This window comes from Streptomyces sp. NPDC029151, assembly GCF_055564315.1.
In genome coordinates, this window is the sequence record NZ_JBVHWQ010000005.1 from 1 (window position 1) to 57,671 (window position 57,671).

General features: G+C 67.9%; 47 protein-coding genes and 9 pseudogenes. 36 read left to right on the plus strand and 20 right to left on the minus strand.

Going from position 1 to position 57,671, the window contains the following annotated elements; all coding sequences use genetic code 11:
- Positions 1-660 precede the first annotated feature (660 nt).
- Positions 661-1,224 (plus strand): cysteine hydrolase family protein, encoded by a 564-nt coding sequence (locus ACZ4VF_RS19850; RefSeq protein ID WP_467927391.1) that lies wholly within the window; start codon positions 661-663, stop codon positions 1,222-1,224.
- 602 nt (positions 1,225-1,826) lie between these two features.
- Here ACZ4VF_RS19850 and ACZ4VF_RS19855 read toward each other — a convergent pair.
- Entirely contained in the window at positions 1,827-2,522 is a 696-nt protein-coding gene (locus tag ACZ4VF_RS19855) for a flavin reductase family protein (protein ID WP_467927392.1), read from the minus strand.
- Positions 2,523-2,593: 71 nt separating this feature from the next.
- Here ACZ4VF_RS19855 and ACZ4VF_RS19860 point away from each other — a divergent pair.
- The 13 genes and pseudogenes from ACZ4VF_RS19860 to ACZ4VF_RS19920 form a co-directional block, all read left to right on the plus strand.
- Positions 2,594-2,811, plus strand: a pseudogene (locus ACZ4VF_RS19860) (ArsR/SmtB family transcription factor); the annotation flags it as partial.
- A gap of 69 nt (positions 2,812-2,880) precedes the next feature.
- Positions 2,881-3,710 (plus strand): IS5 family transposase gene (locus ACZ4VF_RS19865; protein WP_467927393.1). Its coding sequence is split into 2 segments (ribosomal slippage): positions 2,881-3,211 and positions 3,211-3,710, totalling 831 coding nucleotides; the frame shifts between segments, so codons are not numbered across the junction.
- 738 nt (positions 3,711-4,448) lie between these two features.
- Positions 4,449-5,057: a hypothetical protein gene (locus tag ACZ4VF_RS19870; RefSeq protein WP_467927395.1), complete on the plus strand. Its 609-nt coding sequence runs from the start codon at positions 4,449-4,451 to the stop codon at positions 5,055-5,057.
- Between the two features lie 10 nt (positions 5,058-5,067).
- On the plus strand, positions 5,068-6,159 hold the full coding sequence (locus ACZ4VF_RS19875) for a hypothetical protein (protein WP_467927396.1): 1,092 nt from the start codon (positions 5,068-5,070) through the stop codon (positions 6,157-6,159).
- A gap of 29 nt (positions 6,160-6,188) precedes the next feature.
- Positions 6,189-7,208, plus strand: coding sequence for a prenyltransferase/squalene oxidase repeat-containing protein (locus tag ACZ4VF_RS19880; RefSeq protein ID WP_467927397.1), 1,020 nt, complete (start codon positions 6,189-6,191; stop codon positions 7,206-7,208).
- Between the two features lie 250 nt (positions 7,209-7,458).
- Positions 7,459-7,794, plus strand: a complete 336-nt coding sequence (locus tag ACZ4VF_RS19885; RefSeq protein ID WP_467927399.1) for a hypothetical protein — start codon at positions 7,459-7,461, stop codon at positions 7,792-7,794.
- 122 nt (positions 7,795-7,916) lie between these two features.
- Positions 7,917-8,284 (plus strand): annotated as a pseudogene (locus ACZ4VF_RS19890) (plasmid transfer protein); the annotation flags it as partial.
- Positions 8,285-8,526: 242 nt separating this feature from the next.
- Positions 8,527-9,208, plus strand: a pseudogene (locus ACZ4VF_RS19895) (DUF2637 domain-containing protein).
- Between the two features lie 37 nt (positions 9,209-9,245).
- A complete protein-coding gene (locus ACZ4VF_RS19900; RefSeq protein ID WP_467927401.1) occupies positions 9,246-9,410 on the plus strand; it encodes a mobile element transfer protein in 165 nt (54 codons plus the stop codon).
- A gap of 12 nt (positions 9,411-9,422) precedes the next feature.
- Entirely contained in the window at positions 9,423-9,578 is a 156-nt protein-coding gene (locus ACZ4VF_RS19905) for a hypothetical protein (RefSeq protein ID WP_467927402.1), read from the plus strand.
- 140 nt (positions 9,579-9,718) lie between these two features.
- Positions 9,719-10,135: pseudogene (locus tag ACZ4VF_RS19910) on the plus strand (transposase); the annotation flags it as partial.
- A gap of 19 nt (positions 10,136-10,154) precedes the next feature.
- Positions 10,155-10,637 (plus strand): annotated as a pseudogene (locus ACZ4VF_RS19915) (transcriptional regulator); the annotation flags it as partial.
- A gap of 1,353 nt (positions 10,638-11,990) precedes the next feature.
- Positions 11,991-12,395, plus strand: a complete 405-nt coding sequence (locus ACZ4VF_RS19920; RefSeq protein ID WP_467927404.1) for a hypothetical protein — start codon at positions 11,991-11,993, stop codon at positions 12,393-12,395.
- Here the strand turns inward: ACZ4VF_RS19920 and ACZ4VF_RS19925 are convergent.
- Positions 12,392-12,871 carry a hypothetical protein gene (locus ACZ4VF_RS19925; RefSeq protein WP_467927406.1) on the minus strand — a complete coding sequence of 160 codons (480 nt, stop codon included), beginning with the start codon at positions 12,869-12,871 and terminating at the stop codon, positions 12,392-12,394. The two genes, ACZ4VF_RS19920 and ACZ4VF_RS19925, sit on opposite strands and share 4 nt — an antisense overlap.
- A gap of 523 nt (positions 12,872-13,394) precedes the next feature.
- Between ACZ4VF_RS19925 and ACZ4VF_RS19930 the strand changes: the two genes are divergently transcribed.
- The 3 genes from ACZ4VF_RS19930 (at position 13,395) to ACZ4VF_RS19940 (ending at position 15,866) form a co-directional block, all read left to right on the plus strand.
- Entirely contained in the window at positions 13,395-13,586 is a 192-nt protein-coding gene (locus ACZ4VF_RS19930) for a hypothetical protein (RefSeq protein WP_467927408.1), read from the plus strand.
- A 1,231-nt stretch (positions 13,587-14,817) separates the two neighbouring features.
- Entirely contained in the window at positions 14,818-15,255 is a 438-nt protein-coding gene (locus tag ACZ4VF_RS19935) for a hypothetical protein (RefSeq protein ID WP_467927409.1), read from the plus strand.
- 176 nt (positions 15,256-15,431) lie between these two features.
- On the plus strand, positions 15,432-15,866 hold the full coding sequence (locus ACZ4VF_RS19940) for a response regulator (protein ID WP_467927411.1): 435 nt from the start codon (positions 15,432-15,434) through the stop codon (positions 15,864-15,866).
- A 314-nt stretch (positions 15,867-16,180) separates the two neighbouring features.
- Here ACZ4VF_RS19940 and ACZ4VF_RS19945 read toward each other — a convergent pair whose 3' ends face one another.
- From ACZ4VF_RS19945 to ACZ4VF_RS19965, 5 genes and pseudogenes are all read right to left on the minus strand, one after another.
- On the minus strand, positions 16,181-16,438 hold the full coding sequence (locus ACZ4VF_RS19945) for a GNAT family N-acetyltransferase (protein ID WP_467927973.1): 258 nt from the start codon (positions 16,436-16,438) through the stop codon (positions 16,181-16,183).
- A 70-nt stretch (positions 16,439-16,508) separates the two neighbouring features.
- Positions 16,509-16,913 (minus strand): annotated as a pseudogene (locus ACZ4VF_RS19950) (ATP-binding protein); the annotation flags it as partial.
- A gap of 1,263 nt (positions 16,914-18,176) precedes the next feature.
- The gene (gene tkt, locus ACZ4VF_RS19955; RefSeq protein WP_467927412.1) at positions 18,177-20,414 is read right to left on the minus strand and encodes a transketolase; all 2,238 of its coding nucleotides are present in this window, start codon (positions 20,412-20,414) and stop codon (positions 18,177-18,179) included.
- Positions 20,415-20,512: 98 nt separating this feature from the next.
- Entirely contained in the window at positions 20,513-21,178 is a 666-nt protein-coding gene (locus ACZ4VF_RS19960) for an HAD family hydrolase (protein WP_467927413.1), read from the minus strand.
- An 896-nt stretch (positions 21,179-22,074) separates the two neighbouring features.
- On the minus strand, positions 22,075-22,809 hold the full coding sequence (locus ACZ4VF_RS19965) for a helix-turn-helix domain-containing protein (protein WP_467927415.1): 735 nt from the start codon (positions 22,807-22,809) through the stop codon (positions 22,075-22,077).
- A gap of 225 nt (positions 22,810-23,034) precedes the next feature.
- Here ACZ4VF_RS19965 and ACZ4VF_RS19970 point away from each other — a divergent pair, with 225 nt between their 5' ends.
- Positions 23,035-23,700, plus strand: coding sequence for a DUF4097 family beta strand repeat-containing protein (locus tag ACZ4VF_RS19970; protein WP_467927416.1), 666 nt, complete (start codon positions 23,035-23,037; stop codon positions 23,698-23,700).
- A 61-nt stretch (positions 23,701-23,761) separates the two neighbouring features.
- Positions 23,762-24,583 (plus strand): alpha/beta fold hydrolase, encoded by an 822-nt coding sequence (locus ACZ4VF_RS19975; RefSeq protein WP_467927418.1) that lies wholly within the window; start codon positions 23,762-23,764, stop codon positions 24,581-24,583.
- A 457-nt stretch (positions 24,584-25,040) separates the two neighbouring features.
- Here the strand turns inward: ACZ4VF_RS19975 and ACZ4VF_RS19980 are convergent, their stop codons facing one another.
- Positions 25,041-25,205, minus strand: a complete 165-nt coding sequence (locus ACZ4VF_RS19980; protein WP_467927419.1) for a hypothetical protein — start codon at positions 25,203-25,205, stop codon at positions 25,041-25,043.
- Between the two features lie 417 nt (positions 25,206-25,622).
- Here ACZ4VF_RS19980 and ACZ4VF_RS19985 point away from each other — a divergent pair, with 417 nt between their 5' ends.
- Positions 25,623-25,937, plus strand: coding sequence for a hypothetical protein (locus ACZ4VF_RS19985; protein ID WP_467927421.1), 315 nt, complete (start codon positions 25,623-25,625; stop codon positions 25,935-25,937).
- Here ACZ4VF_RS19985 and ACZ4VF_RS19990 read toward each other — a convergent pair.
- Positions 25,927-26,697 (minus strand): annotated as a pseudogene (locus tag ACZ4VF_RS19990) (transposase). The gene ACZ4VF_RS19985 and the pseudogene ACZ4VF_RS19990 overlap by 11 nt on opposite strands.
- A 1,092-nt stretch (positions 26,698-27,789) precedes the next feature.
- Here ACZ4VF_RS19990 and ACZ4VF_RS19995 point away from each other — a divergent pair.
- Positions 27,790-28,035: a hypothetical protein gene (locus ACZ4VF_RS19995; protein ID WP_467927422.1), complete on the plus strand. Its 246-nt coding sequence runs from the start codon at positions 27,790-27,792 to the stop codon at positions 28,033-28,035.
- A 349-nt stretch (positions 28,036-28,384) separates the two neighbouring features.
- Positions 28,385-28,774 carry a hypothetical protein gene (locus tag ACZ4VF_RS20000; RefSeq protein WP_467927423.1) on the plus strand — a complete coding sequence of 130 codons (390 nt, stop codon included), beginning with the start codon at positions 28,385-28,387 and terminating at the stop codon, positions 28,772-28,774.
- Positions 28,775-29,311: 537 nt separating this feature from the next.
- Here ACZ4VF_RS20000 and ACZ4VF_RS20005 read toward each other — a convergent pair.
- Both ACZ4VF_RS20005 and ACZ4VF_RS20010 read right to left on the minus strand, forming a co-directional pair.
- Positions 29,312-29,962 (minus strand): Type 1 glutamine amidotransferase-like domain-containing protein, encoded by a 651-nt coding sequence (locus ACZ4VF_RS20005; protein WP_467927974.1) that lies wholly within the window; start codon positions 29,960-29,962, stop codon positions 29,312-29,314.
- A gap of 701 nt (positions 29,963-30,663) precedes the next feature.
- Complete coding sequence (locus tag ACZ4VF_RS20010; protein WP_467927425.1) at positions 30,664-31,509, minus strand: DUF3626 domain-containing protein; 846 nt, start codon at positions 31,507-31,509, stop codon at positions 30,664-30,666.
- A gap of 736 nt (positions 31,510-32,245) precedes the next feature.
- Between ACZ4VF_RS20010 and ACZ4VF_RS20015 the strand changes: the two genes are divergently transcribed.
- Positions 32,246-32,476: a hypothetical protein gene (locus tag ACZ4VF_RS20015; protein WP_467928012.1), complete on the plus strand. Its 231-nt coding sequence runs from the start codon at positions 32,246-32,248 to the stop codon at positions 32,474-32,476.
- A 64-nt stretch (positions 32,477-32,540) separates the two neighbouring features.
- Here ACZ4VF_RS20015 and ACZ4VF_RS20020 read toward each other — a convergent pair whose 3' ends face one another.
- Positions 32,541-33,407 (minus strand): NAD(P)H-binding protein, encoded by an 867-nt coding sequence (locus ACZ4VF_RS20020; RefSeq protein ID WP_467927426.1) that lies wholly within the window; start codon positions 33,405-33,407, stop codon positions 32,541-32,543.
- Positions 33,408-34,178: 771 nt separating this feature from the next.
- On the opposite strand from ACZ4VF_RS20020, the gene ACZ4VF_RS20025 reads away from it, so the two are divergent.
- From ACZ4VF_RS20025 to ACZ4VF_RS20040, 4 genes are all read left to right on the plus strand, one after another.
- Positions 34,179-34,520 (plus strand): hypothetical protein, encoded by a 342-nt coding sequence (locus ACZ4VF_RS20025; RefSeq protein ID WP_467927427.1) that lies wholly within the window; start codon positions 34,179-34,181, stop codon positions 34,518-34,520.
- A gap of 26 nt (positions 34,521-34,546) precedes the next feature.
- On the plus strand, positions 34,547-35,209 hold the full coding sequence (locus ACZ4VF_RS20030) for a peptidoglycan-binding domain-containing protein (protein ID WP_467927428.1): 663 nt from the start codon (positions 34,547-34,549) through the stop codon (positions 35,207-35,209).
- A gap of 69 nt (positions 35,210-35,278) precedes the next feature.
- The gene (locus tag ACZ4VF_RS20035) at positions 35,279-35,347 is read left to right on the plus strand and encodes a DUF6207 family protein (RefSeq protein WP_467927975.1); all 69 of its coding nucleotides are present in this window, start codon (positions 35,279-35,281) and stop codon (positions 35,345-35,347) included.
- Between the two features lie 159 nt (positions 35,348-35,506).
- A complete protein-coding gene (locus ACZ4VF_RS20040; protein ID WP_467927430.1) occupies positions 35,507-36,724 on the plus strand; it encodes a PP2C family protein-serine/threonine phosphatase in 1,218 nt (405 codons plus the stop codon).
- A gap of 1,014 nt (positions 36,725-37,738) precedes the next feature.
- Here ACZ4VF_RS20040 and ACZ4VF_RS20045 read toward each other — a convergent pair.
- Positions 37,739-38,446 carry a CBM20 domain-containing protein gene (locus ACZ4VF_RS20045; protein WP_467927431.1) on the minus strand — a complete coding sequence of 236 codons (708 nt, stop codon included), beginning with the start codon at positions 38,444-38,446 and terminating at the stop codon, positions 37,739-37,741.
- Between the two features lie 1,006 nt (positions 38,447-39,452).
- On the opposite strand from ACZ4VF_RS20045, the pseudogene ACZ4VF_RS20050 reads away from it, so the two are divergent.
- From ACZ4VF_RS20050 to ACZ4VF_RS20065, 4 genes and pseudogenes are all read left to right on the plus strand, one after another.
- Positions 39,453-40,463 (plus strand): annotated as a pseudogene (locus tag ACZ4VF_RS20050) (NAD(P)H-dependent glycerol-3-phosphate dehydrogenase); the annotation flags it as partial.
- A 1,117-nt stretch (positions 40,464-41,580) separates the two neighbouring features.
- Entirely contained in the window at positions 41,581-42,579 is a 999-nt protein-coding gene (locus tag ACZ4VF_RS20055; protein ID WP_467927432.1) for an AraC-like ligand-binding domain-containing protein, read from the plus strand.
- A gap of 68 nt (positions 42,580-42,647) precedes the next feature.
- On the plus strand, positions 42,648-43,028 hold the full coding sequence (locus ACZ4VF_RS20060) for a peptidase inhibitor family I36 protein (protein WP_467927434.1): 381 nt from the start codon (positions 42,648-42,650) through the stop codon (positions 43,026-43,028).
- 204 nt (positions 43,029-43,232) lie between these two features.
- The gene (locus tag ACZ4VF_RS20065; protein ID WP_467927435.1) at positions 43,233-44,105 is read left to right on the plus strand and encodes a hypothetical protein; all 873 of its coding nucleotides are present in this window, start codon (positions 43,233-43,235) and stop codon (positions 44,103-44,105) included.
- 273 nt (positions 44,106-44,378) lie between these two features.
- Here ACZ4VF_RS20065 and ACZ4VF_RS20070 read toward each other — a convergent pair whose 3' ends face one another.
- From ACZ4VF_RS20070 to ACZ4VF_RS20085, 4 genes and pseudogenes are all read right to left on the minus strand, one after another.
- Positions 44,379-44,792 (minus strand): hypothetical protein, encoded by a 414-nt coding sequence (locus ACZ4VF_RS20070; RefSeq protein ID WP_467927436.1) that lies wholly within the window; start codon positions 44,790-44,792, stop codon positions 44,379-44,381.
- Positions 44,793-45,178: 386 nt separating this feature from the next.
- Entirely contained in the window at positions 45,179-45,529 is a 351-nt protein-coding gene (locus tag ACZ4VF_RS20075) for an SUKH-4 family immunity protein (protein ID WP_467927437.1), read from the minus strand.
- A gap of 960 nt (positions 45,530-46,489) precedes the next feature.
- On the minus strand, positions 46,490-46,933 hold the full coding sequence (mscL, locus tag ACZ4VF_RS20080) for a large conductance mechanosensitive channel protein MscL (RefSeq protein ID WP_467927439.1): 444 nt from the start codon (positions 46,931-46,933) through the stop codon (positions 46,490-46,492).
- A gap of 408 nt (positions 46,934-47,341) precedes the next feature.
- Positions 47,342-47,612 (minus strand): annotated as a pseudogene (locus ACZ4VF_RS20085) (DUF4235 domain-containing protein).
- Between the two features lie 243 nt (positions 47,613-47,855).
- Between ACZ4VF_RS20085 and ACZ4VF_RS20090 the strand changes: the two are divergent.
- Positions 47,856-48,356, plus strand: coding sequence for a hypothetical protein (locus tag ACZ4VF_RS20090; protein WP_467927440.1), 501 nt, complete (start codon positions 47,856-47,858; stop codon positions 48,354-48,356).
- A 331-nt stretch (positions 48,357-48,687) separates the two neighbouring features.
- Here ACZ4VF_RS20090 and ACZ4VF_RS20095 read toward each other — a convergent pair whose 3' ends face one another.
- Positions 48,688-50,148, minus strand: a complete 1,461-nt coding sequence (locus tag ACZ4VF_RS20095) for an MFS transporter (RefSeq protein ID WP_467927441.1) — start codon at positions 50,146-50,148, stop codon at positions 48,688-48,690.
- 171 nt (positions 50,149-50,319) lie between these two features.
- Here ACZ4VF_RS20095 and ACZ4VF_RS20100 point away from each other — a divergent pair, with 171 nt between their 5' ends.
- A complete protein-coding gene (locus ACZ4VF_RS20100; RefSeq protein WP_467927977.1) occupies positions 50,320-50,970 on the plus strand; it encodes a TetR/AcrR family transcriptional regulator in 651 nt (216 codons plus the stop codon).
- A 695-nt stretch (positions 50,971-51,665) separates the two neighbouring features.
- On the opposite strand, the gene ACZ4VF_RS20105 is transcribed toward ACZ4VF_RS20100, so the two are convergent.
- Positions 51,666-51,980 carry a winged helix-turn-helix transcriptional regulator gene (locus tag ACZ4VF_RS20105; protein WP_467927442.1) on the minus strand — a complete coding sequence of 105 codons (315 nt, stop codon included), beginning with the start codon at positions 51,978-51,980 and terminating at the stop codon, positions 51,666-51,668.
- Between ACZ4VF_RS20105 and ACZ4VF_RS20110 the strand changes: the two genes are divergently transcribed.
- Both ACZ4VF_RS20110 and ACZ4VF_RS20115 read left to right on the plus strand, forming a co-directional pair.
- A complete protein-coding gene (locus ACZ4VF_RS20110) occupies positions 51,925-52,077 on the plus strand; it encodes a hypothetical protein (protein WP_467928013.1) in 153 nt (50 codons plus the stop codon). The genes ACZ4VF_RS20105 and ACZ4VF_RS20110 overlap by 56 nt on opposite strands.
- A gap of 271 nt (positions 52,078-52,348) precedes the next feature.
- Positions 52,349-54,754: a macro domain-containing protein gene (locus ACZ4VF_RS20115; protein ID WP_467927444.1), complete on the plus strand. Its 2,406-nt coding sequence runs from the start codon at positions 52,349-52,351 to the stop codon at positions 54,752-54,754.
- Positions 54,755-54,946: 192 nt separating this feature from the next.
- Here ACZ4VF_RS20115 and ACZ4VF_RS20120 read toward each other — a convergent pair whose 3' ends face one another.
- Positions 54,947-55,870, minus strand: a complete 924-nt coding sequence (locus ACZ4VF_RS20120) for a GNAT family N-acetyltransferase (RefSeq protein WP_467927445.1) — start codon at positions 55,868-55,870, stop codon at positions 54,947-54,949.
- A gap of 755 nt (positions 55,871-56,625) precedes the next feature.
- On the opposite strand from ACZ4VF_RS20120, the gene ACZ4VF_RS20125 reads away from it, so the two are divergent.
- Positions 56,626-56,898 carry a hypothetical protein gene (locus tag ACZ4VF_RS20125; protein ID WP_467927446.1) on the plus strand — a complete coding sequence of 91 codons (273 nt, stop codon included), beginning with the start codon at positions 56,626-56,628 and terminating at the stop codon, positions 56,896-56,898.
- Positions 56,899-57,671 lie beyond the last annotated feature (773 nt).

A 57,671-nucleotide genomic window follows, 5' to 3' on the forward strand; every position in this document is an offset into this window, starting at 1 on the left:
GACCTGCTGAGGTGCTGGACCGGCACCTGCCACACCTGCGGCCGACCCCTCACCACCAGCAGGACCAGACCCAGAACCTAACGAAGCACTACTAGCGGGGGTCCACCGGATCTCCCTACGACGCGATGGTGACCTGGGGGACCAATCCGCAGCAGGAAGAGCCCGACGAGCCGGAGGGCCCAGCCAACCTCCGGGGCAACCCGATCAGCCGGAAGACCTTGGCGCCGGCACCATCCTCGAGAACGGCCTCACCAGCTGGGAACGCAGCCCAGCCGCCGAGCCGGCAGCCCCCCGGCTGAGGTCGGCCGACACCTCCCGACGCCAGCAGACAGCGAGTCCGGCACAGCAGGTGCCCTCCCCCGCTGTCGCTCGGCTGCGTGCCGCGGCCGGACGCAACCGCGCTGGACGGCAAGTTGGTCGTATGGGACGCCGCCGGACGGATCGCGTTCGAGCGGCTGCAGGGGGCTCGCCCTACGCGGCGCCGGCGCGGTGGCTTCGTGACTGACTTGCGACACCGTTTGTCACCGAGTTCTGCAGCCTTGGTGATCGCACGGCAAGTCGTGGAGGCACTGAGGCACGACGCTGCGAAAATCTCCCGAAACCTTCACGGCAGTTCGGTTCGTCCACCAGACTCGTCCTAGCGGAGAAGGGACGGCACGCATGGCAAACAGCGCACTTCTGGTAATGGACGTCCAACGGGACGTCGTGGCCATCGCCGACGACGGTTCCGGATATCTGCCGCGCTTGCGAAGGGCGATCGACGGTGCCCGGGCTGCAGGCATCACCGTGATCTACGTGGTGCTCGGGTTACGGCCAGGTGATCCAGAAGTCAGCCCGCGCAACAAGGTGATGACTAACGCCGTGCGGGCCGGTCTGTTCACCGAGGGAGCCCCTGGCACCGAGATTCATGACGACGTCGCGCCCCAGCAAGGCGACGTCGTGGTCACCAAAAGGCGCGGAAGCGCGTTCTCGGGCAGCGACCTCGACTTGGTACTCAGGGCTCGCGGCATCGACAGTCTCGTTCTCACCGGCATCGCCACCAGCGCTGTGGTGCTGTCCACTCTGTGGCACGCCATCGACCTGGACTTCGGCCTCACCGTCCTGGCGGACGCCTGCCTCGACACCGACCCCGAGGTGCACCGGATGCTCACCGAAAAGCTGCTCCCCCAGTGGGCCGATGTCCTCGCCGTCGAGGACTGGCTCAAAGCCATCACACCGCAATAACGGAAGGCCGCCCGTACCCTCACAGGTTCGGCAAGCCGCATCTGGCAGCAGCGCAGCAATGGTCATCGTCCGTCGGGGGATTGCGCGGAGGGCGGGAGCGCCAGGTCGAGAAGGGCTTTGAGGGTTCGGAGGTCGAGGCCGCTGTAGAGGTGGAGGGAACGTCGTAGAAGGTTTCCGACGTCCTTAGGGTCGAGTTCGAAACGCACACGAGTGTCCAGGCGGCCACACCGGACCCCGCGCGTCCCCGCTCGTGCCCGTTGCCGGCGCGACCGCACTAAGGACCACCCGCCTCGCACCCGTACCCCTCGCGGTCGGGTGCGGGCCAGGCCGTCCGGCCTGCGCACCACCGCCACTCACACGAACCCGAGCGAGGGAGCCGCCCCGCCATGCAGTCCGACGACAAGCCCATCAACGGTCAGTACAACCCGAACTTCTGGCTACATCTCGCCGAACCTGACCGAGCGCACCAACCGGTTCGACGAGTACTCCACGCACGAGCTTGGCATTCAGCCCGAGGCGTACGACCTCAAGCAGGACGTCGACGTCACCCCGCTGCGTGAGTAGCACCTGGCCGTCGCCGGCTTCGGCCAGGCCGCCTGATCTCAGTTGGACGCTGTGTCGGCGAGTGCAGGCGCTGCGACAGGTCCCTCGAAGTTGCGGGGTGTCTGGGTGCGGTAGGAGTGGCCGAGTTCCGGGCCGAGTCCGAAGTAGTGGCGGAAGTTGTAAATGAGGGGGCTCCAGGCGGCCGGGTCGATGTGGTCGGTGCCCGGAACGACGATGCGAGAGTCGGCGTGCACCCTGCACAGGACGGCCTCGATGATGACGAAATCCCCGGAGACGTCCGCCTGCACCCGCTTGGCGCGGGCCTCCAGTTGGATCGGGCATCCGGCGACGCGAGGCGGCCGGACCAGATGGGACGGTTCGCTGGTCATGCCGGCTGCGGCGAACTTGTCGGGCTCGAAGCGGCAGCCCTTGGGCTTGGTCGTGGGCACTGGATTCCGGCCGGTCAGTGGCGCCAGCCGCTCCACCGCCGGCCACTGGGCAGGGGATGGCAGGCTGATGACCAGGTCGGGGCGGCTGCCGAGGTTGTAGGCGGTCTGCCCTTCACGGCCCAGTCCGAGCACAACCGTCCGCCCGAGGGCCCATGCGGAGGATATCGGGGCCAGATTGAACGAGCCGTCCTGATTCTCTGTCGACAGGAGCACCACTGGCGTCCCGAAGTACAGGATGCTCGGCTCGATCTCCAGATGGGTGGCGACTGTCTGTGCGGGCAGGGTGCTGGGAGGTGCCGTATTCATGGCCAGCAGCCTAGGGTCCGGTTGTTTCGGTGGGGGCCGAAGTGTAACCGGGGACAACGGATCGCATGGACATGCAGCGCGCACATGTAGCCGTCCTGACCTGGCTACTGTGGCGAAGCTTCTGGCCGACGGTACGCGGGCAGGCTTCTGTGTGGCCCTCGTCGACGGCCCGGCTTGGACAGCGACGGAATTGGCACGTCATGCGGGGGTGGCGCCGTCAACCACGCCTGAGCACTTGCACGCGCTCGTCCACGGAAACCTGCTGACCGAGGAACGGCAGGGCCACCACGGCTAGAGCGTGTCTCTTTGATGGGTTGGTCGGTTGATCGAATGTGTCCGATTAGTGATCACTGATGCGATGTGGGACCGGATCGGGCCGCTGATGCCGGCGGATCCGGTCCGGGGACGGCGGTGGGCGGATCACCGCCGTACGCTCGAGGCCATCGCGTGGAAGTACCGCACCGACTCGCCCTGGCGGGACCTTCCCGAGGAGCTCGGCTCGTTCCAGACCGCTCACAAGCGGCTGATCAGGTGGGCCGTCGACGGCACGTGGGAGAAGATCTTCGCCGCCGTCCTCGCCGCAGCGGATGCCGTGGACGACATCGGCTGGACCGTGTCGGTCGACTCGACCGTCGTCCGGGCCCACCAGCACGCCGCCGGAGCACTCAAAAGGGGGCCGCAGGCCGAAACGAGCCGGCCGATCACGCACTCGGACGCTCCCGCGGTGGGCTGAGCACAAAGATTCACCTGGTTGCAGACGGTCATGCACGGCCCCTGGCTCTGGCCGTCACTGCGGGGCAGGCCGGTGACGCGCCCGCCTTCGAGACGGTCATGGCCCGCATCCGGGTGCCGAGGTCCGGCCCCGGTCGGCCTCGGACCCGCCCCACCATGGTCCTGGCGGACCGCGCGTACTCATCCCGCGCGATCCGCGGCCACCTGCGTCGCCGACAGATCCGCGCGGTCATCCCGCAGCCGTCGGACCAAGTCGGCCACCGTCTTCGGCGGGGCCGCCAAGGTGGCCGCCCGCCCGGCTTCGATGCCGATGCCTACAAGCAGCGCAACACCGTCGAGCGGTGCATCAACCGCCTCAAGCAGTGGCGCGGCCTGGCCACACGATGCGCCAAACTCGCCATCGCCTACCAGGCCGCACTCCACCTCGCCGCCATCCTCATCTGGGCACGACGCTGACAAAAGAGAAAGAACCTAGGGCTGTTGGGCATCTCGCCTGCACTGATAGTCCGCAGACGTCCGCGGTTGTTCGCCGGTGCTCGTGCGCGTTGTCACGCAGTTAGACGCCATTTCATGCGGTGAGGCGGCGGTGGTAAGGAGGGCACCCATCTGCTGCCCCTTCGACGAGCTCTCCGCGGACGCAGGGCTCTGCCCGGACATGCCTTTGGCCGGCCTCGGCTACAACCACAGCAGCTATCGACGCCTGTTGCGTAAGCGTGGGATCCCCGTGATCGTCGAGTGCGGCCAACCCGTGGCACCGGCCTGGGCGCCTTCTACGCAGGACACCGCTTGCGGCAATGGCCGCGCATCTCCAGGTAAGGCCCTCACGCCGAAGCACAAGCGCGGCATCCGCCGCGCCGACTGGCCGTCGTCGTGTCACCCGCCGCCCGTCTCGTGACGGGGCCGTACGGGTGCTATTCCTGCCTGTCCTTGATTTCGCGTTTACACCTTCACACAGGCAAGGTACAAGTGAGGCATACCGGACTTTCACGGTAAGCGGGCGCCAGTGCGAGGAAAGGAGACTGCTGTGTCATGGATCAGCGGGCAATGCCAAGGTGACCGTCGGTACGAGTGTACTTACGCGGCCTGGGACAATTGGAGCACTCAGTGGTGCCGTGACTCGGACTGGCCCTGCTCCAATGTTGACGACGGCGGATACCTCGTCGGTGCAGTCGACCACAACGCACAGTCGAGCGGATGGTGAACAGCATGTCTGAATATGAGGAACTCGACCCGCGTACCCGCCGCGCCTATCAAGATCTGCTTCGAGATCTGCCTCCGATGGCCAACCCCCCTCTTGTCACCGAGGCAGATCTTCGAGAGATCGTCAAGATCAAGCCAATCCTTGGGCACCTGCAATTTCCCCTCAATAGCGCAGGACAGATGCTGAACCAACTGGGCGGCCCGACAGCAACCTTCAATGTGGACGGTGTCCAGGTCTCACCGGCGCGCATGATCAAGTATCTCCCGGGTTCATTCTTTCCCGTGTCCTCGATGGAAAGCCTCGTGGAAAAGCTGGCCGGGGTAATGCGCGAGAACCGGAAGCAGGTGGACACTGTGCAGGAACTCAAGCATCTACGCACGGAGCTTCCTCAGATCCAGTACCCGGTGCAGAACCGGGATGAACTCGCGCAAAAGATCGGGCCGAACAAAGTCATCCGAGTCATGGGGCGCAATCACCGTGTAGTGGATTCGGTGAGCGCCGTCACCGACGACATGTTTCCCATCACGTCCCAGAGCGACCTGGAACGGAAGATCGCATACCTCATGCGAAATCGCCCCCTTATCCGCCCGCACGGAGCGTAATGGAGTAGTCGTGCAGGGGTCGGCACAGCCGTTGAAAATCGAGGAAGACATCAGCGAGTGGCCGGTCGCGATGTTGCTGGATGAACTCTGGCTTCGTGGTCGTCGCGCACTGGTTCGGACGCTCGAACGCGAGGGCATGTGGCCTAGCCGAGAACAGCAGCAGGCCTATCGCTATCAGCAACGAGACCTGGGGCGAAGCCTTTGCCGTGAGGTAGTGGAGCCGTCCCTGGGGCCGAATTATCGGGAACTGCTCCACGGAGACACAGTATGGGGTCCCGCCAACGTTTCCGTGCGCCGCAGGCTGCCTTATGTTTTGGCATTCGGCCAGGGTGTGACCACGACCGTCCGCCGTCTTGTGCTGGGCGACCGCCTGTCTGAGGAGGTCGGTAAGGCAAGTGCTCTTTTCAATCTCGGTGTCTCACTCTTCGACCTCACCCATGACGGCTTCCCTGATGTGGCGACTCGCCTTGGCGAGCTTCTGACGCCTGAGAGTGTGGCTGAGGCTGCGACGGGCGCCGCCGACGTCGTCCTGGCCGAGTCGCAGCGAGTCGAGGAAGCGCCGGAGGTGACACTTCTCCTGGCTATTGTCACGGACTTCTTCCGCAGAGTTTCCTTGCTCGAAGCCAGAAAGAACCGACGCAGCGAGCTGGTCGAAGCAGTTGTCAACGCGCACAGGGTCGAACTCGAGTCGGCTCGTTGCCCAACTTCATCCTCGTCGGCCAAGTTCCTCTCGGTGGAGTCGTCGAAAGCGCCGTTCCGGGTGCTTGGATGCCTGGCTGCACTGGACTTGGGTGACGCCGATGCCAAACTCATTCGCGACCTCTGCGATCGGCTCGGCGCACTGTTCGCAATCGTGGACGACCTTAGCGACCTGGTTGTCGACATGCAGGACGGTGCGCTCAACAGCGTGCTGCTTTCAGCTGCCTCGGCGGAGATCCGTACGGATCGGTCAATTGTCGAAGGGCTACTCGACTCTGACGGCATCCAACGGGCTTCGGCTGAGGCTGTATCAATTCTGCGTGAGCTCGCATCATTCCCTCGGGCAAGTGAATGCGGACTTGCTGCATTCCTCTGCCATAGCATCCGGGCGTGGATTGAATGAGGACGGTTTCTTATACTTCTCGGCAAGCCTTGTCCAGTTCCATCTCCCGGGCTATTGGTCATCTCTGTGGCAAGATCGATGCAGACGGCCTGTGGCGGGACTTCCGGACGTTGGCAGGAACGAGTTCCGATTGGGTGACCGGCTATGTCTGCTGCGCCCTTTCTGAATTGCAGGAGGTGTCACCACATACCAGCCTGGCCACTCGACGACTCGTCGCCAGGCAGCGTCCCGACGGTGGTTGGTCGTACAACACGGCCGTGCCGTGTGACGCGGACAGCACAGCGTGGGCTGTGACTGCCCTGACCACCATGCCGCGCTGGCGCCCATCGGCCCTCCTGCGAGCGGCGACATACCTGACTCGGCATCAAGATCGCCAAACCGGAGGCATCAGCACATACGACAGCGCCGACGGCATCGAGCGTTTCATCGGCGCCGAGCCCGAGCTGGTGACGGGTTGGACGCAGCCTCACCTGTGTGTTACTGCAAGCACGGTTACCGCTCTCGCCGCGCTTCGTGGCCCGGACGACAACGCTGTGAGGCGAGGTGCCTCGTATGTGAGGAACGCTCGTGACGATGACGGCCTGTGGCGCAGCTATTGGTGGCCGGGCATCACGTATCCCACCTACATCGCACTCAAAGCGCTCGCTTCTGCCCGCAGAATGGACGCTGGACTCATGCGCAGCGCTCGCGATGCCATTTGCGAGCGAGCGGAAGCCAATGGAGCCTGGAGCAGCTGTCCTGAGGTCGGCCCCTCTGCCTTCGCCACGGCACTCGCACTGCGCACTCTGCTTCTCGGGGGGGCTGCCCAAGACGAACCCTCGGCGTGGGCAGTGCGGCATCTGCTCGACATGCAACTCGACGACGGTTCATGGCCAGCAGAGCCCATCCTCCGGATTCCTGCGCCGAATGTGGTGACCCCCCACAAGCAGGGCCAGTGGCTTAAGGATGCCCTGGGCACTGGCGTTCTCGTAAGCGACTTCAACCAAGTCTTCGGTACGGCGACAGTTGTGAACGCCTTGACTCGGTACCGAGATTTGACCGTTCAGTGACTGTGCACCGTCTTCCGGTTGCGCCGCACAACGGACGCGCAGATGTCAGGCGATGTGCGCGGCAGCGCACCAGCCAGGGCCGGTGTCATGGAGTCGAAGACAGTCGCTACGCCCGCGAACAGTTGGAGACAGTCCCCTCATGACCGCTCAGCGTGAAACCCGTAGGGTGAGCAACACTCTCTTCCACGCCGTATACGACTCGCCCGCCTCGCTGCCAGGCCGATACCAGTGGGTTACGAGGGGAGCGGACGTGCGCGAAGTGGAACAGCTTCTTGGCATGGACGCCGGTACGATCGGGGCACCGCTCTGGGTGAGTGGCGACTCCCGAGCGTGCGCATCATGCGGTCGGGTACCCAGCTGGCTCGACATCGTCTCGTCGGCACTCGCCGGCACACACGAGCGCAAGATGATCGCGGAAGTGATCCTCGGCGAACACAAGTACGTGAACACCGAAGCCCCTCAGGCCATCGCCGGGCTGCTGTGTCATGGCTGTGGTGAAGCGATCACGGATCTGCGCAGCTTCAAGTGCCATAACTGGGCCTATGCCTTCGAAGACCTCCAGACCGTGCTGGACCGGATCCGCTGAGAGCTCCTGAGGGAACGGTCCCCCCCTGGTTGGTTGATCCAAGGCTGACTTCGGTGTCGAGAGGTCGACCGCAGCCCCTGGGTTTGCGATCTGGACCAGATTCTGTGTCCGGGCCGCCTGCACAGCGCTTCGGCTCCGAACTCGGCAAGGGCATCACCATGCTCCGCGCCCAGCTCACCGGCCGCACCGCCCACTGCGTCAACGACGAATCAGCGCCAATATGGCCTTCGGCGACATCACCCCGGACGCCGTCCTGGCCGCCATCCAGATCCCCGCCGAGATGCGCGGAATCGCCATCGTCGGTGACTCGACCGGCGGCTGGCACCGCATCCGCGCCCCGCACACCTCGCTCCGGCAGGCTGCCAACATCTGCAACCGGCATGCCGACCACACCCCGGAACTGCCCGAACTGGCCCCGTTCCGCCCTGCGCTGACCGGCAGCCCCGCTGCACCAATGCCGCTGTCCAAGACAGCCTCCGTAACGGCCTGACTTTCCCCTCCACGGTCGGCGCGACCGCCTTCGCGCGAAGTCCCTACCCCCCATGCCTGATGAAGGGAGAACGACCGCCATGTGCCCCGACTGCGAGGACTTCGCCCGCACCGTGCTCCTGCTCGGCCAACTCGCCCTCTACGCCGACATGAACGGCGCTGACCTCGACTTCGTCGAAGCCGTCAGCCCGTCGCTGGCCGCCTCGCTCCCTGAGCCACCGACACCGCCGCCGAGGGTTCCTGATGGCCACGCGCCCCGGCCTGCGCGTCGACGCTGTCCTGGTCCAGGCCGTGATTGCCGGTGCCCTGTCTTTCGCCCATCTGCACGACCTGGCCGCCGCTGCCGGACAGGACAGCTGGATGGCCTGGGCCTACCCGGTCAGCGTCGACCTGCTCATGGTCGTCGCCTGGCGACGGCTCCGCAGCGAGGGACCGTCCCGGCTCGCCTGGTCGTGGTTCCTCATCGCCCTGTTCGCCTCGCTCGGCGCCAACGTCGCCACCGCCGGATTCCTCGACCTGGCCCACCCACCCGCCCTGCTCCGCCTTGGCATCGTCGGATGGCCCGCGCTCGCCTTCCTCGGCGGCACCCTGCTCGCCCATTCCGCCAAGCACCAGCACCAGGCGCAGCCGGAACCGCCGGCATCCGAGCCCGAGCCCGACACCGCCCCATCGGGGAGCGGTCCAGGAGCCCGACCCAGAGCGCCCGGCTCCCGAAGCCGACGAGCCCCCAACCCCGCAACCCGATGAGCCGCCGGCCCTTCCGGCCCCGGCCCCCGCGGTTCCCCCCGTCCTCGTCGACCACGCCCGCAAGGTCGCCGACGAGTACCGCATCCGCACCGGCTCCCCGATCGACACCAGCACCCTCCGCGCCCGCCTCGGCGTCCCGCCCCACCTGGCCGACGCCATCGCCGCCCACCTGGCCTGACCAGGAAGGAGAACCAGCCCGCGACAACTTCCACTCCGTGATCCGCATCGGCCCGGTACAGATCGGCACCCACCGCGACCGCAACGGCCACACCAAACACGCCGCCGTGTGCAGCTCCGACGGCTGCGGCTGGCCCGCCGACTACACCAGCCAGACCGCCGCCCAGCTCGCCGCCCGCACCCACCGCTGCCGCCTCCGCTAGGAGGCAACCGCCATGCAGGTCCCGCTCTGGCTCGCGCTCATCGCCGTCGGCTACCTCGGCGTCAAGCTCATCCGCCCGCCCGCCTGGCTCATCGCCGTGCTGCTCCTCGGCGGATTCCTCCTCGGCGACAGCGTCCTCGCTCCCGCGATCAACAGCCTCATCAAGTAACCACCCGAAGGGAGATCACCGATGCTCCGCCCGAAGATCCCCACCATGCCCACACCGACAGTTCTCAGCACCCCGCCCGCCGTCGTCGAGCCGACCACCCTCACCCCGAGCGCGCCCCGCCCCCACCGGCCACCCCGGCGCCTGCAGCGCCTGCCGTCACTGCGGGGCAGGCCGGTGACGCGCCCGCCTTCGAGACGGTCATGGCCCGCATCCGGGTGCCGAGGCCCGGCCCCGGTCGGCCCCGGACCCGCCCCACCATGGTCCTGGCGGACCGCGCGTACTCATCCCGCGCGATCCGCGGCCACCCGCGTCGCCGACAGATCCGCGCGGTCATCCCGCAGCCGTCGGACCAAGTCGGCCACCGTCATCGGCGGGGCCGCCAAGGTGGCCGCCCGCCCGGCTTCGATGCCGATGCCTACAAGCAGCGCAACACCGTCGAGCGGTGCATCAACCGCCTCAAGCAGTGGCGCGGCCTGGCCACACGATGCGACAAACTCGCCATCGCCTACCAGGCCGCACTCCACCTCGCCGCCATCCTCATCTGGGCACGACGCTGACAAAAGAGAAAGAACCTAGGTGCGTCTGGCCGGTCCACCCGTCGCCGAGCTGGTCGAGAGCCTCGCCGCGATGGCGCCCGAGCGTTCTCTGACGCCGCGTTCCCTGACGGCGGCTGGCCGCTGACAGGCCCTCGTCCACGCCGGCACCTGTTACGACCACCTCGCCGGAACCGTCGGGGTCGTCATCACCGATGCGATGCTCGAACGAGGACTACTGAACCTGAAGCGCACGGACTCGAACTTACCAGGACCGGAGCGACCTGGCTCGAAGACCTCGGCATCACTGTCCCGACCGGCACCCGCCGACTGTCGGTACGGTCATACCCGGACTGGACCGAACGCCGCCGTCACCTGGTCGGCGCCGTGGGTGCCGCCCTGTGCCGTCACGCGTTCGACACGGGCTGGATCACTGCCGTCGGTACCACGCGTGCAGTCAGTCAAACCCCTCGGTCGACAGGCACTCCGCTGCCATCTCGGCTTGTCCGATGAACTCCTCTCGTAGAAATGAGTAGTTCTGAGAGACCGTGGCCGCCCACCGGAGGGTGTCCGGTTTGCCCCTGACCTTCGTTCTCGCAACCTCTCGCGAAACGGTTTTCGCACAATGACTCTCGCGACAGGTTCGGCGACGTGCCAGAGCCCGCTGCTTCGACGGGCTGCGGTCGTGTGCCACCCGCCGCTTCCGCCCCGCCCGTTGACCAGACAGGCCGCGCGGCCGCATGGGGCCCCCGCCGACACCAGCACGACGTGACGCTGTTGGCACAGTCAGCCCGATCTTGTGGCGAGCACGGGCTCGCCACAAGATCGTGAGGCTGCGAGGGTGCGCTGTGTGGTTACCGATGCGGCGTGGGCGCGGATCCGGGGGAACCTGCGCTTCGGGCAGGTCTTGCGAGGCACTGTGGTGAAGGTGCCCCGACCTGGAGCAATCGGGATCTTCGTAGACATCGGATGGCGTCGGGGGCTTCGTCGACGTTCTTCTGTTGCCGGAACAGGCAGAACAGTGGCCCACCGAAGGCACCATCGCTGACTTCGAGGTTTGGTGGGCAGACAGCCGTCAGCAGATCCGGCTGAAACCGTCCGATCGGCACTACTTGCGGGAGGACTTCGCGGACTTCATTGCCCGTGTCAGACCCAGCTGGCCAGCCGACATCGGCCAGCCCGTTCGCGAGAGCAGGCCGGTCACTGCAGAGGAGCTTGCTTCGCTACTCGATCGAGGCGAGCCCGAACTCGGGTTGCACATTTCGCGGCCCTCTTGCCGGCTCGGCACCGCCACCCCGGTACTCGAGCGCGACGTCTACGGCGTCGGCACCATGACCCGTACTTCAACACTATTCGAGTCGCCGGATTCTTGCAGACCGAGGCCCTGCTGGGCCGGGATTCACAGGCGATCGGCACCCACGAGGCATCCGTCCACCGGTGGGTGAACCAGGCGCCAGCGCAGTTCCAGGCCGACCTTCGCGCTTGGGCGTCCGTGCTCCATGGCAAGGGTAAACAGCCCTCACCAGCCATGCTTGGAACATGATCCGCGGCTGCATGCCACACGTCGTGGCCATACGTCCCTCTTGGGATCACCTCACGTCATTCAGCGAAGTCACCGAGAAAGAGGTGAAGACGGCCGCCGTCGAATACTCGTACTTCATCTGACTGCGGTCTCTTCAGGGCCCTGCAACGTGAGCGCCGGATCTTTCGTGATCCGGCCTGGAACATGCACCTCACCGCGCCCGTCAGGGCCCCCGGCCCATCCCGGCGAACCGTCTCAGGGGTCTCTTGGATCAGGTCCCCGGCATCGAGGACAAGTTCGCTCTCGTCCTGATGGCCGTTTATGCCATCCGTCCCACGCTAGTCGTCGAGATACGGCTTGACGACCTCAACCGCTCCACTGGACGTCTGCGGATCCGTAGGCCGAACCGGCTCGACAACGAGGTCTACTTGGACGACTTCGCGCTGCGGCTTTGTCAAGGACTGGCTGATCGAGCGCCACCGGCGGTGGCCGCTGAGTAGCAACTCGCTCCTGATTGTCAGCCCCATCGCCGCCCTGCACGTCGACCGGCCCTCACCCGGCCCCTGTAACCTCAAAGCGCTCCGCGACCGGATCGACATCAACCCCACCCAACTACGGCAGGACCGGTTCCTCGACGAGGCTCGAGAAACGGCCGACCCGATCCGGCTGATGCGGCTGTTCGGGGTCGCCTCTCACACCGCGATCCACTACGTCCGCACGGCCTACCCCGAGCGCTTCACCATTGATCCCACCCAGGCCTAGCAGGTGCTGGAGATCCAGTCCTCGTTATTGCGGTGACGGTCCAGACCCACGGCCTCGAACTCGTCCTCGCCCGAACTCCTTCGTGCACCGAGCCGTCGCAGGGCCTGGGAAATGGGGCTGACTGCTCGCGAGAACCGCTTCTTCGTCGGCTCGTCCAGCGGCCCAAGTTCCAGTGCACCGTCAGCCCAGACGGCCGCCCGTTGTTCGCCGACTCCTCCGAAGTATTCGGCCTCCACATAGGCGATTGGCCCTGCGGCGGACCACTGAGCCAGCAGCGTGCCAAAGCCCCCTGGCAGCCGCCAGAACCCCAGGTCTCCTTCGTCGCTGCCGTCCGTGACGGCGTCGAAAACCTCATCAGTCATCGGCATCAGCGACAGGCCCTGACGAAGAGGCACCACCTGGGATCCAGGAACCTCCAGCGACGCGACCCGCAGCACCTCGTCGCCCGCGATGACCGCCTGCAATTCGTAACCCACCCCGAGTCCTCCCCAACCGATGGGGACCCAATCCTGCCTGACACGTCGCCCATAAACCCACGTGCCATCCCAGAACCCACATCCCACCAGCGGGATCCTGCCATGGGAACCCTCAGATTCTGCGAACCGCTGGTTTCGGAATTCGACCGGCGCGCTTGTCCTGAAAGACTGGTCACCCGGCCGCAGTTATGCGAGCGCGGACTGAGCTCGGCGGGCGCGGTCCGGTCGCGGCACTGCGCTGTATGGCGTGCGCCTACCGGCCTGACCAGTCGTGCATCCCCCCACCCGTGCCTGGCTCCACGGCGTGGAGCTCGCCCGGCCAGGCAGGTGCCGACGTTCGCGCACACAGACCGGGACGGGGCCCGCCCAGGCGGCCGCAGCACCGGCAAAGGCCGACCGCCCGCTCCCTCACCCTTTCGAGATCGGGAAACCAGCCCAGACCTCATCCCCGGCAGTTGGCACCGCGGCGGGTCCGGTGTCGAGAGACGTCGGCCGGCACGAGCAGACGCACGATGCTCTGCACATGCAGGAGGAAGCGGGGGCTGCGGTGGCGTTGGTGCGGGAGGCGGTCACGGCGAAGGGCCTGCGTGAGATGGTCGCCCCGGTCCTGGCCTCGGTTGGCCGACAGGAGTCCATGTCGGAACGGCCTCGGAGCCTTGGCCAACCGAATGCGGCGGGGCGGCTTGCGAAGATGCTGCTCGGCGTCACCGCGTGAGCTGCAATCCCCCATCATTTTGCAGCCCGACATCAGTTGGGTGGGAGCCAGCCCCGGCCAGAGCAGGAGCGGCAGTCCCGCCAATGGTCGCTCTCAAAAACCTCCCCCCTGCCTCTGCAGTGCCGGCATCGCGCCCACCCATCACTGCGGTACCGCTCCACGTCTTCCGATCTGCGTCTCGCCCTCGACAGGCTTCCCACCACAGAAACCACTATGAGCACAATGCCAGCAGAGTGAAGAAGGCTACCACTTGAAGCACTATCGGGCGATTGGGAAATCATCCCTCCCGTGAAGAACAACAAGACGCCTAAGAGTCCCATTTACTCCCCAGAGTCGAATCCGGTTCGCATCCTTGCTCGTAGAGCCTCGACACTCAGCGATATTCATGTGTTCACCCCTTTCGGGAAGGCTTCGCGGAATCTCTCCCGTCTCGGCCCTTCGTATGCAACGGTCGCCTTCACGGCTGGAGCGGTTCGCGTTTCTCCATCGTGGCCCGGCGCACGGACCGGGGCAAGGGCCATGACCACGACAAGCTACCGAACCGCTGTCACTACAGAGATTTCCACGTCTTGATCTGAGCCTCGAACACTCCGAACCGCAGAGGGACGGGGACGCTCGTCCTGGACGACCTCGAGGCGCTGCTGGAACAGCAGCCGAACGTACAGCTCACCATCGGGGCAGCGCATACGCCTTCCTACGTCTGTCCCTGACTGAGGCACGCCCGCTCCGGCACTACCTCGGCGTGATTACCGCCTTCACGGAGCAGTGCGCTGCGCCGGGCGACCTTGCCGCCACTCAAGACAGCCGATGCGCGCCACCATCGTCTCCCCTCTGACGCTGGGCGCGCGGTGGAGTCCATCGTGGCCACGGCCGAAATTTCTTCAGCGTTCCGGGGAGCTCCCGCCAGGAGTCCGGCAGGAGGCACTGGACCGATGACCGAACACGCATGGCTGGTCCGGCCGAACGGTAACCGGACTCGGGCCGTGTCACGCTGATCAGGAAAGAGGCTCGGATCCTAGTCCGGGCTCGTGTTCCCGGGCCCGGACCGGCCGCGTGACAGCCGGACGGTGTGCGTGACAGCCCCTGGGCGTGACAGTCGCCTTCCGTAATCGCCACGGGTGCTCTTTAACAACTGATTTTGGCCGTTTTCCAATGGGTGTGCACGGAAGCGCCTGACGTGTCTGCATCACGCTGCGACAATAGATCTGCTACCAGTGATCAATAGGGGATTATGTACTGGGCCCACGCCGCTGGTTACGGCGCTTTGGGCGGCTTACTGATAGAAGCCGTCACTACCTTTGGCCGCCTGATCGACTGGCAGGAAGCGCGGCGGCGCGCCCGTCTGGCTGGACGCCGCAAACTGCCGACGATCACCAGGTTCATGGATCCGATCGCGGACGGCTTGGTCGCCGTGAGCCGGGTTCTTCTCGGCGCGGCCGTCGGCTGGGCCCTCCAGAGCCACGTCGTTGGCGCCGGCGCCGCCATCGCGGCAGGGGCCTCCGCTCCCGCCCTCCTTAGACAGCTCGCGACCAGTCACAAGATTCGCGACACGATCGCGGGGCGTTCCGCGAAGGCCGAGAACGCTGATTTCGCCGCGGCGCTCATGGGTGCCGTACCAACCTCGGCAGGGCAGCAATCCGAGCGTCGGACAGAGGAGAAGACGTCATGAGCCGGCTGGCCGACCGCCTGTGGCGCCCGCTGCGACGACTCAGCAGGCCACCTTAGCCGAGCGAACGTTACTGGCGCGGGCAACCGCTCGGACGCCGCTACCTCGCATCGCTGCTGGACTTCCCCCTGCCCCGGCCGGCCTTGCACACAACGGTGGTCGCACCGCGCTCCCCCAAGGTGGAAGCGCATGAGGCCCGACCGGTCACGGGCGTCGCCATCGTCAGCGTGCTCCTGATCCGTGCAGGACTCACCGCGCTGATGAATGCCATGCAGAGCGGTCTGCGAGTGGTCGCTGACGTCGATGAACCGGCAGACCTCCCCGACCCCTCTCTGTACGATCTCTTGATCCTCGACCTGGACAGGCTCGACCATCCCTTTGAGGTCATCGAGCAACTCTCTTCGGAGGTGAGGATCATCGCTCTATCCGGTTCCCTGGAGTCGGACGACGCGGCCGATGCGCTCCGGGCCGGAGCCCTCGGTTACATGACCAAACACGATCCGCCGGATGAGTTCCTCTCCGCGGTGGAAGCCGTCAGGTCCGGCCAGCTCGTTACCTCGAGAACACTGCCGTACTCCGCCAGCAGAGCAGCGAGCCACTCCGCGTCGACGTGACCGCCCTCTTGGTGGCCCAGCACGTGCGGATAATGGCGCGGTTCGGGTGAACTCCTTCCGCTCCGTCCGCGCGAGGGCCTCCAGAACCTTGCTGCGGCGCGGGGTCGGCTGCTGCTCGTCATCGCGTGCCGGCGCGGGTGGCTTCGTCAGTCGCTAGGAACAGCGATTGTCGACCGGTTTCGGAGGCTGACGGCTGTGTATGAGAAGTGACGGCATGGTCGCATCTGGGACGTGTGACGGCGGGCAGTCCTCACCGGGATGGGGTTGGTCGGCGAGGGGGTCGTGTCCGCGCTGTGGCCGGGAAGGACGAATGCCTATGGCGTCATGTCACGCAGGTCAGGGCGGTTCCTGGGCAGCCCGAAGCCCGCCCTCTGCTTCTCCTCGTAGGACAGGAAGCCAAGGCTCCGGTAGAACGCGTGATTGCGCTTGCCTTCCGGTGACGACTCGTGGTTCGTGCAGAGGAGGAGGAAGCGGCAGTGCGAGTATCGCTGCATGAGGTGCTCGACCAGAGCCCGGCCGACGCCTTGTCGGTGATGCGCTGGGTCGACCACGACGTTCTGGACGTAGCAGATCTGTTCGTCGTCGGAGACAGTCGGGCCAGTCCGAGGAGCGTTCCTGAACCGTCTCGTGCGGTGATAACACGGGTTGTTCGATTCGTGCTCGGGTGCTGACGAGCCGGTAGGAGTCCGTGCCGGTCTCGATGATGGTGCCGTTGAAGGTCAGGCAGTCGACGATGGCCGCGCAGAGTCGAGGGTCGGTGAAGGTCTTGGTTCAGCCGCCGAAGGACTCATTGATGGCGATGGCGACGCTGTTCTTCTCCTCGCGTTCGGTCAGGACCTGGAAGGGGAGTTCGGCGCCGTGCCGGTCGAGTTTCATGTAGCCGAGTTCGTCGATGCAGAGGAGATCGACGCGGCTGTAGCGGGCGATCGTCTTGTTCAGCTGTTTCTCGTCGGCGGCCTCGACCAGCTCGTTGACCAGCTTCGTGGCGAACGTGTAGTGGACGCGGTAGCCCCTCATGGCAGCTTGGGTGCCCAGGGCGATGGGCACCCACGGTTTGGGGTCCGGTGAAGGGCCGCGGGTCGGCGGGGAAGAGGCCCGCGTGGGCGCAGCACTCGGCGATCGCGTGGGAGCCGTAGATGTACGCGGTGAGGACCTCCTCGGGAGGCGTACCGGTGCACGGGCCCCCGCCCGGGTGCAGGTCCCAGCCCTCGACGACACCGTCCCGCACGAGGCTGCCCTGGTTGCCGCTCTTGGGATTGGCGTACATGCCGTAGCAGACGGTGCCGGCGGAGAGCAGGGCCTGTACGCCCGGCATCTGCGGCCCATGCCCCCAGGGCTGGGTGACGACACAACCGCCCGGTACGGTCGTCACCCCGACGATGCACAGGCTGTCGTCCGAGTCGACGCCGTACGCGTCGTCCAGCAACTCGGCGAGCAGCCCGGCGTCCGGCGGCACCGCTGCCAGGCGCCGTACGGCCTCCTGCGCGTCGATGCCGGCCACGCAGGCCACTCCCATGCCGTCGTAGCAGCCGACGTCGGCCAGGGCCGCGATGCGCCGCCGGCCTTCCCGCACCGCTGCGGACTCCGTATCGCTGAGCCCCGGTTCGCTCTCAGGCAGCGGGAACAGGCCCGATGTGGGCCCGGCCAGGCTCAGCCGCCCCGGTGGCCAGCCGGCCAGCACCGGCTGCCACGGCGGCTCCCGCGGCGACGAGGACGCGTGCGATCTCCGGCCGGAGTCCGACCACCGCCTCCCACAGCGCGGTCGTACCGTCTCCAGGGCGTCGACGTCGGCGACGCGCCCGGCCAGCTCTGCGACGACCTCGGGCGAGCCCAACGCCACGGCCCGGTGCAGGGCCGTTCCCCGCACGGCAGCGCCTCCGGATCGGCGCCCTGGTCGAGCCGTCGCCTGATGTCCCGCTGGTCCCGCCAGCCCTCCCAGTCGACGCCGCCCTCCCAGCCGTCCCCCGGTTCCGTCCCCATGTCGCTTCCCGCGCCCCGCCCGACGGCACCCTGCCGCACACTCACCACGCTTGCAGACGGGTCCGACAACGCCACCGCCATCACGGCGTCGCGGCCAGCCATGAACGCCGGCGCCACCCGGCTGCCGCGGGTCGCGCCCTCGCCGAACATCCCGACGCCCGCGATCGCCGACCGCACCGGACGGCACCGGACGGCACCGATGGAGGGTGCCGGGGAGCGCCGCTTCAGCGACCTGTTGCGGGGGTCCGACCGGCTGCGGCGCACGCTCGACACCGGCGGCGACCCGTCGGTGCTGGGCGCCGCGCCTGCCCCGCCGTGGGGGCGGGCGGGTCAGCGATCGCCGGTGGGGGCCTGCAGGGCGCCGGCGCTGTCCGGGCCGGTGGGGGCTAGCGGCGGCGCCTCGGCGGCGGCAAGGCTTTCCCGGGCCGCAGCGACGACCGCGTCCGCGGTGAGCCCGAACTGCTCGTACAGCACGGTGTAGGCCGCGCTGGCGCCGTAGTGGTCAAGGCCGACGATGCGGCCGGCGTCGCCGACGAACTCCCGCCAGCCCATGGACACGCCGGCCTCGACGCTCACCCGGGCGCGCACCGCAGGCGGCAGCACCTGCTTGCGGTAGGCCCGGTCCTGGGCCGCGAACCACTCCCAGCACGGCAGTGACACGACCCTCGTCGGGATGCCGTCGGCCTCCAGCGTCTCCCGGGCGGCGACGGCGATCTGCACCTCGCTTCCGGTGCCCATCAGAATGACCTCCGGACTGCCGCTGGAGGCTTCGGCCAGCACGTAGCCGCCCCGGGCGACGCCCTCGGCCGACGCGAACTGGGTGCGGTCGAAGACGGGCAGGTTCTGCCGGGACAGGGCGAGTCCGGCCGGGCGGTCGTTGTGCTCGAGGATGGTGCGCCAGGCCACCGCAGTCTCGTTGGCGTCGGCCGGGCGGACGAAGTCCAGGCCGGGGATGGCCCGCAGCGCCGCGTAATGCTCGATGGGCTGGTGGGTGGGGCCGTCCTCGCCCAGCCCGATGGAGTCGTGCGTCCACACGTAGGTGACTGGAAGCTGCATGAGCGCGGCCAGCCGCACAGCAGCGCGCATGTAGTCGGAGAAGGTGAGGAACGTGCCGCCGTACACGCGGGTCCCGCCGTGCAGCGCGATGCCGTTCATGATCGCGCCCATGGCGTGCTCACGGACGCCGAAGTGCAGCGTGCGCCCGTACGGGCCGCCCGACCACATCTTGGTCTGCCTGCTCTCGGGCAGGAACGAAGCCTCCCCCTTGACCGCGGTGTTGTTGCTCTCCGCCAGGTCGGCCGAACCACCCCACAGCTCCGGCAGGACCGGGTACAGCGCGGCGAGGACCTCGCCGGAAGCCTTCCGGGTCGCCACGCCCTTCGGATCGGCGTCCCACACCGGCAGGTCGTCCGCCCAACCCTGCGGCAGCCGACGGGTGGACAGCCGCTCGAGCAGCGCGGCACCGTCGGGGTTGCCGGCCCGCCACGCGTCGAAGCGCTGCTGCCACGTCGCGTGCGCCTGCGCGCCGCGCTCGGCGACCCGGCGGGCGTGCTCGAGCACCTCCGGGTCGACCTCGAACGTCTTGTCGGGGTCGAAGCCGAGGATCTCCTTGGTCGCCCGGACCTCGTCCTCGCCCAGCGCGGATCCGTGGGCCGCGCCGGTGTTCTGCTTGTTCGGCGCGGGCCAGCCGATGATCGTGTGCAGCACGATCAGCGACGGGCGGCCGGTCTCGGCCCGGGCAGCGGCCAGCGCGCGGTCGACCGAGGCCAGGTCCTCGCCGTCGTCGACGTGCTGCACGTGCCAGCCGTAAGCCTCGTACCGCTTGCCGACGTCCTCGGTGAACGCGACGTCGGTGTCGTCCTCGATCGAGATCCGGTTGGCGTCGTAGACCAGGACCAGATTGCCCAGCTCCTGGGTGCCCGCCAGCGATGACGCCTCGCCGCTGACGCCCTCCTCCAGGTCGCCGTCGGAGGCGAACGCCCAAACCGTGTGGTCGAAGACGCTCTCGCCCTCGGGGGCGTCGGGGTCCAGCAGACCGCGCTCGCGGCGGGCGGCCATCGCCATGCCGACGGCGTTACCGACGCCCTGGCCGAGCGGGCCGGTCGTCGTCTCCACCCCCGGTGTGTGGTTGACCTCGGGATGGCCCGGGGTCGCAGACCCCCAGGTGCGCAGCGCCTGAAGGTCGGCCAGCTCCAGGCCGTAGCCGGAGAGGAAGAGCTGGATGTACAAGGTGAGGCTCGAGTGCCCCATCGACAGCACGAAGCGGTCGCGGCCGACCCAGTTCGGATCGCCCGGGTCGTGGCGCAGCCACTTCTGGAACAGCAGGTAGGCGGTAGGGGCCATGCTCATCGCGGTGCCCGGGTGGCCGTTGCCGGTCTTCTGTACGGCGTCCATCGCCAGCACACGCACGGTGTCGATCGCGCGGCGGTCGAGGTGGCCCATCCCCTCAGGGAGGGTGGGGTGCGGCTGGAAGGGGTTGCCGGTGGGTGCGTCACTCGCGGCCTCGGCGGGGGCCTCGGCACGGGTGCTCTTCGCCTCGGTGGCGGGGTCTGCCTCATTGGCGGTCATCGGTGCGGTACTCCCTTGGGGGTGGGACGGTAGATGCTTCTCACCGCGGGGCCGGTGTCGGGCCCCGCAAACGGGCGGGCCCTGCAACGGTGGGGGCCTCAGGCGAGTGGGGTGTCGTCCAGTGCCTTCGCGAGGTCGCCGGGGGTGTCATAGAGGGCTATGGCGCCGGCCTTCCGCAGTTCGTCGTCCCCGAAGCCGCCGGAACGGACGACGATCGCCGGCATGCCCGCTCTCTTGGCCGCCTCAACGTCCCACACCGAGTCGCCGACCATCACACTCGACGCGTCGGGCGGGGCTCCCAACTTCTTCAGCGCCACCTGCAGCAGATCCGGCGCCGGCTTGGAGGACTCCACATCGGCGCTGGTGGTCCAGTCGTCGACGATGTCACGGGCGTCCAGCATGTCCAGGAAGACCTCCACGTGACGCTGCTGAGCAGAGCTGGCCAGCACCAGACGGTGACCGCGCTCTTTGACCGCCACGAGGAGATCGCGAGCACCGGGCAACGGCGCCATCTCCTCCAGCAGCTCGTCGACCTCCCTGCCTTGCTGCTCCCTGGCCCGGTCGCCCACCCGGCGCTCCAGTTCTTCGCCACCGACAGCGGTGACCACCTGATCCCCGCCCATCCCGATCAGCCGGTGCAGCCGCCACACCGGATAAATCTCGCCCACCGAGCGCAGTGCCCGATACCAGGCGAGGGCGTGGTGGTAGTTGGAGTCGATGAGTGTCCCGTCGATGTCGAGGACGGCGATGGCGGATGCGGTCACGCTCACCGGCTACCCGCCGGCCCGGCACCCACACGGAGACCGCGGAACCAGCAGTACGGTTACGGCTCCCCGACACTATGTGACCAACCGATCACCGGACAGCCGTCGCCTTACCTGGCTCCTGACACCGCCGCCCGCACGGCTCGCCCCTAGGCGTCGCGGTGCTGGGCGCCCTCGGCACAGGCCTGATGGCAGTGCTTCGGTGGTGGCGGAGGCGACGGCGGGGCCGGGGGCCTAAGTTTCCCCGTTCGGGGCAGCGGGGCGATGGCGGCGGTGCCGTCGGCGCACGCCTATGCCGGAGGACTCCTTCGGCACGCGGCAGGTACGCGAAATGTTCGCTTGGAGTGCGGGAGGTGGCCGTCATCCTCCGCGGTCGGCAGCTGCGGGTGCTGGCCCATGGCGGAAGGGCTAGCAGCACACCGGACAGCCGGGCGCCAGCGGCTGGACCAGGGTGCCGGTGACGCGCAGCAGGTGGGAGCGCCGTTTGTCACGTCGGCCCACGCGGGTGGCGCTTACCGAACGTGGGGCTGAGTGGGGAACTGGAGGGTGCGCCGCGCGGGTCCGGGCGTCCATGCCAGTTCCGTCCAGACCTCCATAAGGGCGCAGACGAAATCAGGCGGGGATCACGCGGCCGGCGTCGAGCTTGGCTGCAGCGGAGTGCTGCAGGGGCTGGCGACCGAGTCGCCGCTGGAGAACGAGACGCCGACATAGTGGACCTTCACCATGTCGCCGACCTTCGCTACGGGCCCGTCCCCCTCCCATAGATTCTTGATCTCAAAGGATCCGCCGGAAACCGTACAAGCGCAGGGCCCGTTCAGCTGCTCCGCCGCACCCCTGATCGCGCGCCCGGCGTAAGAGGGCACGCGGGCCGGCCACCCTTGCCCGCACAACGAGACTCAGTCAGTGTTGTCTGAGGTCGCTTCGGGTTTCGCGTAGAGGATCTCGCGAGCCTGCTCCGCCGCACGGGCCATGCTCTCGCCGACGAAGTCGACGAAGCGCGCGATGTTCTCCAACCGGACGGCCGCCGGGGTGTCGGGGCCGAGGATCCTGACGCCCTGCCGGGCGGTCTCGGCGAGCTGGGCGTGGGATCGGGCGGCGGTGATCATCCCTTGGTACCAGAGCTCGTTGTCGACGACGTAGCGCTCGCGGCGGCGTTCGTCACGTTCCCTGCGGATGAGATCCAGGCTTTCCAGGAACGTCACCGCTTTGGAGATGGACGCCGGGCTGACCTGAAGGCGCTGGGCGAGTTCGGACGCGGTGAGGCTGCCCTCGTCGATGGTGTAGAGGCAGGCCAGCATCCGGGACGCCATCTTGGGCATGCCCTGTTGCATGAAGAGGGTGGTGAACGTCTCCGTGTACGCGCGGACGCCCTCGGCGTCGCGTCCATGGGCCTGCGGGGGTGCGCTCGCGTCCCGGGGCGCGGCCTGCCTGCGGCGGTGGGCGCGCTGTTCGGTGGCGCGGTGAGCCAGGTCGGCACGATAGGAGAGGGGACCGCCGTTGCGCATCACCTCACGCGTGATGGTCGAGGTCGGGCGGTCGAGGCGTCGGGCGATCTCCGCGTAGGCGAGCCCGTCGGCCAACCCCAGCGCGATCTGCTGACGCTCCTGCTGGGTGAGTCTGCCTCCCGGCATTGCGGTCTCCTTACGGAACGTGTCTTGCCGTCACTATAGCGTTCACCCTCAACTCATTGCAATGACCCGGGGACTGGCGTTGCATTAGAAACAGCTCTGTTGCAACGATTTCATGCGCCTGAACTGCTTAAATGCCAACTCAGCGCAACGAGCTAGTTGTCGAACCATAGAAAGCAACGTAGCGTTTCTCATGTCGGAAAGAACGAGCGAGTACAGGAGAACACGATGCATGCCTTCCACACTCCCGCCCCGATCTCCGCCGTCCTGGACATCCCCGCAGGACGCATCCAGTTCATCGCCGCGGACCGCGCCGACACCACCGTCGAGATCCGGCCCGCCGACCCCGCCAAGAGCCGCGACGTACAGACCGCCGAGGAGACCACCGTCGCATACACGGACGGCGTCCTGCGCATCCGCACCCCCGAACCCAAGAACCAGCGCTTCGGCCCCTCCGGGTCCGTGGAGGTCACCGTCCAGCTGCCCGCCGGCTCCCACGTCGAGGCCAAGACCACCGCCTGCGAGCTCCGGGGCGTCGGCCGCCTCGGCGACGTCGTCTTCGACAGCGCGTACCGCCACATCAAGATCGACGAGGCCGCGAGCCTCCGCCTCACCGCGACCGACGGCGACGTCGAGGTCGGCCGGCTTAGCGGCCCCGCGGAGATCAGCACCGAGAGGGGCGACATCCGGATCTCCGAGGCCGTGCGCGGCACGGTCACGCTTCGCACCAAGTCGGGGAACATCTCGGTCACCGCCGCCGCAGGCGTCTCGGCCACCCTGGACGCCGGCACCGGCTACGGCAGCATCAGCAACACCCTCAAGAACGACGGCACCGCCGAACTCGACATCCACGCCACCACCGACCACGGGCACATCACCGCCCACAGCCTCTGAAGAAACAGGACCCAGGACTGCGGTCCACGTACAAGACGCCTCACGCGACCAGGGGGACCACATGACGAAGAACAACACTTCCCCGACCGAATCCCAGTGGACCGGAATGGTGTCGGTCGACGACACGGCCCTGGCCGTCACCGACACCGGTGGCCCCGGTACCCCGGTGGTCTACCTCAACGGCCAGTTCGCCACTCAGGGGTACTGGCGGCGGGTCGTCGCCGACCTGGGCACGGGGTGGCGGCACATCACCTACGACGAGCGGGCCCGCGGCAAGAAGTCGAAGCGCTCGGCGGACTACTCCTTCGAGGCCGCCGTCCGCGATGTCGACGCCGTCCTGGCGGCCCGGGGTGTGGACCAGGCGCTGGTGGTGGGCTGGTCCTACGGAGCCTTCGTCGGTGCGCACTGGGCCGCTCGGAACCCGGACCGCACTCTGGGCGCGGTCCTGGTCGACGGCGCGCAACCGCACGACTGGCTCGACGAGGCCATGGAGCAGCGGATCCGGAAGATGTTCCGGCGGATGGGCTGGTTCCTGCCGCTGCTGCGCCCGACGGGCCTGACCCCGCGGATGAACGCCGACCAGATGGCGAACTGCAACATCGAACTCGGCAAGCTCGCCCGCGAGCGCGAACTGGGCCCTGTACTGGACGACATCACCGTCCCGGTACGGTACGTCCTCGCCTCGGGGACCTCCCTCGGAAGCAAGGGCGACGAGCAGGAGCGCATCCGCGCAAGCCTCGACCAGGTATTCGAGCGCAATCCGCACATCCGGCTCAGCGCGAAGGTCGCCAGCAACCACGACGTGATCCTGAAGAAGGACTTCCGCGCCGTCGCCGAAGCCATACGCGAGGTCGCCGACCTCGGCCGCAGGAGGCGCGCATAGAGGGGCCGACTCCCCCATATGACCCAACCGAACCGCTCCCTGCACACCGTGATCACAATTCTCCGAATGGCAGAGCCCGGCGCCGACGGGGCCGAGGACGGCACCACTTCCTGGGCTTGGTACGGGTGTGGTGCGTTCCACCGCGGTGAACGCACCACACGGCGATCCAGTCGGTGACGCACTGGCAGCGGTAACCGGCAGACGGGCGGAGCCAGGTGGCGGAGACCTGGTCCGCCTTCGACCGGTTCGACGCCGCCGACGCCCTGATCAGTGCCCGCGCGTCGCCGAGGTCGTTGGCATAGGCCTCACGTTCCTTCGCGCTCCAGGCAAAGGCGCCGGAGTCCCAGGCCTCGGCGAGCGGGACCAGGTGGCCGATGTCCAGGCTCGCCGGTCCGGCGATGCAGTGATCGTCATATGGCGAATATTGATCACCCCCGCTGAGGCGGCAGTTGCGACCCTACGCGGGGGCGACGACAGCGTCTTCCTTCAGGGCCCCGGCTCGGGTGTTGCAGCCGTCTTTGTCGGCGTCGATCCAGTGCCTGAACTTGCCGCGTTCGTAACCGGTGCGGTCCTCGGCCGGCACCGGCAGCCGGCCGAGCGCATCGCGCACGGGCAGGACCACCGCCTCCCCCGGCGCCCGCGACGGCGAGGGTGCGGCCGCAGCGGCAGGCCGTGGCGGCACTGCGGGCGGTGACAGGCAGGAGCAGGGCGGCGAAGACAGTGGCCGCAGTACGGGCGAAGCGCATGGAACAGGTGTCCCTTCGAAGATCCGGAACGTTCTTGGGGCTTTCGTAGCGGCCCGCCCGGACAACGCGCCCGGAAACCGGGGGTAGGGTCACCCGCGCGAACGGTAAGTCACACCGCCACACGGTCCGCCAGCCCGTGATCCGGAGGCGGCTGGCGGCGCAGCGATGAGTACAGGGATGACAGCCGGTGCGGTCGCCCACTTGTCTAGAGGTTGTCCCGTAACAACGGTCGGGGTGTCAGGCATACTGGCGTTCGCTGCCGGCTGAGGTCCGGAACTAGGACAGGAGACTGGGTGCCTGAACTGCGGTGTGAAGCGGTTCGTTGGGTGGCTGACGAGCCGTTTCCTGGCATCGTCGAAGTTCAGTTCGTTGACGCTGAGGGCCGACGTTGGTCTTTGATCGATAAGAGTTCGATCTTTGCGCGGTTCGCTGAGCTGGCCCCCGAGTCGGTCTACCCGGTGAAGGTCACGGTGGCGTGCGAGGTCCAGGGAGACATCGAGGCGACGTCCGGCGACGGAGTCGTGACTGTCTCCACTTCCCCGGACGGCGTCACGACGCCGGATGGACGGGACGTCTTCGCTGTGAACAAGAGCCAGGTCATCCCATGAGCGCGAGATTGTGAAGTCGGGCGATGCCGAACATGGCCTGGTGAATAAACGCCGATGTCCTTGAGTCGGCAGTCGGGCAGGATCTTCCGGTTGTTCAGTCGGGACAGGGCGTGTTCGACCCGGCGCGTGCCCGGCGGTGGACGGCGCTCTCCGCCTCCCGCTGCGGGCTGAGATGTGTCTGGCCACGTTGTCTGCGGTGCGGGATGAGCAGGCCGGTGCCCTGGTAGCCGCCGTCGGCGATGACCGGTGCGCCGCGCCAGACCCGGTCGACATCGGACGCCGTAAAGGCCCTACCCTCGTTGCGGCTACCAGGCAGCGGGATCCTGATCTCCACGGCCAGGCGGCTGTTGGAGTCGCTAACGGCCTACAGGTTGGTCGAGTACCAGTAGTTCTCGCTGGAACTGACGATCCTGCGGTCGCGGGTGGGGCACCAGGGTGCCGTCGACGATATAGACAGTGTCCTTGCGTGGTCGGCGGGCCGGCGAGATGGCCGGCAGGGGGGCAAGGCGATCGAGAGCGTGGTCCGCCGCGAATCACGAGACTCCGGACAACGGCGCCACTCGTCGCAATGTGAGGTTCGTGCGCCAATACGCGGCCACCAGCAGCACCCGGTCCTCCAGCGGCAGCCGCCAGGGACGGCCTCGCTGAACATCGCCGCCACGGCGCCGCACCAACGCCACCAGCCTGGCGAACTGCACCTGGGACTGCCCGGAGAACGCTCGATCCGCTTCCGAATATCCGCTGAGATCACCCCACGCATGCCCAGGCAACGCAGCAACCGCCACACGGGTGACGGGACAACCTTCAGCCGACGACAGAGGCCAACAGCTGCTCCTTCCGTGCCACGGCGGACGGCCCAGACTCCGCAGTGCTGAGATCATCAGCCGTCCTGCGCCACTTCCCCAAGCGCAGCCACCTGGTCACTGGCCGGCCGTTTCCCGTGCCGCCAGGGAGACCTTTATTCACCCTATGTGACGAGTCGCCGGTTAGTCGCTGCAGGGCGGGGCAGAGGGTCCTGTGAAAGGCGGTGATTTTGTGGACGAGAGGATTCGCAGGTACTTCATCCGTTTCTCGCTGGTGGGTTTGCTGACCGCAGCTGTGCTGGGCTTCGCCTCGGGAGGTGTCTTCGGTGCTTTGGTGGGCGCGGTAATCGGCTTCACCATGGCCGCCAGCGGTGTCCTGTACTGGGGTGAACATGGAGGTGCGCGCCGCCGCCATCTGTCGGCGGTTGAAGTGCCATCACGTAATGTGGACGGCCGGCGTCTTGGAAGGGTTCGCCGCGTACCCCACCAGAGGGCGGCCAGGTCGACTGGCTGGCCGTACCTAGAGCACTGACCCCGCGAGCCACTCGACCGGCTTCACCGACAGCCTCCCGCGCTTGGCCCAGGGTGCGCCGCTGGAAGATGACCAGCGCCTGCGGGACACCCTGGGCGGGGATGCCGGCCATCCGCTGGCGGCGCACGTCCGGATTCCTGGGCTTCTCGGGGCCGGCCGGCAACTGCCGTATTCCCACATGCCCAGCACCCCGCGGGTGCACCTCAGGAGAACGCCTGACGTGTTCTTCGAGCCGCGCCGCAGAGCGGTACGGCGCGCCGGACATGTGCCGCAGGCGGGGCAGGTGTCGATCAGCAGACACCGGTGGGCAGGACAGACTGCGGCGATACCCCGCCGAAACCGGTGCCGACCGGCACCGTTGCGATCGACGCCCGCAGGCGGCACTGCACGGGTGGCGGGGGAAGGACGGGCTGCGGGCGCCCAGACCGCAGGTATGCATCCGGCTGGAGAACCGGAACGAGTGGTCTCGGTGACGGCGATCCGGATGAACTCACCGGCGCGGGCGAAGGTGCGCACGATGCCCCTGACGCTGGACGGCGGCCAAGGACCGGCCCGCCAGCCGTTCGCCTACGAGGGTCATTCGATGGCGGTCGCCAACGCCGGGCGGGAGAACGACTCCGCCGTCTCGGGTGTCCAGCGGCATCTGCTCGATGTGACGTCGTGTTCGGCGAAGACGTTCCACTTCTCATCCATGTCCCGAGCTCGATATCCGCGCAGGATCCGGTCCCAGCCCTCGTCAGTCCAGAGACGATCCGGCAACTGAGACACCTACCTTGGCATGTCGATCGGATGGAGGCGCCGAAACGACTCTCGGGTGAGCGGGGCATCGGCAGTCATGACGTGATCCTACGGATGCACCACTCCAACAGGCCAGCGACTCCGACACCGCACCGCGCGGGCCCTGTGCCGTCGAGCCGGCGCCCGGCCCCCGCCACCGGCCCAAGTGGAGGCCGACGCCGACTTGATCTTCCTCAAAGGGCACCGAAGCGGCTACCTGGATCCGCGGATGCGTGAACCGCGGACATGCGCCTCGCGCCACCCGTGAGTGTTTACACGATCACGTACCGTGGCCGAAACTCAAGGTCGCACGAGGGAACAGGAGGAAATCCGCCATGCGTTGTCCCACCGCTGTGACGTTCACGGTGCTGATTCTCGGTGCTGCCCTGCTGACCACGCCGGCGGCCGCCGCCAACCAACACCCCGCCGGGCCGGGACGGGTCGCCGTACCAAGCGCTCCCAAAGGGCTGAACGAATCAGTCACGTCCGGGAGAGACGGCCGATGCGGTGCCCCGGTTTCGGAAACGAACGGCAACCGCTCGGGCTTTTCGATCACATGCCACGAAATGCTCAGTGACATGAGCTGGCGTACCGCCATCACATGCACCACGTTCCACGGGCGCCGCTACGCGGAATACGGGCCGACGATCACCGGCAATGGAAAGTCCGCCGCCTTCTGTAAATCGGAAGACCACGCGAGCAACCCTCGGACCGACTACGTCTGAAGGCGGTTTCTCGCCCGCTCGACGGTATTGCGCATGTTGTGGCGGTCCTCGCCGAAGCCGTAAGGAGCAGCAGGCGGCGGCGCACCGCGGCGATGTCGCGGGGGCGGGGCTCGGCGAGTACACAGTAGGTAGCGTTCCAGGCGCCTTGCGTCCACACCAGGTCATCGGGGAAGCCGTTCACGTCCATACCCGCATTAGATTGCTTGTTCGAACTTCGTGTCGCATCGGACATGCCCGAGCGGAACCGTGGGCCGCCCTCACCTCTGACAGCATTGGAGCGCTCGGTGGAAGGGATCCGGTGTGACCTGGACGCCGCCGGAACCCATGCTGAGCGCTCCCGGCTCGGGCCCGAGCTGCGGCCGGGCCGGGCGGGAGAGCGGAGGTGGGATGGGCCCGGGCTCTGTTCTCGGTCGACGCGGGCCGGGTGGTGCTGCGCTCCAGACGCGGCTCCGAGATACTTCCGGCGTCTCTCATGATTGGGGCCGGCGCCTCGCGGCTGCCGGACGCGATTGCGCCGGACGGCGAGTTGGTCGCATCTCATTCATTGAGCGACCGGCATGACAGCGGTCGCTCGATGACCTCGTGATCTTCATCAGCTTGCACCCAGTACAGGCGCGCCTCCGGAGTCCGGGTGACCGCTTCGACAAGACGTCCGTCCGTGAAGAGGGCCCCCACCCCGTCCTCAATCGCCCAGCCGGCGGACAGCGTGCCAGTAACTACAGCTTCCCGGTAGGAAATTCGGCGCCCTGGTTCACTGCCGTAGTGCGGACACACGGAGCCCGGCAGGAGGCCCAGCCCGTCCTGCAGGAACGTCAGCGGCCCGAAGGAATCCGTATGTGAGCCCTCCGCCCAGCAGTTGGCGCCAGCACTGATTCCGCACAGCAGCGTCCCGCTGCTGCATGCGTCGCGCAGCAGCCGGTCGACCCCATGCGCACGCCAGACCGCCAGCAGATTTGCAGTATTGCCACCACCGACGCACACGACATCCTGACTGAGCAGGAACGCCCGCAAAGCCTTGTCGTCCAGCTCCCGCCGGAACAACCTCAAGACAGACGGCTCGCAGTTGCGTGGATTGAACGCGCTCAAGAACTGATCGATGTATGCAGGCGCGTCGCCACTGGCAGTTGGAACGAAGCACACCCTTGGTCGGGGACTCCTCGCGTGATTAAGCAGCCAGTCGTCGAGCAGGCCGTCGTCCTCTGTTGAAAAGCCTCCCCCGGAAGGGCGACACGACGAGCTGAATCGACCACCACGAGAGTGCCTCCTGCGCTGCGCGTCAAGCTTGCGCGCACACTGCCGTGCCACGGCGCCCATCTGCAACCCAATAGACGACGTCCACCCGTCGCTGCGTCCCCTACACTGCTCTGCCGCCACGCCTCCTTCAGGGACCTGGACGCGTAGTGAGGAGACCGGAATAGCGCAGTCCTCGGATACTGCGTCTTCACCAGCAGACCCGGGGGACCGAGGACGCCATCGTCGGCGCCTTCACCGACTCCCCGGCGACGCCCCGCACGCTGTTGCTGGGCCGGTACGACACCGCGGGGCGCCTGCGGTACATCGCGCGCAGTGCGACGCTCCCCCAAGCCGCGGGCCGGCGGTCGCCACGCTTCTCACACCAGCCGCGGACCACCCGTGTGCGGGATGGACGTTCAGCGCGGAATGGGGATCGCGCGAGCCCCTGCACGTCACCCTCGTGGCGCCGGAGCTGGTGGTGGAGGTCGGCGTCGACGTCGCCCGCGGTGGTGCCGGACGCTAGCGCCACCGCACGCTGGCACGGGACGCGCCCGGACCTGTAGCCGCCGTCATACCGGTGATCGAGCCCGGGCCGGCTGGCTGGCTGGCTGGCTGGCTGGCTGGCTGGCTGGCTGGCTGGCTGGCTGAACGGCGTATCAGCTGCTGCTGACAGTCCCGAACCGGGCCAGGCAGTGCCAGACCTTCTTGAGGTCCTGGAGAGCGTATCGACCTGTGCGGGCAGCGTCTCCGACATCCCTGGGAGTGAGCCAGCCACCGTGAGCGATCTTGGCTCCCAGATCCACATACGCCTGGCCGCGATAGTGCGGATGGCGACGAAGTTCAGCCACGCTGAGCCGGAAACCCGGATGCCATTCGACTGTGCACGGTAGACGTTCTGCCGCATGTTCGACTGCCGTGTCGCGATAGCTGGGGTCCAGCACCAGCGCTTCTACATCACTGTCGAACCTGACCGGCCCATGGATCTGTGCCTCGATATGGCCGTCCAGAGGATCCATTTCCGCTGCCTCGGCAAGCTCGAGAAGTGAGCACCGATCGGCGACGCCGAAGGCAGACGGCTCAGCGGAACTGTCCGGGTAACAGAAGGTGGCGCGCCTGAGAGCCTCAGGCGTGAGCCTGAAATACGAGGAGCCGAATCGCGGGGCACCGCCGATCGGATCGCGGCGGTAGTTCAACGCGCCGTAGACAGGTCGCTGCTCAGGTGCGGCGTCATCATACGCGCCAGCGAAGATACGACTCTCCCAGCGCCACCGGTCTCCACCCGGATGAGCGGTCAGCCCGCCGTTACTCGTTCCTGTGACGAACTGTGACCTGTAAACACCGTCGTCAGCCATCTGGACCAGGATAGGACGGCTCTCCGTAACTCGGTCAGGGTGAAAGTGCATCGTCACCCTCACGTCCGGAGGGAGGGGCTTCCCCGCCGACGAAGCCGCGACGTGTCGCAGAGCCCTCCCATGGAGCGAGACGGCGGTATCAGCAGCCATGCTTGGAGTCTGCACAAGTCGCAGGTGCTAACGCACCTCAATATGGTCACTGCTGCCCTGCAAGCCGCCCATCGCTCCAGCAACCGCGCATGCATAGCGCAAGAATGGAACACTGTCTCTTCACCAGCAGGTGCGCGAGACCACCGGGGCGATCTGCCGGCGCCGTCATCGGCACACACGCCGCTGCGCGCACTTCGCTGCTCGGCAGGTTCGACGGCAGCGGCCGCCTTCAGTACGTCGGCCGCACCACCGCTCTCGCCCGGACAGCGAGCGGCACGGTCGCCGGGCTACTCGCCCCGGCGCGGCACGATCACGTATGGACGGGTTGGTCGTTCTCCGCAGGGTGGGGCAGCCGAGAGACGCTGGACGTCTCGCTGGTGGAAGCGGAGCAGGTGGTGGAAATCGGCGCCGACGTCGCCCGCGATGCCTGCAGTCCGTAGCGCCACACCACACGCCTGCACCGCGCCCGCCCCGACCTCTCCCCCACCGACGCCTCCCAGCTCCGCCACCGGCCCACTGACGTCGGCGGCCCCACCGGTACACCCATCCCCGGCGAGACTCTCCCGCCTCACCCTTTGGTAAGGGTCGGCACCGGAAGGACAACACTGGGGCGCCGCCGAGTCCGCCCTCTGCTGAATCGTCACCGCTCATGGCCCCTGCATGTCATGACCGTCAATGTTGCGGCCTGTACCGGCGCCGGTACCGGCCGCTGGACTCCGTGCCCGAGCATCTGGTGATGCGGACGTACTGCGCCCGCTACGCCGAGGACGACGGCTTCGGCCTGCCCACGCTGCTCCCGCAGGCCTACCTCCACTACGACCTCTACATCCGCCGCAGCGGCCTACCCCGCCACCTTGAACTGCTGCCGCAATCGCTCGGGGTACGGGCCGTACCTGCCGATCCGCAGGTACGGCTCAATGACCTCCCGCTCCTTGTCCGTCAGTTGCGCTCGCCTCACACAAGATGATCTACCGATCCAGGACCCGTCGCGAGCGCGAATCCCGCAGATCGATCGCGACTCGATGTCCGACCTAGCGGAAATTGTCCGCGTGCTCCTCCGCCCATGAGCGGAACGTGCGCGCCGGCGCTCCGATGATCTCTTCCACCGTGGACGTGATCAGGTTCGATGCGGGTCGAGTATCAGCGCTGGCCAACAGGGCCTCGACAAGAGCGGGTGGCCTGCCCTCGGCGAGCAGCTGCTGGCGTGCCACCTCCACAGGGACCTTCTCGAAGCGCGCAGGGTGGCCTATCGCTTCCCCAATCGTGTGTACCTGTTCGGCTCTGCTGAGTACCTGCGGGCCGGTCAGAACGTATTTCATGCCCGCATGTCCGTCATCGGTCAGCGCATGTACCGCTACGGCCGCGACGTCGCGTTCGTGGATCACCGCCGTGGCGGCGATGTCGGGCCCACGAACGACGTGCGTGGTGCGGATCTGCTCGGCCCACCCTCGCGCGTTGGAGGCGATGGTGTTCGACCGTAGGAAAGTCCACTCCACGCCGGACCTTTCGATCAGCCGCTCCATGTCGGCGTGGAGCTGGTTGATCGGGTCGGTCTGGCGTTCGGCGTCTTCGTTCACACCCGACGACGAGAGATAGACGATGCGGCGGGCATGCCCCGCGATCGCCTCCAGTACGGCAGGGGCGCCCTCAGTCGTAAGGAACGGCCAGATCAAGAACACCGTGTCGCTCCCGGCCAGTGCTCCCTCCAGCGTGTCCGGCTGGGTCAGGTCCCCGCCCACCACCTTGACCCCCTCAGGTAGCTCGGCCGACTCGGGCACACGCACTAAAGCACGCACGGCGGCATCTGTGGCCAGGAGTTGGACAACAACTTGTCGGCCGACATTGCCGGTCGCGCCAATCACAAGAATCTCACCCATGATCAGCTCAGCCTCGGCCATACCCAAGGTATTCCGAGACGGCTCCGAGATACTCCATGAGGCGGTCGAACTGCTGCCGCGGCCACGCGCCCCTCCACGGTCCGCACCTCCCGGTGATGACGCGGGCGCCAGGCTGATGCCTTCGTTGCCCCTGATCTTCGAGACCTCCGTCAAGAGCGGCACAGCAGGGCGTCTCCGTGATCACCGTGAAACTTCCGGCGACGACCGGACGTTGATCTTCACGGCACGAGCCCGCCCCAGGGTGGACCTCTTGTTCCATCCGCGGGCCCGCGAGCTCTGCACACAGACCCAGCCCCTGGAATGCGCTGGTGACGCGAACGGCTACTGAGACGGCGGACCTGCGAGTCCTGGGATGAGGGCAGAACCTTAAACCGAGTTGGCTCCCTGACAGCCGCGCCGTAGCGGCAGTTGGGCGCGCTGGCTGAAAGAGCAGCGCGCGACAGCCGACAGGCTCGACTGCCTGCTCATCGACGCCATGTCGCGTCGATGCCGAGACCTTGGGCTCGCCGGACTCGCGAACCCTCTCCTACCAGATACGGCGATCGGCGCACACGGGCGCCACTGACAACTAGATTTGCTGTATCGGTCGTGGCGGATGCGGTTCCACGGCGGCGACGGATTGGATTCCCAACGGCGCCGGGTGGCCTGCTGACTGACGGAGACGAGGACTGGTGGACACGGCGGCCCTGCTCGGACTGGGTGCCCTCGGAGGCTCGTTACGCGGATTGGTCGACGTCTATAATCAGACAATGAGCTGGCAGGCCGCCCGCCGTGAGCACCGCAGAGCCCGCCCCACCGGAAGACCGGCCCATGCCACAGGCCGGCGAATTCTTCGACCCGTTGCCCGATATCATCGCCGCCGCCTTCCACATGGCGCTGGGTGCGGCAGTGGCTGCGATACTCGGCGTCTCGGGGCAGATCGACGGCGCGTACGCCGCGGTGCTGGTGGGTATTTCCGCGCCGGCATTGTTGACTCAGCTGGGACGGGTGCAGGGCGTCAGCGATGCTGTGGCGGGGGATGCCCCGCCACCTGACTCCGGGACGGTGTCCTTGCAGACATCCTCGGTCGGTGTCCCCGCCCGCCCGACGGCCGACGGCGAGGGGACCCGGTGATGTCCGTGCCAGGCACAGCCCGGCGCATGCTCGCAGCGGTCCTGGGCCTGAACCGCACCGCGACGAGCTCCAAGCCTTCCCGACGGCCGCGCGACTACCCGCTTCTGCGACGCTGCGTGGCCAGCATGCTCGGCGTTCGGCTTCCTGAAGCGGGGACCTCGCCGCACGCGTCGGTCGACACTGCCCTCGGCACCTCCCCGAAGCGCGACTGGACGGTCGTGCTCGCCGGCGTTTCCCCCACTTCCGCTCCGGCTCCTGCTCCAAGGCCGGCTCGGCTCGGTGTCGTGTACGGGCTCGTCACCGGTCTCGCGGCAGCCGTGTTCGTGGCCGCCGCCACATCCTTGACGCTCAACACCGGATCAGGCACGTCAAGCCCCTCACCCTCCCACACGACGGCACGCCCCCATTGTTCATATGCCTCTGAACTCACTCACACACTCGCCTACGGCGCGAGAGGTGACGAAGTGAAGCAGGCCCAATACCTGATGAAGCTCAACTACAGGGACCTGGCACCCCCGAAAATCACCGGCACTTTTGACGAAGACACCGAAGCCGCTGTGGCGGCCGTCCAGTGGTGCAACAACTACCCAGACAACGTTGGGCGCATCGACACCACGACCTGGTGGCTCCTCAAGTACCCAAGGCGAGCCGAACAGTGCCCATCTGGCTCTGCCCGCCCCGGTTCTTGACGCCCTTCCCGAACAGGTGTGCCCATGGAGGCACACGGCCTGGTCGAGGGGTTCACCGCTGTCGATGGGATGTGGGTGACCACTGCGGTGGAACGCACCACACGGGACGCTGGTCAACCCGGCGCACGGCTGCGCTGACACCTGGACATGGTGGCGTGATCGGGCCGGCACAGCTGCCCCCCGCCCGGTGGGGCTGTACGAGACAGGGAGCCGATGGCCGGCCCCGACCCGAGCCGAGTGGCGACTCAGCGGCGCCGGTAGGCCCTTTTCCGCGCCCTTCGTCCCTATTCTTCAGCAATGGCCATCGACTATGCGGCAGTCTTCCAAGCGCTGCCTGGTGCGGTCGCCCTGCTGACCCCTGATCTGGTCTTCGCCGACGCGAACCTCGCCTTCCTGTGGCAGGCCGGACGCAGCCGCGACCAGGTGGTGGGCCGCTACCTCTTCGACGTCTTCCCCGACAACCCGGACGACCCGTCAGCCTCCGGCGCCCGCAACCTCGAAGCGTCCCTGCGCGCGGTGCTGGCCAACCGCGAGATCGACACGATGGACTTGCAGCGCTACGACGTGGAATCCGCGGAGCGCCCGGGCCAGTGGGAGGAGCGCTACTGGAGCCCGGTCAACGCGCCCGTCTTCGCGCCCGACGGTCACGTCGCCCTGGTGATCCACCGCGTCGAGGAAGTCACCGAACTCCTTCGCGCCACCAGTCGACCGGACGGCGCCCGCCGGCTCGAGGCCGAGCTCTTCAGCCGCATGCGGCAACTACACGAAGTCAACGAGCGCCTGCGCCGCGCCCACGCCCAGGAGCGTGAGGTCGCCCTCGCGCTCCAGCGCGCCATGCTCCCCAGCCCGGCCCCGGTCGGCCATCACCGGGTCGCTGTCCGCTACCGGCCCGCGATCGGCTCCCTCAACGTCTGCGGCGACTGGTACGACCTCGTCCGGCTCCACGACGGCGACAAGATCGCCGTGGCCGTCGGAGACGTCGTCGGCCACGGCCTGGAGGCCGCGGGCGTCATGGGCCAGCTCCGAAGCGCCCTGTCCGCCACCTCCCGAGTCGCCGCCGGCCCCGCGCAGGCCCTCGAAGTCCTGGGCCGCTACGCACACTCGTTGGCCGGCGCCGAGTCCACCACCGCGGTGACCGCCTTCATCGACTTCAGCCGCCACCTCATCACCTACTCCAGCGCCGGCCACCCTCCCCCGGCCCTCCTGCGCGGCGACGGCACCGTAGAGCTCCTTGACCAGGCCACCGACCCTCCACTGGACGCCGCCTTCGAACCCAGCCCCCGGCCCGAAGCCACCACCGCCTTCACCGACGGCGACACTCTCCTTCTCTACACCGACGGCCTCATCGAACGCCGGCACCAGGACATCGACACCGGACTCACCCAACTCGCCGACGCCCTCACCCGCCACCGGGACCTGACCAGCCCCGAAGCACTCGCCGACGCCGTGATGAACGACCTCATCCCCGCCGAAGGCGTCACCGACGACACCGCTCTCGTCGTCGTCAGCCTCTGACAGGGGAAGCGACAGGGCTGACCAACTTCAGCGGCTCGCCGGCCTCGGCCTCGACCGGGCGCAGCAGATGGCTGTCCGAGTCTCCGCGCTGACAGCCACCAAGGATCACGGTTGCAGGGCGGTCAGGTCGTCGTGCGGATGCGCGGGCGGGGTCGTGACGGCCCGCCGCCGGTAGCGCCCCGCACCTCGCGTCCCGACACACCGCTGCGCGGGACAGCCGGCGCTTGACGCCGACGGGTCGGCCGTTCTGGGGGGCCAGGCGCCCCAGTCCCTCATGCGCCACCCGGCCAGTCGCCTTTTGCCCAGTCCATCGCATCCTTCGCGTGCGCCGCGGTGAACGGCACGTTGAGACTGGACGCGTTCGGGAACTTCGCCGTCGATGGCCGCCGTCCTCGGCGGGCAGCTCCACCCGGAGCAGCGGAGGCCCCTCCAGCTCCTCCCAGCGCTCCGCAAGGACGTCCGAGCCTGTCTCTTCGTTACCGGACCTACGGCCACGGTGGGAGCGCGCACAGGGGCACGGCAGGTGTTTCCGGAACCCTCGGCAGCGGCGGGGGACGTTGACCGACCCTCCGTCCGCTCCGTGCGACCCATCAGTCCACAGGACGCTGTGGGGTGCCTGCCTGTACGGCTGCATCCGCCGACGCGCATGCAGCGCCGGACAGGAGTTTCATGTCGTCCGGATCGCTGCGGCCCGAGATGAAGACCTTGGCGAGGGCAAGCAGGCTCGGGCCGCACAGCAGGGTGGCCAGTCACCGATAGCCAGAAGCCAGGTGGATGCCATCTGCGAGCACGGACAGAGCGACCGCCCGTTGCACAGGTGAGCTCCGCCATGCGCAACCGGTGCGCCGTGTACGGACGGGAGAGGTCACCGCGGGACATCACGGATGCCATGCGTTTGTGTTGCGTGTCCACCCGCCGCCAGATCAGCCCCCAACGACGGGCGCCATCGGCGACACTCAGGGTGCCGGGGCCGAGGGGTATCCATCACATATCCCTCGGCCCCGGCGCTGGGCGTCAGCGCCAGGTGTCGTTCACTGTCAGGGTGCCGGTAGGCGGGGTGACGACGGTGCGGTTGTCACCGTTCTCCCAGGTGACGGTGCCGTCGGGGTTCTTCTTGAGGTACTTGTACTGCACGGTGGTGTTGGGCGGCAGCTGGTGGGCGCCGGTCCACAGCGGGTACGTGGCGGAGCCGGTGGTGAGGGGGACGGCCTTGGCCGGGTCCCAGCTGCCGAGGTCAGGCAGGTTGCCGGTGACGTAGAGGTTCTGGCCCCAGCTGGTGCCGGCCGTGGCGCGGAACGTGGCCGAGACGGGGCTGACATTCCAACTGTCGTAGTTGTCCGGCGCGTCCGGGGAGACGGTCAGAGCGCGGTTGGGGTTGCTCTCCCAGGTCACTGTGCCGCTCGGGGAGCGCTTGAGGTACTTGTACTGCACGGTGGCGCCGACGGGCAGTTGTACGCCGGCCGACCAGTTCGGATAGGAGCTCGCGGTGGTGCCCAGGGGGACGGCCTTGGCCGGGTCCCATGATCCCAGCTGCGGAACATTGCCGGTGACGAGGAGGGTCTCCCCCGCCGTGGTGGCCTGCACGCGGAACGTGACTGAGGTGTCCTGCGCCGTGGCCGCCCGGGCGTGGGGGGCCGTGCCGGCGAACAGTACGACGAGAAGCACGGCGAGCGCGAGCAGCGGCCGCAGGGCGGCGGGCGCGCGGTGACGTATCGAGAGCATGGCATCCCTTCGATGGACCGTGACGGCGGATCACGTCCGCCGACCGCGCACATCCCAACACAAGTTGAAGTCGAAAGGTGACCTCAGGCGCTGAAAGGGTTCACACCATGCACGCTATTCGGTCGTGACACCCGACCCACCTCGCGACTTCCTTAAAGTTCTGAACGAACTATTGACACTCGGGGCGGGGGGTTGATCAAGCTGGTCGGCGAGGAAGCCATCGCCCAAGGGGCGTACGGGCTTCACCCGCAGGCCACCTCGGGGGGGTGACCAAGCCTCTCGGAAGACAGCCTCGGCCTTGCGCAAGATGACGCAAAATCTTTCAGACTTCTCGGCCCCGCTGTCCCCGATGTCAACTCTGGCTCCGTCGTGACTGCTTGTGGGAGACAAGACGTAGGCCGGCGGTGGTGCCTGGTACTGCTGCTGGATGCCGTCCCGCCGCAGCCACTCGCCGGTGACAAGCCACGGTCGGGCGACAGCGGCGTCCCGTTCGCAAGACGGTGGAGCGGATTGGGGTGTACCGCCCCACGACAGTGACCACGCCCGTCCCCAACGCCCGACCATCACGGTCCCAAGCCGCCAGTGCCGAGCACGGCACTGCCAGAGGTACACCCAGACAGAGCTGAGCGTCACGGCGACCGCTTGGAGCGTGGGTGGGATCGTCGCCCCCGTTTATCGCCCGCCTGCCGTGGTGGTAGTCCCACGCACCCCGGGCTTCGGCTTCTCGGGGCGGGCGGCCGTGATACTTGCGCGTGAGGTACTCGGTCATCAGCGCCAGATCACCCTCCCCGGGCGTCCGCGTACGCGGACGTTGTGCCCGAAGAGCGTGCCCGTACGCTGCCGCGAGGTCCTGGCAATCTGGCAATCTGCACGGTGCAGGTGCTGCCCGCGCTGCCCGGCCGCCGCGCCGGGGTGCTGACCCTGCGACGCGTCGTAACCTCCCCGGCGGGGCCCGTTGCGGCCGATACGATGACCGACCCGGCCGCCCCGACGAGAGGACCCTCCGGTGACCTCGCACCGCTCCACTCGTGCTGCGGTGTTCTCGGCCGGTTCCTGGGGCACCGCCGTGGCCAGGATCCTGGCCGACGCCGGAACGAGTGTCATCGTGCACGCACGCCGGGACGAGATCGCCGACGCGATCAACACGACTCACCGCAACCCTGGCTATTTCCCGGACGTCGAGCTGCCGAGCAACCTCACCGCGACGACCGCCCCGGCCGCCGCCCTGAACGGCGCGGACTTCATGGTGCTGTCCATCCCTGCGCAGAGCTTGCGGGCCAACCTCGCCGCGTGGGCGCCGCACATCGGACCCGACACGGTGATCGTGTCGCTGATGAAAGGCATCGAGCAGGGCAGCCAACTCCGGGCGAGTCAGATCATCACCGAGGTGACCGGCGTGGACGTCGGCCGGGTCGCGGTGTTGTCCGGCCCGAACCTGGCGCGCGAGATCATGGACGGCCAGCCCGCTGCGGCCACCATCGCCTGCGCCGACGCGGGTGCCGCCCACCGCTTCCAGAAGGCGTGCCACACCGGCTACTTCCGCCCCTACACGTCCACCGACGTGACCGGCTGCGAGCTGGGCGGTGCGGTGAAGAACGTCATCGCCCTCGCAGTGGGCGTCGCTTCCGGTATGGGCCTGGGCCATAACGCCCAGGCCATGCTCATCACCCGCGGCCTGGCGGAGACCACCCGCCTCGGCATCGCCATGGGCGCCGACCCGCTCACCTTCTCCGGCCTGGCGGGCATGGGCGACCTGGTGGCCACCTGCTCCTCTCCGCTCTCCCGCAACCGGACCTTCGGCACCCACCTCGGCACCGGGCTGACCATTCAGGAGGCGACGGCCGCCACCCGGCAGACCACCGAGGGCGTCAAGTCCGCCGAGGCCATCCTCGCCCTCGCCCGCGCCCTCGACGTCGAGATGCCGATCACCCAGGTCGTCTCCGCCCTGCTGAACGAGGAGGTCACCCTCGGCGAGGCCGCCGCCTTGCTGATGCAGCGGCCTCCCAAGTCCGAGCGCTGTCCTCCGGGTCCCGCCGGCGCAGGCCGCCTCCTTCGTCACCTTCACCCTTCCGAAGCATCCGCGCCGGTGGCCACAACACCGCCTGCCTCATCTGCTTCGACCCCAAGGCCCCCTGTCAGTGGCTCAGTGGAGACCGCGACATCACCTGCACGAAGCGTCCGAAGCGCATCACCGAGAAGTGAGGTGCAACCGGCGAAAACCTTCCTGAGCCGTGGATACCCAGGACGACCACCGGTCCCGGCCATCGGCCGCATCCGAGGACACCGGCGCATCGTGTATCGCCCCCGACTATTTGATCCGCCCCCGCTGATCGAGGCCCTGGCCGTATGGGGGTGGGCCGTCGAACTCAGTGTCATCCCGCTGGACTACGCCGTTGGCGTCCACGCTGCTCACCCCTCGTACACGGAACACTCGGGAGTGCCTGACCCCACCGAGGTGGAGCGCAGCACGCGGGCTGCCGAGGATCTGGCCGGCTGGGAGAACGTCATCGCCCGGCTGGACTGGTCGGGCGACGACGCGGTTGACGAGGGGCACTGGGATGCGCCCGCCGGCTGCGCTCAAGGTTCGGCGCCTTCGGCGCCGGCCCCGTACGGGCCAGGGACTCCGGCCGGTTCGGCGGCACCTTGTCAATCCGCACTCGCCCCCAGACGGACCGCGGCGATCTCATCGACCCGCTCCAGCGCCTTCGTCATGCCCATGCCCGTCGTCCGCGGCGGGGGCCGGGGCAGCCGCGCCAGCTCCGACACCCGACTATCCTCCGGAACAAGCAGCCGGCACGGCCGCCCGTTCGATTCTCACCGGTCCCCCTTCGCCTCTGCCGCGGTAAATGCGTACACCTCGCCCACATCACGATCCTTGGCGTGTGATCGAACATTCAAGGTCGCCAGCGGGGCGCCGGAGGGGATCGGCACTGCCGCAGGATATCCGCAATTTACTGCGTCGGTTGGAACGCGCCATCAGGTGAACCTCTTCGAGTCATGTGATCGGGTTGCCCAGCGAGTTGAACCGGTCCGGGAGGACCATTCTGAGAGGAAGCGAACGCAGGGACAGCCGACTAGGGCCAGGCACGAGGAAGCTGAGCACGGTGACAAACCACGACCGGGGAGAGAGGTCCATGAACAAAGTCTTCGACAGCAACGACTTCTCGACGCGTGATGCTTTTTCAGCGTGGGCGGAGGCCACCGCGGATGCGGTGATGCCGACATCGTTCAAGCTGATCGGTACGGATGTTTTCCGCGGTTGGTTAGGAACGTTACCGCTGGGAGTGGTCCAGGTATCGACGATGGAGTACTCGTGCTATCTCACGCGGAGGACTCCGGAGCTGATCCGCGCCCGGGACCCAGAGATTTTTGCCGTCTGCTTCACGGCCGCCGGCCCACACGTAATCGAGCAGAATCGAAATCGCGCCGCGCTCCGACCGGGTGAACTCGTACTCCTGGAGAGTTCGCGCCCTTTCGAGAGCTACGCTGACGGCGGGAACACCCTGGTTCAGTTCCCCCGCACACTGCTTCCCTTTGCGGCCCGCCACGTCGATCAGCTCATCTGTCGGCCCCTCCCCGGAAATCAGGGCATGGGACGGCTGCTGACATCCTTCCTCACTCACCTCGTAGAAGACAGCACGAGCTACACGCCACATGATGCCGCCCGACTCGGCACCATCGCCATGGACTTGGTCACCGCCACGCTGGCGCACTTCCTGCAGCGTGACAGTGGTATTCCCGCCGACTCCCGTCAACGCGCCCTGTACATGCACATCACCTCGTTCATCGAGCGCCACCTGGGCGACACCACCCTCACTGCGGGTGAGGTAGCAGCAGCCCACCACATCTCGGTTCGCTCACTGCACAGGCTTTTCCAGCAGCACGGCGTGACCGTCCGCTCCTGGATCCGCGGCCAACGCCTCGACCGCTGCTGTCGTGACCTGGCTGACCCTCTGAAGCGGCACGTACCCGTCCAGGCCATCGCCGCGCGCTGGGGATTCCCCAACCCCGCAGACTTCACCCGGGCCTTCCGCGCTGTATACGGCATCACACCCAGCGACTACCGGAACCGAGCACACCGCCACAGCACCCAGACTGGCGCACCGAGCCAAGTACTTGGCGCACCTGGCTAAGGCACCGCAGGCAGCTCCCTGTGAGGATCGCACTGCCAACCGGCGTCACGATCCCGAAGGAGTGCACCGTGAAAGTCCGCTTCCGCGCCGCCGCCTCAGCGGCCGCTCTCGCCATGGCGACCGTGGGCGGTGTTGCCGTATCCGGGCCGGCAACCGCCGCGACCGCATCCCCGCAGGCTCAGACCTGCGTCTCGGGCTACTACTGCGTCTGGTCCTTGTACAACTACGAGGGCACCCGTTACATCTACAAGGACACCAACCCCAGCTGGCGTGGCTTCGGCTCGTGGCACAACGATGAGTCGTCGTGGAACTCCGGCACCTCCGGCATGGGCGTCTACCTGATCGGCGATGGCGGCCGAACCCTCGGCTGCCTCCCCAAGGGACACGGCTGGGCGTACCACAACCCCGCCAACCGGGGCGAGGGAAACATCTGGACCTGGAACTGCTGAAGACGCATGAACAGGCGGTCACCGGTCGCACCGGCCCCGCGCTGTCGCCAAGACAGCGCGGGTTCCCGCTCCTGCAGTGGAGGTACCACCGTGTCCGCACGTCACCCGCGATCGCCCTGGTCCACAGTGTCGCTGGTCGCAGCGTGTTCGGCTCTCGCCCTCTTGCTCACCAGTTCCTGCACCGCTGACCACGGCGATGCGCCGGTGACCGCCTCCAGCACGTCGGCTCCGGTGGCCACGACGGATCCGGAACGATTGCGGGGCACCCTGACAGAACGCAAGCGGCTGTTCGAAACGCAGGAACACGCGATCGCCGCTTGTATGGCCCGGCGTGGGTGGCCCTACCAGCCGGTGGCCTGGCACCCGGCGGACGGCGAGGCCACGGCGGCACGAGGGCTTGCCCGCGGCGACGACATACCGCTCCACCGGCGGTTCGGTTACGGCATCACCACCGTACGTACGACGAAGCCGACCGACCCCAACGCGGCCTACACCGCGTCCTTGTCCCGCCGGCGTCAGGAACGCTACTCCGCGGCTCTCTTCGGCACTCCGGCGCACCGTCTCGACGCCCGTCTGCCCTCCGGGGAGGTCACCTTCGTCTACACCGACGGCTGCACGGCCCAGGCGGAGAAGCGACTCTATGGAGACCTCGAGAAGTGGCTGGTCGCCGACACGACCGTGGTGAATCTGTCGGCGGAGGTGGAAAGTCGCGTGCGAGCAGCCCGTGAGCTCGCAGGCACCGTGAAGCCTTGGAGCGGCTGTATGTCCTCGCATGGCTTCCGGTTCGGCTCCCCCGATGACGCGAGGAACCGGATCGCCCAGGCGGCAAGCGGGCAGCGGACGATGTCCCGCACCGGCCTCGAGCGGCTGAAGCACCAGGAGGTCTCCCAAGCGGTCGTCGACGCCACATGTGATCGGGCGGTGGGGCGCTCCCGCGTGGCGCGTTCGCTGATCGGTAGAGAGTTGCGCCGGGCAATGGACGACCGGGCTCCTGAGATCAGCGCCTATCGAGCGTTGGTACGCCAGGCGCTGACCATCATTGCCCGGCCGGGAAACGGAACGACGAGCGCCAGGTGAGGAGAGGCGAGCGCACTACTGTGCGCACCGGGAGGCTCAGTGCGACGGGGGCGGCGGGATCGCCCAGGGGAACCAGCGAGGCGAAGTGCCGTCAGGGCGGGGAGCGCGCGGTCGCCGATACCTGAGCGTACCGTTGGCCGTACGCCCTCTCTCCCACAGCCGAAGACAGCCGGAAGGCCCACCTCTGTGACAGAGGCGGTTGCGACAACCGCGACACCCTCGATGGTCCTGACAGTGATCCCGTCTTGTTTTCTGGGCATTCACTGGCTGTCGTCACGGGCCGTTCGTGGAGCCGGCATCTTCTGTCGGGAAGCCCGAGACCGACCTCAAGAACTCGGCGGACACGAAGTAGGGGTTGTCGACAGCACCCAGTACCTCGATCTGAACCGCGTCCCCGTCACGCTCCATCACGCGGTACGCGTCGCCGACGCGCAGCCTCAGGCCACTGCCGTCCTCGCCGTCGGAGACAACCTCGAAGACCTGGTCCTTCGTCGCGCAGGGCGCGTTCCTCTTCGCAAGGCCGGCCTTCAACGCTTTGACGGCCTTCTTCGCTCCGGCCTCGGCGCCTCGCCCGATCCCATAGCCGCTCACGCTGACCACGGTCACACCGATGACTGTGGCCTTGGCGGGCCCGCCAAGGGCCTTGATGACCTTTGTTATGGTCTGGTAGCCACCGAGGTTACCCATCCGCGTCTTTCCTCCCACCCGTGTCCCGCGATCCTATCGACCGATCTGCATCTGATTCGGCCGTTCAGGAACGAAGGTGCCTCATCGGCTGTGGGAGTGGTGGGCTCGCATGTCGCGGTGTCGCGTGTTCACGAGCCGCTCGACGCGCCGGACACGGTGAGTGATCGCTTGGCGATCGTGGCGGACGCGGGCAACTACCAGAGCCAGCGATCGAGGAACTCGGCCCAGATGAACCCGTTGTAGCCGTCGAAGGCCGGTGGATCGATCCTCTTGAGTTCGTCAGCGAGCATGCTGAGCTCGGCCAGGGCTTCGTCCTCGCGGTCATCCGGATCGCTGAGGATCTCGGACTCGCTGACGTGCAGGCCGTAGTGATGCAGGGTCCGCAGCTACAGGTCGATGGAGGAGTTGGCGAACCATGCCTCGCCTTGGGGAAGGACGTAGTGGACCGTGCCGGTCCCGGGTTCGACGCCGAACGACCATTCCATGCCGGCCACGAGGTCGCCATGGTGATTCCGAGTGAGACGGTAGAGCAACCCACCATCTGACGTCTGGAGTGCTGGAGCCGCCTCCGCCTGGAACGATACGTACTCGATCAACTGATCGACGATGGGGATCCCGACATCAGCCAGTAGCGCCTTCTGATCCTCGGGGATCTGCCAGCCCGACACCACTGCCGAGTCTGCCCTTGTGACGTTCTCTGTGCCGGCCCAGGCAGTGAGCTCGCCGAACGTTGTCATGCGAGAGTCCTTCCGCGGCTGTCTGCGGTGCGGACCCTATCGAGCAGGGATGACAAGGACGTGGCCCCATCGGGGACGACCCACTCCTCAGTGACCTGGAGGCTGACCGGGTTCAGCGGCTGTCCGGGCTGGCGGCCGGGGAAGAGCCATTGTGAGCTTCCGCCGCTGGCGTGGGACAGGTGTTGGCGGGAACGGATGCAAGCCCGCATGAGGTCGGCGACGGTCTCCGACAGCGGGGACGGGCGGGGCTCCCAACTGGACGGTGACGGTGGTTTCGTCGTCGGTGACGTCGTTGACGGTGAGGCGAACGATGCGGCTGACGGGTTGCGCGCAGAGGAGAACGAGCGCCGAGGCGGCTCTGGCCCGCAGGGGCAAGCAGTCGTCATTGAGGACGCGGCGGAGCATCGCGAGCCGGCCGTGCTGATGCAGCGGTTCCGGGTCCTGGGCGATGACGGCGGGCGGCAGCGTGAGGCGGGGAGGACATGCTGGGCACCGCCTGGGACGCACACATCTCGGCAACCGATGATGAGCTCCTCGCGAGCCCACCCATCATCCGCTACCAGGATGCGGCCCGACCTGGAACTTCCACCTGGAGTAACCGGAGGTCCGCCGCATCCCTCCCCCCGGACCCCTGGGAACAACGAGCCCGTCAGGGCCTCGACAGCGGCAGGCCGGGCAGGTGCGGGTGCCGGGGAGGACGTCGACCATGTGCACGACCTCGCCCACGGTCGTCATCTGGCGGCCGTTACCGCGTACTGGCCGAGGGACCACAGAGGGAAGTCCTCCTCGGCCGCGGCGGTGATCCCGTCCGGGGAGTGCCCGGACGCCCGACCCGCCTCCGGGAGGGCCCGCGGCCCAGACGGCGGGGTTGCCGAATGCCGGTGCCGTGGCTGTGTGGCTACCCGGCCAAGCGTTGAGCAGCGAGGTGGTCCGGCTGAGACCGATCGATCAGGGGTCCGGTCACCCGGCCCGCTGGGTCGTCTCCCCGGCCTGGGCGGGTACCGCGGGCAGGGGGACGGTGCAGGAGGCGCAGCGTCGGGCCTGGGCCGGGACGGGGCTGAGGCACTCCGGGCAGTCTCGTTTGGGGGCTTGGACGTCGTGATGGGGAGCGAGGCGCTCGTGCAGCTTGTTGATGGGGAGTACGACGAGGAAGTACAGGGCGCTGGCGATGAGGAGGAAACTGATCGCCGCGTTGAGGAAGGCTCCGTAGGCGAACTTGGTGGCGCCTACCGTGAAGGTCTTGTGGGCCATGTCGCCGGTGGCACCGGTGGCCAGCCCCACGAGCGGAGTCAAAAAGGCGCTGACGAAGCCGTTGACAACGGCGGTGAACGCCGCTCCGATGACGATGCCTACCGCCAGGTCGACTACATTGCCGCGCAGTATGAAGCTGCGGAAGCCCTTCACCTTTCACTCCTTCAAGGCCTGTGAGATCGACGGGTGGCACCCCGGCTCGTCACCCCGGATGCCCTGCCACGTCTCACCCATGCCGACTGCCCACACCTCCCCGATTCGCGTCGCGCTCAGGTCGGCCGGGCGGGTCGACCCGTGATTGGCGTTGCTGCCAGCAGTGGCGACGTGCTGCTCAGCCTCTCGTAAAGGCGGAAGAGGTGTCATCGGAAAGCGCGGCCCGAAACGGTGGGGCCTGCACTCGTTGGCGTGGGTGTGCTGCGGCGGGCGACCAGATTGCGGCGATGACTGCTGCGGCGGCCGGCGCAGCAGCCGCGTGCTGGTCGGACATGACTGTGAGCGTCCGTCGTACCGGTGCCCGGGTGCGGGAGACCGGTATCCGTGTCGTACCGGCGCACCCGCTCTTCATACGCGCCAGCCGGGCCGGGTTCCGGGTTCCGGGTTCCGGGTTCCGGTAAGGCGACGAACGACGGTGGCACCGGCGCGGTCAACGGCCGCCGTCACTCCGGCGAAGATGGCATCCTGGAGCGTGGCGGCGAGCAGCACCGTGCGCCAGAAGCGGTCTTCGTCGGTGGCGTCCGGGGCGTCCTCATCGTGGCCGAGTATCTTCCTCGTCTGCTTGAACCGTTCCTGTGGTCATACCGTCGGCGGCGCCGGGCCGCCGCCACGGACGCATCGACCGCACGCTCCACCACGTGACCCAGCTCGTCCCGCAGCCGGGCAGCGAGCATCAGCCCCGCCTCACACGACAGCCCCCAAGGCCATCGCAGAACCGCTCCTCGTCAGCCTCTGAGCAATCCCACCGAGCGCCACCAATTACTGAGCCTTATGCCGACGCTGTTGCTACTAGGGAACCTGCAGGTATGTTCCGACCAAGATCACCAATACCCCTGCACAGGAAGACCAGGACGAACAACCGATGACCAAGCTCCCAAGTGATGCCGAACTGACCAAACTGTTCGTTCTGAACCAGTTGACGGACCAGGAGATCGCGAACAAGTACGACGTGACCCGACAGGCTGTGCAGTCCCGGTGGAAGAAGCTCGGGCTCCAGCGCCGGCCTGTGGTGAACCAGGCCAACGCCTTGATCGGCCAGATCTGGAAGATCAGACCCGTCCAGGGCCCTGGGAGTCACCACACCATGAGTCCGATCGCGTATCTACGTGTGTGGCTCAGGCTCCGACTCGGGGACAAGACGCTCTCGACCCGCCAGATACGGGGCGCCATGAACTTCGAGCGACGGGTGCGCAGGGACAGGGTCGTGCTGGCTTACGACCCGGACACCGAGCAGGGCTGGTCCTGGGAGCCTCGGACGCCGGGAGACGATCGCTCGGTGGTCCGGCTGCCCGGCGACGGGGAGCGTCCTTCAGAGAACGTACTGAGGCACTTCCGCCTACCGGCTCGCCCGACCGATGAGTAAGGAATCGACCTGGGTGAGCCAGGCGTCGGCCAGACCAATGGCGTCCACTGCCCCAGCGACGCCGCTGGGGCAGTGGACGCCGCTTTGCACGGGCTCGAGCGCCACCCTGGCGGCGGGTGTCCGGGGGGATGAGGAGGAGTCGAGGCGGTAGTCGACCTCGTCGTGGAGGAAACCACTCCTTCGGTGGCCTGGGCCTGTCACGAGGCCGCACCGAGCCGGGCCTGCGGCTCCCGGACGGGATCGACGAGGAACAACGAAGTGAGCAATCCAATTGTCCTCATGGGCGTCCGGCCGCCGCACGTCCCGTTCGGCCGGCCCCGGCCGCGATGGTTCAGGCCGGCTCCTCGACGGAGTGGGAGCCGGTGAGCGTGAGCGCACCGCCCGTCGCGATCAGGCCGACGATCACTGCGAGTACGGCGTACGTGATCCGCTCCCCGCGGAAGAAGGAGTGCACGAGGTCGCTGCTCCACACGCCCGCGGGCAGTCGGGTGGTGACCAGTGCCGCGATCAGGGTGCCGACGACGGCGGTGCCGACGCTGGTCCCGACCTCCTGGGCGGTGTCGTTGAGAGCGGTGCCGATCGACGTACGGTTGGCCGGCATCGCGTCGACCAAGGCGATCGCGCAGATCGTCATAACCGTGCGCAGCCCGATCGTCATCACTGCCATGGAGACGGCGATGGCGGCGTACCCGTGGTCGACACCCCAGGCGAGGCCGGCCAGAGCAGCTGCCAGACAGGCCGCGCCGACCAGGCAGGCGACCCGGTGCCCGAACCGCTTGCCGAGCCATTCCGACAGCGGCGTCGCGACGATCATGGTCACGATGATCGGCAGGTTGGCGAGGCCCGCTCGCACGGGGCTCCATCCGTAGGCGTACTGGAAGTGGAGGATCAGCCCGAACATCACGCCTGCCATCGATATGGAGGTGCCGATCTGGGCGATGGCCGCGCCGCGGACGGTGCCGCTGGTGAAGATCTTGAGGTCGAGCATGGGCGCGGCGCTGCGGCGCTCGTGCCACACGAACGCGACGCCCGCGGTCACGGCGCCGAGGATCGACGCGACGGTGGCCGTGGAGAGCCAGCCGTGCTCGACGCCGCTGGTCAGGGAGTAGCAGGCCAGGCCGATGGTCAGGACGCTCAGGAGGGCACCCGGTAGGTCGAGCCGGTCCTTGGTCAGGTCCTCGGACCGGTCGGCGGCCACGCCGAGGCGCACGCCGACGGCCGCGATCAGCGCGATCGGCGCGTTGACCACGAGCAGCCACTCCCAGCGCACGTGGGCGAGGGCCGTGCCGCCCAGCAGCGGGCCGAGGACGAAGCCGGACATGCCGACGACGATCATCAGGGTCATCGCGCGCATGCGCAGCGCCTGGTCGTCGAAGAGCCGGAAGACGAGGGAGTTTGTGATGGGCGCCATGGCGGCGGCGGCGATGCCGAGCCCGGCGCGCAACGCGATGAGCTGCCCCGAGGAGTCGACGGCGACGACGCAGAGGCTGAGCAGCCCGAACACGGCGAGGCCGACGAGCAGCACGCGCCGTCGCCCGAGCCGGTCGGCGAGCGACCCTGCCGTGAGGAGGAGGCCGCCGAAGGTCAGCGAGTAGGCGCCGGTGACCCATTGCAGGGCGGTCGTGCCGCTGCCGAGGTCGCGGCCGATCGTGGGCAGCGCGATCGAGAGCAGCGTGTTGTCGACCATCTCGACGAAGAAGGCCAGGCAGAGCGCGGCCAGGGGGATCCAGGCAGCGCGCAGCGACGGATAGGTACGGCTCGAAGGTGGAGCGGAATCGGTGACGGCGGTCATGACCGGCCTCTCTGAACGCCGTAACGAACGACGTTCGATGATGGAACGTGGTTCGACCATAGAACGCAGTTCGATGCTGGGGCAAGTTGTGATTGGATGGATGCCATGACAGGCCCGCGCACACTCCCCACCGAAGGCTCTCCCCGCGGGCGCAAGCGGGGTTCGCACTCGCTGGAGGCGGTCCTCGGCGCCGCCGTGGCCCTGCTCGACGAGGCGGGGGCACCGGCACTGACGTTCCGCGCGCTCGCCGCCCGTCTCGGCACCGGCGTCGGCACCATCTACTGGTACGTGTCGAACAAGGACGAACTGCTCGACCGCGCCACCGACCACGCGATCGGCGGGGTTCTGGCCCTCGTCGAGGGGCAGCCGGAAAGCGACGACCCGATCGCCGACCTCCGTGCGATGGCCGTCACGCTGTTCGACGCGATCGTCGACCGGCCCTGGCTGTCGGCGTACTTCATGCGCAACACCGACGTACAGGGCAACTCGCTGCGGCTGTACGAGAAGCTCGGCCAGCAGACCCTCCGCCTCGACCTCACGCCGCGGCAGCGCTTCCACGCAGTGTCGGCGATCACGGGCGTTGTCGTCGGCACAGCCGCCGACCTGGGCATGGAGATCCCGCAAGAACTGCTCGACGGCCACGTGGACCGTGGCGCGTACCTCGGCCGCTTCGCCGAGCAGTGGCGGTCGCTCGACGGCGCCGAATTCCCGTTCGTGCACCAGATCGCCGACGAATTCGCAGGGCACGACGACAGAGACCAGTTCCTCGCCGCGCTGGAGCTGACTCTGTCGGGCCTCCGCCTTCAGGCCGGAGTCGGATGACCCGAGAACTCGCTGCCGTCGGCCTGCACGACCGCGTTTCATCGGTGATGTCGTAGTTGGCTTCCATCACTTCTGGGGCTGGTCCACTTCCCCTGGCGCAGGGCACGAGCACCTCACGGTCTTTACGACTGCCTCCGCAAGGGGCGCTGAGAAGCCGACACCGGTCGCCGTGCCGCGCATCCGCACCGCCCTCGTCCTGGACACCAGCGACACGGCCGCGCGGCGGGCTCGCCGGTACCGCTTGACGCGTCGGGCGACGTGCCTCGTTCCACTGGTCCCAGCGGATCGGGGCCGCCTCGACCGACTGGAACGCCGCGCGCGCCGACAGCCAGGTCCGTGTGCACGCCATCCGGTCGGTCGTCGATGCGTTTCCCGAGGGCTGCCTCGCCGACGGCCTTGCCCGCTCGCTGCGAGAGAAGGCCACACCGCGGGTGGAGGCGGCGGGTGCCCGCTCCATCCCCGGCGCCCGGGGCCAGCCACACCGTGGGCCGCGAGGCGCTGCCCGTCGTGGCACCTCTCCGGCCCGCGATCCGGCACGTGCGTCTCGGCGCCGGTTGCGATGTCGGTTGCGGTGATGGAGCTGCAGGGCGCGGCCACCGCCAACCGGCTGCTGTAGGTAGGGCCGTGAGGCGCGGCCGGACGTCCCTGCTGGCCGTGCTCGCTATGCCCACCCATGTGCGCGGCCTCGTACTCGTCTAGCGGTTGTCGTAGGCCGTGCGAGCGGCCTCGATGTGTGGCAGGTGCGTGATGCTCCATTCGAGCAGCGGCGCGGTGGCCTCGCGCAGGCTCCGGCCCATCGCGGTCAGTTCGTAGCTGACGTGCGGCGGCATGACGTTGCGGACCGTGCGCGTCAGGATCCCGTCGCGTTCGAGGTCGCGCAGCGTCACGGTGAGCATGCGCTGACTGATGCCGTCGATGGCCCGCTCGGTGAAGCGCAACGGCTCGGCCTTGAGCATGCGCACGATCAGCAACGCCCACGCGTACGAGTTCCAGCCGGCAACCTGGCTCAACCTCGTCCTGCACGTCCTTGTCGTACCGGCAGCAGTCGCCGCCGCCCTCTACGTCCGCCGGCTGTCCGCCATGCAGGCGGCCAAACTCAACAGGTGACCGCACGCCGCTCACCTGCGGGCTGTACCGGCCCTTCCTCTGCAGCTTCGTCGTACTGTCCCGCCGTCGGGTCGTCGAGAGGATGCCCGCGGGGAACGCACGCCGGCACCATGACCGGGACCACGGGTCTCGTCCAGCGCTCCGAGACGCTCTGCTCCATACGACTGCGCAGCATGACGGCAAGTCACCGGCTCTCTGCCGAAGCCGCGTTGTCAGTGGTGGGCGGTACGTTCGAGCTCTTGGAAACGCTGTTGCACGACAGGAGTGGACGATGGCCGAGAGCAGTGTTCTACCCGCGCTCAGGGTGGTGCTGACCGACGTCAACGAGCGTGTGGTGGAGGCGTGGCGCGCCGCGTTCGCCGACACCCCCGGCATCGAGATCCGCAAGGGCTCGATCCTCGACGAGGACGTCGACGCCTGGGTCACCCCCACGAATTCCCGGGGACGGATGGACGGCGGGGTCGACGCCGTCATCAAGCGGTATCTGGGCTCCGGCATCCAGGTGCGTGTCCAGCGGGTGATCCGTGACAGGTTCGCCGGGCCCATGCCGGTGGGCAGCGCGGTCTGCGTCCCGTCCGGCGCGACAGTCCCCCGGTATCTGATATCGACGCCGACGATGGTGCGGTCCTCGCAGAACGTGAGCGCCACGCTGAACGTGGCGCTGGCGTGCGCGGCCGCTTTCCAGGCCGTCCACCGGCAGAACCGGAAGGAGCCGAACAGTATCCGGTCCGTGGCACTGGTCGGGATGGGGGCGCAGACCGGCCAGGTGCCGGCCCGGGTGTGCGCCAATCTGATGTGGACCGGCTACACGCTCTTCCACGACCACTGGTTCGAGGACGACGACGAGCTGCGGTCCACGATCATCTCCCAGCTCCACGGGATCGAGAACGCGCCCGTCGACCATCGGGTACGCATCGTTCCGCCGACGGCCGTCACGCCCGCTGCCCCCGCGCCCGCACCTGCCGCTCCCGCCCCCGCCCCCGCCGTCTGCTCTCCTTCGGCCACGACGAGCGAAAGCGCCTCCGCCGTGACCGGATCCACGACCGGCGTCCCGGCTCCGGGCCAGCCGCCGCACCCCCATGCCGATACGGACGATCCACTTGCGCTGACCGAGCTCTTCGACGGCGGCGGGGAGACCTGGCTCCCGCTGCTGAAGCCGGTCATCGAGGCGCAGCCGGACGCCGCACGGTTCATCGGAAAGGACCGCAGCCACGAGGTGGTCCCGGTCCGCGAGCTGACGTTCCAGGCGCTCAAGCCGAACCCGCCGCACAAGTGGAAGGTCGTGGTCTTCGGTCAGAATCCGTATCCGCGGCCGGAGAGCGCCACCGGCATAGCCATGTTCGACAACACCTTCAGCGACTGGAAGGACAGCCAGTTCGGCCGGGTCGTCAGTATCCGGTGCCTCATCAAGGCAGCGGCGATGTGGAAGTACGGCATCCCGAAGAAGACCCCGATCGCCGACGTGCGGGCGCTGCTGAAGGAGCGGGACACGGTCCAGCCGCCGGAGTGGTTCCAGGCGATGCTGACACAGGGCGTGCTCCTGCTGAACGCGTCGCTGACCGCGAGCGGTGACGGGGCGATGGGTACCGGCCAGCACACGGCGTTCTGGCGGCCGGTCGTCGAACGGGTCGTCGAGGAGATCCTCAAGGCCAAGCAGGACGCGGCAGAGGAGGACCGAGGGGTCGTGTTCGCGTGGTGGGGGGCGCACGCGCGCAGCCTGAAGCGGGTCGTGCTCCGGCTCCAGCAGAAGTATCCGCACGTCGAGGTCCGGCACCTCGACCACGCGAACCCGGCGGCACAGGGCGACATCTTCTGCGAGGGCGACCACTTCGCCCAGGTCAACGACGCCCTGACCTCGCTGGGCGCCCACCCCATCGACTGGCTGCCGAGCAGGGGGTGGAACGCGCCGGCGGCCGGCGGGGGCGGTGCGGACGGCGGTGTCTCGGCGCGCATGGGCGCTTTCATCGAGTCGACCATGAACCTGCACCAGCTGTACCTGGAGCGCCTCACCAGCGTCAAGGACGAGGGCCTGGTCCTCCCGACGATCACCGGTGTCTTCGACACCCCGCTGATGAACTTCCAGGACGCCGTGGCCCCGGTCTCCGCGGCACTGTCCGGGCTCACCGGGCACATCGGGCGCTCCCTCGACTTCGGCAAGCAGCGTGCGGACCAGGCGGACGGCGGCGGCCTCTCCGCCGACGCGATCGCCGCGCTCCACCTCTACACCTGTGAGTCAGCCTTCTACCGCGAGATCAACAGCGTTCTGCGCTCCCCCGACCGCACCAAGGTCACCCCCTATCTGCCCTATCTGCGGCTGCTGTTCTCTGCGGTTGCGCAGTTGCCGACCTACACGCAGCCTTTGTGGCGCGGGGTGTCGCTGGACCTTCGGGCGCAGTACCCGGTGGGCCGGACCGTGACCTGGTGGGGTGTCTCCTCGTGTACCTCCGAGCTGAAGGTGGCCCGAGCGTTCCTGGGCAGTCGCGGCAAGCGGACCCTCTTCGAAGTGACGCCTGCCCGGGCGGTCGGGATCAAGAGCTTCTCCGCCTTCACCGGCGAGGAGGAGTACATCCTCACCCCGGGTACCCAGCTCAAGGTGACGGAGGTCAAGAGCGAGCTCCGCGGACTGTGCACGGTCCGGCTGAGCGAGGTCACGGACAGGGCTCCCGTGGTGTCCTGAACCGCCCTGCCGTTCAGCGGCCGGTCACGGTCGTGGTTGCGGAACGTTCGCGCCCGGCAACCACGTGGCAGAGGCCAACGCCGGTCTCGCCTCTGCCTCTGCCTCTGCTGCAACCTCCAGGCGGCGCTCGAAGTCGCCTCCTTGCGGATGGTCCGGGCCCGGGTGCCGGGCACAAGCCCGCCGGGCATGGCCTCACAGCGGGCGCGTGAACATCTTCCGGTTGGCGAAGTTGCGGTAGCCGGCGCGCTGGAACGCCCTGGCCATGCCGATGTTGCTCGCGTCGCAGTCCCCGCGGATCTCACCGAAGCCCGCTTCGACCAGCACGTGCGTACCCCGGGCGACCACGGCGGTGGCGTAGCCTCGGCCCCGGCCGGCCCTCGCGACCGCGACCAGGCCGATCACCGCCGAGCCGGTCGTACGCGCCGGCATGCTGATCGCCACGGGCGTGTCCGCCGCGTCGTAGCCGATCTCGAACCAGCCGGGCTGGTGGTCCATCTCCAGCATGTCGGCCACGTTGCGTTCGGCAGCGCTGCGCAGGCCGTGCTCGGCGATCTCGGCCTGGAAAATCGAATCCGCGGTGTCGGTGAACGTGTCGGCCAACAGCTCCACGAACGGCTCCTCGCCCAGGTCGGCCAGGGAGCGCCAGTGCAGCCGCTCGTCCTGGGCCGGCATCGGGTCGCCCACGGTCCACTCGAATCGGCGGCCGTCACGGGCGACGGTGAAGCCCGCGCCGACGAGCAGCGTCTCGCGCAACTGCGGATCCCGTTGGAACTGGGGGGCCTGGGCCGGCGTGTCCAGCACGTGGCCCTGGGTCTTCGCGCCGAGTTCGCGGGCCTGCTGGGCGGCGTACGCCAGCAGCGCCTGGCCAGTGTCCGGGTCGCCGGGTTCCAGCAGCACGATGTCCATCGGAACGTCACGTCCGGGCATCGTCCACAGCACGACGTTGCCCGCCAACCGGCCGTCACACTCGGCCACCAGGCACCACTCGGGCCGGGTGCACCCGCTCTCCAGCAGGCCCGTCAGGTAGGCGGCGGTGGCGTCATTACGTTCACCGTCGTCCGAACAGGTCGTCAGCGCGGGTATCTCGTCGGGTCGGGCGGTACGCATTGTCAGCATGTTCGGCTTCTTTCCTCATCGGTCTTCGGCGGAACATGCAGGGTACGTATGGAGAGGGAGAAGCAGGGGAAGCAGTGCGCGTGATCGCCAGGCAGGCGGCAGTCGCACAGGCGGGCAGAACCGGCCGTAGACCGAACCCGGCACCGGTGTTCTCGGCACGTTGGCGCTTGAGGTCGGCGATCTTCACCCGGAGCTGGCGGTGAAGGACGCGTAGCCCGTTACGCCGCGTGGTCCCGGGCTTGGCCGGGGGCGTAGGCGAGCTTCTGGGAAGGGCGAGCGCGGTTTCGAGGTCGGCGAGCTCGCGACGCAGGAGGCGGAGGCGGTTGCGACGCAGCGCCTGTTCGGGATCGACGGCGCCCGGGAAGTAGGGATGACTCCGCGGGCGGAGCAGGGGCGGGGCGAGCGGGAGGACGTCCGGCCCACCCGCCGTTCCGCCGCGCGGGCTAGTCCGGCGTGGCGGTCCCCGCAGGCCGGGACCGCTTGCAGGGCTCTGGTCGCACCCCACGCGACGTACCCCACCGGGAGGCGTCAGTACTCATGCGACCTCAGTTCAGGACGCAGAACGTGGCGTCGGCCCCGGGCTTCCTCTCGGCCGCCGAGTGCGCCGACGTCGTCGGGGCCATGAACGAGTCACCCCGCGAGCCGGCTCAGGTGGTCCGCGCCGGCGAATCGGTCCTCGACCCCTCGCTGCTTCGTTGCTTCGTTGCTTCGACCACCACTTCCCTGAGGATCACAAGCGGCGCATCGGCGAGCGCATGGCGTCCTACTTCGACGACCATCGCGCGGCGTTCGACTCGGACGCGGACTTCCTTTACGGCCCGTACTTCATGTCGTACGAGAAGGGCAGCAACTTCCGCGCGCACCGCGACGTCGCCAACGACAAGGACGATCCGCCGCGGCTCGCCGCCCACCGCTGGTCGCTGCTGCTGTACCTCAACGGGCGCCGCGCCACCGGGCCCTGCCGGCCTTCGACGGTGGCGCGCTCACCGTCTACGAGACCGATCCCCGCCTGCCCGACCGCCGGGTGATCGTCGTCAGCGGTCGCGTCCGTGTCGTCCCGACAGGGCTGACCGGCTGTTCTCCATCCGTGTGCGTGGTCGGCCGGGCCTCGAACAGAGTGCCGGCACCGGTGAGCTGTCGGGTGCACGGGCAGGGAGGAAGGGCCTCTTGGCAGCTCGCGGATGCCGACTCCGGCGAGGAGCAAGAGGCCCTGTTGCCGAAGTGTCGCGTGGTCATGGTTGCCGGGTCGAGTCCGTCCACTCCTGGGTGTGACTGTCTCGCCCACAGGTTCGCGAAGGCGGCCGACCGGCCGGGGCGCCGTTGCCGGTACGGCTCGGACATGAGCGATGCCGAGTGCGCTCTGGTGCGGGACCTGATGCCGGTTCCGGGATGGCTGGCGGACCGGGGGCGACCGGCGGAGGGCTGCTGCCGTCGGCAGAGCACCGGAGCAGTGCACCACCTCGTCGGCAACGGCATCAAGTGGCGGGCCATGGCCCGGACTTCCCGCCCTGACCGCAGGTCTATCCCCTCCTCGCCTGCCGACGGAATGCGGGATCGGTGGCGGAACCGCATGACCGGCTGCGCGGTTCCGTCCGTGATGGTGAGGGCCGTGATCAGGAGCCGGGTGCGGCCATCGTGGACTCGCAGTCGGTCGATGCGGATGCCACGCCCTCACCTCGCGGGGCTTCGACGCCGGGAAGCAGATCAACGGACGCAAGCGGCACCCGTTCACCGACACGCTCGGGTTCCTTGTGGCCGTGCTGGTCACGCCGGCGTCCACGACCGGCAGGGAGGTCGCCCG

Coding starts and splice junctions, on each gene's coding strand:
- ACZ4VF_RS19850 (WP_467927391.1), top strand. CDS start 661: ATGGCAAACAGCGCACTTCTGGTAATGGACGTCCAACGGGACGTCGTG.
- ACZ4VF_RS19855 (WP_467927392.1), bottom strand. CDS start 2,522: ATGAATACGGCACCTCCCAGCACCCTGCCCGCACAGACAGTCGCCACC.
- ACZ4VF_RS19870 (WP_467927395.1), top strand. CDS start 4,449: ATGGTGAACAGCATGTCTGAATATGAGGAACTCGACCCGCGTACCCGC.
- ACZ4VF_RS19905 (WP_467927402.1), top strand. CDS start 9,423: ATGCAGGTCCCGCTCTGGCTCGCGCTCATCGCCGTCGGCTACCTCGGC.
- ACZ4VF_RS19930 (WP_467927408.1), top strand. CDS start 13,395: ATGCAGGAGGAAGCGGGGGCTGCGGTGGCGTTGGTGCGGGAGGCGGTC.
- ACZ4VF_RS19935 (WP_467927409.1), top strand. CDS start 14,818: ATGTACTGGGCCCACGCCGCTGGTTACGGCGCTTTGGGCGGCTTACTG.
- tkt (WP_467927412.1), bottom strand. CDS start 20,414: ATGACCGCCAATGAGGCAGACCCCGCCACCGAGGCGAAGAGCACCCGT.
- ACZ4VF_RS19965 (WP_467927415.1), bottom strand. CDS start 22,809: ATGCCGGGAGGCAGACTCACCCAGCAGGAGCGTCAGCAGATCGCGCTG.
- ACZ4VF_RS19970 (WP_467927416.1), top strand. CDS start 23,035: ATGCATGCCTTCCACACTCCCGCCCCGATCTCCGCCGTCCTGGACATC.
- ACZ4VF_RS19975 (WP_467927418.1), top strand. CDS start 23,762: ATGACGAAGAACAACACTTCCCCGACCGAATCCCAGTGGACCGGAATG.
- ACZ4VF_RS19995 (WP_467927422.1), top strand. CDS start 27,790: ATGCCCCTGACGCTGGACGGCGGCCAAGGACCGGCCCGCCAGCCGTTC.
- ACZ4VF_RS20000 (WP_467927423.1), top strand. CDS start 28,385: ATGCGTTGTCCCACCGCTGTGACGTTCACGGTGCTGATTCTCGGTGCT.
- ACZ4VF_RS20010 (WP_467927425.1), bottom strand. CDS start 31,509: ATGGCTGCTGATACCGCCGTCTCGCTCCATGGGAGGGCTCTGCGACAC.
- ACZ4VF_RS20015 (WP_467928012.1), top strand. CDS start 32,246: ATGCGGACGTACTGCGCCCGCTACGCCGAGGACGACGGCTTCGGCCTG.
- ACZ4VF_RS20020 (WP_467927426.1), bottom strand. CDS start 33,407: ATGGCCGAGGCTGAGCTGATCATGGGTGAGATTCTTGTGATTGGCGCG.
- ACZ4VF_RS20030 (WP_467927428.1), top strand. CDS start 34,547: ATGCTCGCAGCGGTCCTGGGCCTGAACCGCACCGCGACGAGCTCCAAG.
- ACZ4VF_RS20040 (WP_467927430.1), top strand. CDS start 35,507: ATGGCCATCGACTATGCGGCAGTCTTCCAAGCGCTGCCTGGTGCGGTC.
- ACZ4VF_RS20045 (WP_467927431.1), bottom strand. CDS start 38,446: ATGCTCTCGATACGTCACCGCGCGCCCGCCGCCCTGCGGCCGCTGCTC.
- ACZ4VF_RS20055 (WP_467927432.1), top strand. CDS start 41,581: ATGAACAAAGTCTTCGACAGCAACGACTTCTCGACGCGTGATGCTTTT.
- ACZ4VF_RS20070 (WP_467927436.1), bottom strand. CDS start 44,792: ATGGGTAACCTCGGTGGCTACCAGACCATAACAAAGGTCATCAAGGCC.
- ACZ4VF_RS20075 (WP_467927437.1), bottom strand. CDS start 45,529: ATGACAACGTTCGGCGAGCTCACTGCCTGGGCCGGCACAGAGAACGTC.
- ACZ4VF_RS20090 (WP_467927440.1), top strand. CDS start 47,856: ATGACCAAGCTCCCAAGTGATGCCGAACTGACCAAACTGTTCGTTCTG.
- ACZ4VF_RS20095 (WP_467927441.1), bottom strand. CDS start 50,148: ATGACCGCCGTCACCGATTCCGCTCCACCTTCGAGCCGTACCTATCCG.
- ACZ4VF_RS20110 (WP_467928013.1), top strand. CDS start 51,925: ATGCGCACGATCAGCAACGCCCACGCGTACGAGTTCCAGCCGGCAACC.
- ACZ4VF_RS20115 (WP_467927444.1), top strand. CDS start 52,349: ATGGCCGAGAGCAGTGTTCTACCCGCGCTCAGGGTGGTGCTGACCGAC.
- ACZ4VF_RS20120 (WP_467927445.1), bottom strand. CDS start 55,870: ATGCTGACAATGCGTACCGCCCGACCCGACGAGATACCCGCGCTGACG.
- ACZ4VF_RS20125 (WP_467927446.1), top strand. CDS start 56,626: ATGGCGTCCTACTTCGACGACCATCGCGCGGCGTTCGACTCGGACGCG.